Annotated in this window: 46 protein-coding genes (1 of these 46 cut by a window edge); 27 read left to right on the forward strand and 19 right to left on the reverse strand. The window is 57.2% G+C overall.

Annotated features, from left to right (window positions below):
* Together ATO67_RS16780 and ATO67_RS16790 are read right to left on the reverse strand one after the other, a co-directional pair.
* Nucleotides 1-373 carry the 5' end (the start) of an ABC transporter substrate-binding protein gene (locus tag ATO67_RS16780; RefSeq protein ID WP_067651837.1) on the reverse strand. 638 nt of this gene lie to the left of the window's left edge, so 373 of the gene's 1,011 nt are visible here — the first part of the coding sequence; its start codon is at nucleotides 371-373; its stop codon lies beyond the left edge, outside the window.
* A gap of 584 nt (nucleotides 374-957) precedes the next feature.
* A complete protein-coding gene (locus ATO67_RS16790; protein WP_067652021.1) occupies nucleotides 958-3,057 on the reverse strand; it encodes a S9 family peptidase in 2,100 nt (699 codons plus the stop codon).
* 236 nt (nucleotides 3,058-3,293) lie between these two features.
* On the opposite strand from ATO67_RS16790, the gene ATO67_RS16795 reads away from it, so the two are divergent.
* The 3 genes from ATO67_RS16795 (at nucleotide 3,294) to ATO67_RS16805 (ending at nucleotide 5,556) form a co-directional block, all read left to right on the forward strand.
* On the forward strand, nucleotides 3,294-3,695 hold the full coding sequence (locus tag ATO67_RS16795) for a DUF930 domain-containing protein (protein WP_067651843.1): 402 nt from the start codon (nucleotides 3,294-3,296) through the stop codon (nucleotides 3,693-3,695).
* 157 nt (nucleotides 3,696-3,852) lie between these two features.
* Nucleotides 3,853-4,773, forward strand: coding sequence for a dihydrodipicolinate synthase family protein (locus ATO67_RS16800; protein ID WP_067651846.1), 921 nt, complete (start codon nucleotides 3,853-3,855; stop codon nucleotides 4,771-4,773).
* A 57-nt stretch (nucleotides 4,774-4,830) separates the two neighbouring features.
* Entirely contained in the window at nucleotides 4,831-5,556 is a 726-nt protein-coding gene (locus ATO67_RS16805) for a polysaccharide deacetylase family protein (RefSeq protein WP_067652024.1), read from the forward strand.
* On the opposite strand, the gene ATO67_RS16810 is transcribed toward ATO67_RS16805, so the two are convergent.
* A complete protein-coding gene (locus tag ATO67_RS16810; RefSeq protein ID WP_067651849.1) occupies nucleotides 5,557-6,711 on the reverse strand; it encodes an AI-2E family transporter in 1,155 nt (384 codons plus the stop codon).
* Nucleotides 6,712-6,805: 94 nt separating this feature from the next.
* Nucleotides 6,806-7,666, reverse strand: a complete 861-nt coding sequence (locus ATO67_RS16815; RefSeq protein ID WP_067651852.1) for a VOC family protein — start codon at nucleotides 7,664-7,666, stop codon at nucleotides 6,806-6,808.
* A 211-nt stretch (nucleotides 7,667-7,877) separates the two neighbouring features.
* Between ATO67_RS16815 and ATO67_RS16820 the strand changes: the two genes are divergently transcribed.
* The 3 genes from ATO67_RS16820 (at nucleotide 7,878) to ATO67_RS16830 (ending at nucleotide 9,666) form a co-directional block, all read left to right on the forward strand.
* Entirely contained in the window at nucleotides 7,878-8,288 is a 411-nt protein-coding gene (locus ATO67_RS16820) for a universal stress protein (protein ID WP_067651855.1), read from the forward strand.
* A 139-nt stretch (nucleotides 8,289-8,427) separates the two neighbouring features.
* Nucleotides 8,428-9,096 carry a PAQR family membrane homeostasis protein TrhA gene (trhA, locus tag ATO67_RS16825; RefSeq protein WP_067651858.1) on the forward strand — a complete coding sequence of 223 codons (669 nt, stop codon included), beginning with the start codon at nucleotides 8,428-8,430 and terminating at the stop codon, nucleotides 9,094-9,096.
* Between the two features lie 66 nt (nucleotides 9,097-9,162).
* Nucleotides 9,163-9,666, forward strand: a complete 504-nt coding sequence (locus ATO67_RS16830; RefSeq protein WP_067651860.1) for a GNAT family N-acetyltransferase — start codon at nucleotides 9,163-9,165, stop codon at nucleotides 9,664-9,666.
* Here ATO67_RS16830 and ftrA read toward each other — a convergent pair.
* Complete coding sequence (gene ftrA, locus ATO67_RS16835; protein ID WP_082760305.1) at nucleotides 9,647-10,678, reverse strand: transcriptional regulator FtrA; 1,032 nt, start codon at nucleotides 10,676-10,678, stop codon at nucleotides 9,647-9,649. The two genes, ATO67_RS16830 and ftrA, sit on opposite strands and share 20 nt — an antisense overlap.
* 59 nt (nucleotides 10,679-10,737) lie before the next feature.
* Here ftrA and ATO67_RS16840 point away from each other — a divergent pair, with 59 nt between their 5' ends.
* Entirely contained in the window at nucleotides 10,738-11,142 is a 405-nt protein-coding gene (locus ATO67_RS16840) for a rhodanese-like domain-containing protein (RefSeq protein WP_067651863.1), read from the forward strand.
* Between the two features lie 43 nt (nucleotides 11,143-11,185).
* Here the strand turns inward: ATO67_RS16840 and bioB are convergent, their stop codons facing one another.
* From bioB to msrB, 3 genes are all read right to left on the reverse strand, one after another.
* The gene (bioB, locus tag ATO67_RS16845; RefSeq protein WP_067651865.1) at nucleotides 11,186-12,172 is read right to left on the reverse strand and encodes a biotin synthase BioB; all 987 of its coding nucleotides are present in this window, start codon (nucleotides 12,170-12,172) and stop codon (nucleotides 11,186-11,188) included.
* Nucleotides 12,169-12,738, reverse strand: coding sequence for a biotin transporter BioY (locus ATO67_RS16850; RefSeq protein ID WP_067651869.1), 570 nt, complete (start codon nucleotides 12,736-12,738; stop codon nucleotides 12,169-12,171). The genes bioB and ATO67_RS16850 overlap by 4 nt, the downstream gene beginning before the upstream one ends.
* 235 nt (nucleotides 12,739-12,973) lie before the next feature.
* Nucleotides 12,974-13,384 carry a peptide-methionine (R)-S-oxide reductase MsrB gene (gene msrB, locus ATO67_RS16855; protein ID WP_067651872.1) on the reverse strand — a complete coding sequence of 137 codons (411 nt, stop codon included), beginning with the start codon at nucleotides 13,382-13,384 and terminating at the stop codon, nucleotides 12,974-12,976.
* A 189-nt stretch (nucleotides 13,385-13,573) separates the two neighbouring features.
* Between msrB and ATO67_RS16860 the strand changes: the two genes are divergently transcribed.
* The 10 genes from ATO67_RS16860 to ATO67_RS16905 all read left to right on the forward strand — a co-directional run bounded on the left by ATO67_RS16860 (nucleotide 13,574) and on the right by ATO67_RS16905 (nucleotide 21,750).
* On the forward strand, nucleotides 13,574-15,919 hold the full coding sequence (locus tag ATO67_RS16860; protein WP_067651875.1) for a putative monovalent cation/H+ antiporter subunit A: 2,346 nt from the start codon (nucleotides 13,574-13,576) through the stop codon (nucleotides 15,917-15,919).
* Nucleotides 15,916-16,335 (forward strand): Na(+)/H(+) antiporter subunit B, encoded by a 420-nt coding sequence (locus ATO67_RS16865; RefSeq protein WP_067651878.1) that lies wholly within the window; start codon nucleotides 15,916-15,918, stop codon nucleotides 16,333-16,335. The genes ATO67_RS16860 and ATO67_RS16865 overlap by 4 nt, the downstream gene beginning before the upstream one ends.
* Nucleotides 16,335-16,712 carry a Na+/H+ antiporter subunit C gene (locus tag ATO67_RS16870; RefSeq protein WP_067651881.1) on the forward strand — a complete coding sequence of 126 codons (378 nt, stop codon included), beginning with the start codon at nucleotides 16,335-16,337 and terminating at the stop codon, nucleotides 16,710-16,712. The genes ATO67_RS16865 and ATO67_RS16870 overlap by 1 nt, the downstream gene beginning before the upstream one ends.
* Before the next feature lie 18 nt (nucleotides 16,713-16,730).
* Nucleotides 16,731-18,293: a Na+/H+ antiporter subunit D gene (locus ATO67_RS16875; RefSeq protein ID WP_067651884.1), complete on the forward strand. Its 1,563-nt coding sequence runs from the start codon at nucleotides 16,731-16,733 to the stop codon at nucleotides 18,291-18,293.
* Nucleotides 18,290-18,769, forward strand: a complete 480-nt coding sequence (locus tag ATO67_RS16880) for a Na+/H+ antiporter subunit E (protein ID WP_067651887.1) — start codon at nucleotides 18,290-18,292, stop codon at nucleotides 18,767-18,769. Before ATO67_RS16875 ends, ATO67_RS16880 begins: the two co-directional genes overlap by 4 nt.
* The gene (locus ATO67_RS16885; RefSeq protein WP_082760306.1) at nucleotides 18,766-19,155 is read left to right on the forward strand and encodes a cation:proton antiporter; all 390 of its coding nucleotides are present in this window, start codon (nucleotides 18,766-18,768) and stop codon (nucleotides 19,153-19,155) included. The genes ATO67_RS16880 and ATO67_RS16885 overlap by 4 nt, the downstream gene beginning before the upstream one ends.
* A complete protein-coding gene (gene mnhG / locus ATO67_RS16890; RefSeq protein WP_067651890.1) occupies nucleotides 19,152-19,493 on the forward strand; it encodes a monovalent cation/H(+) antiporter subunit G in 342 nt (113 codons plus the stop codon). The genes ATO67_RS16885 and mnhG overlap by 4 nt, the downstream gene beginning before the upstream one ends.
* Before the next feature lie 417 nt (nucleotides 19,494-19,910).
* The gene (locus tag ATO67_RS16895; protein WP_067651892.1) at nucleotides 19,911-20,339 is read left to right on the forward strand and encodes a Ros/MucR family transcriptional regulator; all 429 of its coding nucleotides are present in this window, start codon (nucleotides 19,911-19,913) and stop codon (nucleotides 20,337-20,339) included.
* A gap of 200 nt (nucleotides 20,340-20,539) precedes the next feature.
* Nucleotides 20,540-20,953, forward strand: a complete 414-nt coding sequence (locus tag ATO67_RS16900) for a hypothetical protein (protein WP_157940899.1) — start codon at nucleotides 20,540-20,542, stop codon at nucleotides 20,951-20,953.
* Nucleotides 20,950-21,750 (forward strand): DUF6456 domain-containing protein, encoded by an 801-nt coding sequence (locus tag ATO67_RS16905; RefSeq protein ID WP_067651895.1) that lies wholly within the window; start codon nucleotides 20,950-20,952, stop codon nucleotides 21,748-21,750. The genes ATO67_RS16900 and ATO67_RS16905 overlap by 4 nt, the downstream gene beginning before the upstream one ends.
* A gap of 17 nt (nucleotides 21,751-21,767) precedes the next feature.
* Here the strand turns inward: ATO67_RS16905 and ATO67_RS16910 are convergent, their stop codons facing one another.
* Together ATO67_RS16910 and ATO67_RS16915 are read right to left on the reverse strand one after the other, a co-directional pair.
* Complete coding sequence (locus ATO67_RS16910) at nucleotides 21,768-22,184, reverse strand: SufE family protein (protein ID WP_067651898.1); 417 nt, start codon at nucleotides 22,182-22,184, stop codon at nucleotides 21,768-21,770.
* Between the two features lie 240 nt (nucleotides 22,185-22,424).
* On the reverse strand, nucleotides 22,425-22,856 hold the full coding sequence (locus tag ATO67_RS16915) for a DUF5330 domain-containing protein (RefSeq protein WP_067651902.1): 432 nt from the start codon (nucleotides 22,854-22,856) through the stop codon (nucleotides 22,425-22,427).
* A 479-nt stretch (nucleotides 22,857-23,335) separates the two neighbouring features.
* Here ATO67_RS16915 and ATO67_RS16920 point away from each other — a divergent pair, with 479 nt between their 5' ends.
* From ATO67_RS16920 to ATO67_RS16930, 3 genes are all read left to right on the forward strand, one after another.
* Nucleotides 23,336-24,859 (forward strand): sensor histidine kinase, encoded by a 1,524-nt coding sequence (locus ATO67_RS16920; RefSeq protein WP_067652033.1) that lies wholly within the window; start codon nucleotides 23,336-23,338, stop codon nucleotides 24,857-24,859.
* Entirely contained in the window at nucleotides 24,831-25,775 is a 945-nt protein-coding gene (locus tag ATO67_RS16925) for a peptidoglycan-binding domain-containing protein (RefSeq protein WP_067651905.1), read from the forward strand. Before ATO67_RS16920 ends, ATO67_RS16925 begins: the two co-directional genes overlap by 29 nt.
* Nucleotides 25,776-25,948: 173 nt before the next feature.
* On the forward strand, nucleotides 25,949-26,293 hold the full coding sequence (locus tag ATO67_RS16930) for a DUF1491 family protein (RefSeq protein ID WP_067651908.1): 345 nt from the start codon (nucleotides 25,949-25,951) through the stop codon (nucleotides 26,291-26,293).
* Nucleotides 26,294-26,329: 36 nt separating this feature from the next.
* On the opposite strand, the gene ATO67_RS16935 is transcribed toward ATO67_RS16930, so the two are convergent.
* Nucleotides 26,330-27,241 carry a DUF2336 domain-containing protein gene (locus ATO67_RS16935; RefSeq protein WP_082760312.1) on the reverse strand — a complete coding sequence of 304 codons (912 nt, stop codon included), beginning with the start codon at nucleotides 27,239-27,241 and terminating at the stop codon, nucleotides 26,330-26,332.
* Nucleotides 27,242-28,015: 774 nt separating this feature from the next.
* Between ATO67_RS16935 and ATO67_RS16940 the strand changes: the two genes are divergently transcribed.
* Entirely contained in the window at nucleotides 28,016-28,222 is a 207-nt protein-coding gene (locus ATO67_RS16940) for a hypothetical protein (RefSeq protein WP_067651911.1), read from the forward strand.
* A 21-nt stretch (nucleotides 28,223-28,243) separates the two neighbouring features.
* On the opposite strand, the gene ATO67_RS16945 is transcribed toward ATO67_RS16940, so the two are convergent.
* The 4 genes from ATO67_RS16945 to ATO67_RS16960 all read right to left on the reverse strand — a co-directional run bounded on the left by ATO67_RS16945 (nucleotide 28,244) and on the right by ATO67_RS16960 (nucleotide 31,446).
* Nucleotides 28,244-28,792 (reverse strand): DUF1254 domain-containing protein, encoded by a 549-nt coding sequence (locus ATO67_RS16945; protein ID WP_067651914.1) that lies wholly within the window; start codon nucleotides 28,790-28,792, stop codon nucleotides 28,244-28,246.
* A complete protein-coding gene (locus ATO67_RS16950; protein WP_067651917.1) occupies nucleotides 28,785-29,372 on the reverse strand; it encodes a DUF1214 domain-containing protein in 588 nt (195 codons plus the stop codon). The genes ATO67_RS16945 and ATO67_RS16950 overlap by 8 nt, the downstream gene beginning before the upstream one ends.
* 209 nt (nucleotides 29,373-29,581) lie before the next feature.
* Nucleotides 29,582-31,015, reverse strand: coding sequence for a PQQ-dependent sugar dehydrogenase (locus ATO67_RS16955; RefSeq protein WP_082760307.1), 1,434 nt, complete (start codon nucleotides 31,013-31,015; stop codon nucleotides 29,582-29,584).
* On the reverse strand, nucleotides 31,015-31,446 hold the full coding sequence (locus ATO67_RS16960; protein WP_067651920.1) for a DUF2231 domain-containing protein: 432 nt from the start codon (nucleotides 31,444-31,446) through the stop codon (nucleotides 31,015-31,017). The genes ATO67_RS16955 and ATO67_RS16960 overlap by 1 nt, the downstream gene beginning before the upstream one ends.
* Nucleotides 31,447-31,635: 189 nt before the next feature.
* Between ATO67_RS16960 and ATO67_RS16965 the strand changes: the two genes are divergently transcribed.
* On the forward strand, nucleotides 31,636-33,270 hold the full coding sequence (locus ATO67_RS16965; protein ID WP_067651923.1) for a DUF6892 domain-containing protein: 1,635 nt from the start codon (nucleotides 31,636-31,638) through the stop codon (nucleotides 33,268-33,270).
* Between the two features lie 109 nt (nucleotides 33,271-33,379).
* Here ATO67_RS16965 and ATO67_RS16970 read toward each other — a convergent pair whose 3' ends face one another.
* Nucleotides 33,380-35,560 (reverse strand): transglycosylase domain-containing protein, encoded by a 2,181-nt coding sequence (locus tag ATO67_RS16970; protein WP_067651926.1) that lies wholly within the window; start codon nucleotides 35,558-35,560, stop codon nucleotides 33,380-33,382.
* Nucleotides 35,561-35,745: 185 nt separating this feature from the next.
* On the opposite strand from ATO67_RS16970, the gene ATO67_RS16975 reads away from it, so the two are divergent.
* The 5 genes from ATO67_RS16975 to ATO67_RS16995 all read left to right on the forward strand — a co-directional run bounded on the left by ATO67_RS16975 (nucleotide 35,746) and on the right by ATO67_RS16995 (nucleotide 40,436).
* Nucleotides 35,746-36,222 (forward strand): YcgN family cysteine cluster protein, encoded by a 477-nt coding sequence (locus ATO67_RS16975; RefSeq protein ID WP_067651930.1) that lies wholly within the window; start codon nucleotides 35,746-35,748, stop codon nucleotides 36,220-36,222.
* A gap of 117 nt (nucleotides 36,223-36,339) precedes the next feature.
* The gene (gene blaOXA, locus ATO67_RS16980; protein ID WP_067651933.1) at nucleotides 36,340-37,158 is read left to right on the forward strand and encodes a class D beta-lactamase; all 819 of its coding nucleotides are present in this window, start codon (nucleotides 36,340-36,342) and stop codon (nucleotides 37,156-37,158) included.
* Between the two features lie 131 nt (nucleotides 37,159-37,289).
* Nucleotides 37,290-39,791, forward strand: a complete 2,502-nt coding sequence (locus ATO67_RS16985; protein WP_067651936.1) for a heavy metal translocating P-type ATPase — start codon at nucleotides 37,290-37,292, stop codon at nucleotides 39,789-39,791.
* Nucleotides 39,791-40,201: a Cu(I)-responsive transcriptional regulator gene (gene cueR, locus ATO67_RS16990; RefSeq protein ID WP_067651939.1), complete on the forward strand. Its 411-nt coding sequence runs from the start codon at nucleotides 39,791-39,793 to the stop codon at nucleotides 40,199-40,201. Before ATO67_RS16985 ends, cueR begins: the two co-directional genes overlap by 1 nt.
* A gap of 37 nt (nucleotides 40,202-40,238) precedes the next feature.
* Nucleotides 40,239-40,436 carry a heavy-metal-associated domain-containing protein gene (locus tag ATO67_RS16995; protein WP_067651942.1) on the forward strand — a complete coding sequence of 66 codons (198 nt, stop codon included), beginning with the start codon at nucleotides 40,239-40,241 and terminating at the stop codon, nucleotides 40,434-40,436.
* A gap of 35 nt (nucleotides 40,437-40,471) precedes the next feature.
* On the opposite strand, the gene ATO67_RS17000 is transcribed toward ATO67_RS16995, so the two are convergent.
* The 3 genes from ATO67_RS17000 to ATO67_RS17005 form a co-directional block, all read right to left on the reverse strand.
* The gene (locus tag ATO67_RS17000) at nucleotides 40,472-40,720 is read right to left on the reverse strand and encodes a hypothetical protein (protein WP_067651945.1); all 249 of its coding nucleotides are present in this window, start codon (nucleotides 40,718-40,720) and stop codon (nucleotides 40,472-40,474) included.
* A gap of 47 nt (nucleotides 40,721-40,767) precedes the next feature.
* Nucleotides 40,768-40,938 (reverse strand): hypothetical protein, encoded by a 171-nt coding sequence (locus tag ATO67_RS23305; protein WP_170063808.1) that lies wholly within the window; start codon nucleotides 40,936-40,938, stop codon nucleotides 40,768-40,770.
* Nucleotides 40,939-41,004: 66 nt separating this feature from the next.
* The gene (locus ATO67_RS17005; protein ID WP_067651948.1) at nucleotides 41,005-42,720 is read right to left on the reverse strand and encodes a GH32 C-terminal domain-containing protein; all 1,716 of its coding nucleotides are present in this window, start codon (nucleotides 42,718-42,720) and stop codon (nucleotides 41,005-41,007) included.
* Nucleotides 42,721-42,872: the final 152 nt, after the last annotated feature.

Raw genomic sequence — 42,872 nt, forward strand, 5'->3', positions numbered from 1 at the left:
TCGGAATCCACCATCCCTCGACACCACCGTCGCTCAGGATTTTTACGTCCTGAATGAGGTTGCCGGATTTGACGGCCTCCTCGTAAGGTGCGCCCAGAGTGTTCACCCACATTTCAGGCGCCATGTCAGGCTGGCCTTTTTCATTCATGGAGGTGAAGGTCGGTGTAGTGTCGCCGGTCACGATATCGACTGTGCAGTCGTAACCGTTTTCCATGATGAACTTGTCGACGTAAGCGGCAACGCCTGCGGATGCCCAGTTCATTTCAGCGATGGAGATGTTGCCGCAATCTTCTGCGGCGTTGGCGGTACTTGCAGCAGCAGCGGCGAGTGTGAAGCCTGTGACAAGAATGGTCGAGGCGAGGAGTTTCTTCATTGTAAGACCCCCAAGTCTAATGCAGTGTTCATGTGAGGCATACCGGGGCACTGCAAAGCCCGGCCTGCCAAAGCGCCGGCGCGAAATCGTATCCGCAGCCAGAACGCAGAGCTAAAGCCATGGAGCGTGGATTTCGCTAGGTGCAGCGAAAGCTCCATGTCGAATGACACGCGCGGAAAGACGAACGAGAACCCGTCAAAGAAAAGCCGCTACGAAGCGACGAAGAGAGCCGCAGTCACAGCGGCGAAAAAGCGCATAAATATGTCAACGCTTTCTATAATACGGCGAGAAGATGATATTGCAACGCAAAATGCCGCATCGCAGCCATGCGCGGGGTGGCGGAACCATTTCGCATAATTCGCAATACTGTTGGATGTCGTATTTTTACTGATGAAATTCAGTGTTTAACTGAATAAAAAATTAAAATGCAATTAACTTTAAATATATATTCAAATAACCAGTGGTTTCGATTTTTTGTGGAAAAAAACATCGAAAAAATCATTTCGGGAAGTATTTTTCTCCAATAAATCCCATGTCGTCATCCTCGGGACAAGCCCGAGCATGACGATCCACACGTTTTAGCGTCAGACAGATGCCTTGCCAGCCACCTTCAGCGCAAACGCATATTCGAAGGCAATCTCCTCCAACCTCTGGAAGCGTCCCGACTTACCGCCATGCCCCGCCGCCATATTGGTCTTCAGCAGGATCGGCGCTTCGCCCGTCGTATACTCACGCAGTTTCGCCACCCACTTTGTCGGCTCCCAATAGGTCACGCGCGGGTCGGTCAGGCCGGAGATGGCGAGAAGCGGCGGATAGGGCTTCGCGGCCACATTGTCGTAAGGCGAATAGGCGGCGATCCACTGGTATTCCTCCTCCGACTCCAGCGGGTTGCCCCATTCGGGCCATTCCGGCGGCGTCAGCGGCAAGGTGTCGTCCAGCATGGTGGTCAGCACATCCACGAAGGGAACGGCAGCGATGATGCCCGCGAACTTTTCCGGTGCCATGTTGGCAACAGCGCCCATCAGCATGCCACCGGCAGAACCGCCTTCGGCAATGATGCCTTTGTAGGAGGTGAAGCCATCCTTCACCAGATGGTCAGCCGCGGCGATGAAGTCCTTGAACGTGTTCTGCTTTTGCTCCATCTTGCCGGTTTCATACCATTCGAAACCCTTGTCCTTGCCACCACGAATATGGGCTACGACATAGATAAAGCCGCGATCGGCTAGTGACAGGTTGTTGGTGTTGAAGGCAGCCGGAATGGAAATACCGTAAGCGCCGTAACCGTAGAGAAGGCAGGGCGCGGAACCATCCAGCGGCGTATCTTTCCGGTAGAGCAGGGAGACCGGCACCAGCGCGCCGTCATGCGAGGTCGCCACGATGCGGCGGGTCACGTAGTCGTCAGGGTCGTGGCCGGATGGCACTTCCTGGGTTTTCAGCAAAGTGCGTTCACGCGTCACCATGTCGTAATCGAACAGCTGGCTCGGCGTGGTCATGGAGGAGTAGCTGAAGCGGATGACATTGGTGTCATATTCGGCAGCGCCATGCAGACCCAGCGAATAGGCCTCTTCGTCAAAGGCAACGCTGTGCTCCTCGCCGCTCACGCGGTCGCGGATGACGATGCGTGGCAGGCCGTCGCGGCGCTCCAGCCAGATCAGATGGCGGGCATAGGCGTCGATATCGAGAATGAGGCGGCCCGGCTCGTGCGGCACGACTTCCGTCCAGTTGTCCTTGCTCGGAGCCGTCACCGGCGTCTGGCAGATGCGGAAATCCTTTGCGTCGCCATCATTGGTCAGAATGTAGAAAACGTCGCCGCCCTCGCACAGCGAATATTCGATGCCTTCCTCACGCTCCGCCACCACCTGCGGCTCGGCGGTCAAATCCTTGGTGGAGAGAAGGCGGTATTCGCTGGTTTCGTGGTCGTGAATGTCGATGAAGATGAAATCATCCAGCACGGAAGCGCCCACACCCATGAAGAAGCCGGGGTCTTTTTCCTCATAAACCAGGCGGTCGGAGGATTGCGGCTCGCCGATGATATGGTGGAAGACCTTGGAGGGGCGGTGGTTTTCGTTCTGAAGCGAATAGAAGAAACTATTGCCATCCGGCGCCCATGCGCCGCCGCCAGCGGTGTTCTCGATCACATCGGCCAAGTCTTGACCGCTTTCCAGCTCGCGGATGCGCAGCGTGTAATATTCCGAACCCTTGTCGTCATAACCCCAAATGCCGCGACTGTGATCGCTGGTCTGGTCGAGACCGGCGAGGCGGAAATAATCCTTGCCTTCGGCTTCCTTGTCACCATCGAGCAGCACATGCTTTTCGCCGCCACCGCGAGGTGTGCGGAAATAATGCGGCTGCTCGCCACCCGTCACAAACAGCGTGCCATAGGCATAGGGACCATCATTGACCGGGACGGACGAATCATCCTGCTTGATGCGGCCCTTCATTTCTTCGAACAGCTTCTCCTGAAGCGGCTTTGTGTCGGCCATCGCCGCTTCCATATAGGCGTTTTCGGCCTCCAGATGGGTGCGAATGGCGGGGTCGAGCAGGGTAGGGTCCTTGAACATGGCCTGCCAGTTGTCCGCCCGAAACCACGCATAATCATCGGTACGGGTCACGCCGTGATGCGTGTCGGTAATCGGCTTCTTTTCCGCAACGGGTGCCGGGGGCAGGTTTTTGAAAATGGACAAGATATACTCGCTTTCATGGGAAATCGGTCTGCGTGTGAAGAAGATGTAGAGTGCCACTGATGGTCGTTCAAGCTGGAAATGGTCCCGCTCAAAAGAAGCGTCCAGCACAATTTGGCCCGTTTTCGATCACAATTTGAGACTAGATCGCACATCTGACACATCCGTACGGATGACCAAAAAGCAATGGATTTGCGCTGCGAATCAAAAAAGAACAAACGAAAAGCCGACAGGAAACCATGCACAAGCTTACGCCCGTTGCCCTTCTCGCAGCCCTTCTCGCCCTACCATCCGCCATGCCTGCCATGGCGATAGACGCCAACGTCCTGCGTCAGTTGAACGTTCTGGCACCAGAAGAACGCCTTGAGCAGCGTTGCGATATCGAAGCCATGGAACGCATCGCCAAGGAACAGAAGGGCATGAAGCCTGACAAGGTCATCGCCTATGCCTTCGGCGATCCCGATGTGACCTCCGATAGCATCAAGGCTGGCGGTGCGGTTTTCAGAAGTTCCGGTGAGTGGTTCCGCCTGCGTTACAAATGCCAGATCACACCCTCGACGCTTGGCATCAAGGACTTCGATTATAAGGTCGGAGAAAAGGTGCCTGAAGCACAATGGGCCAAACATTATCTGTATGATTGAGGCGCCGCTGCCCTCATCCCTGTCACAAGGACAGAAATGAGGGCGCACAGCCTGCCCGTTGCCAATCCGCAACGATATCTAACTGATTTCTTATTGATATTGCCGCCTGCTGATTTGCCGCTTAATCCTTTTCTCAGAGGGTTTTGGGGATAGGTCTATGGATGTGGGTTTTCACGGGCTTTCGGCGTTTCCGCTGACACCGGCAGATGAAGACGGTGTCGTCGATGTCGAGGCTTTGTCGCGGCTGATCGAGCGTCTGGATGCGGCTGAGGTCGATACGATCGGCCTTCTGGGCAGCACTGGAAGCTATGCCTATCTTTCCCGCAGCGAACGCCTTCGTGCCATCAAAGCCGCAGCGGAATGCGTGAAGGGCAAGAGGCCGCTCATTGTCGGCGTCGGAGCCCTTCGCACCAGCGAATCCGTTGCGCTGGCAAAGGATGCGGAAGCTGCCGGTGCCGATGCGCTGCTGCTGGCCCCGGTTTCCTACGTGCCGCTGACGCAGGAAGAAGCCTATCATCACTTCGCAGCCGTCGCCGGTTCAACCAGCCTGCCGCTCTGCATCTACAACAATCCGTCGACCACGAAGTTTGCCTTTGGTGACGAGTTGCTGGTTCGGCTTGCCTATATTCCGCACATCCGCGCCGTCAAAATGCCGCTGCCATCAGACACGACATTCAAAGACGAACTGGAACGCTTACGCCCAAGGCTGGGTGAGGGCTTTGCGATAGGCTACAGCGGAGACTGGGGCGCGTCGCAGGCTGTGCTTCAGGGTGCGGATTGCTGGTATAGTGTCATAGGTGGGCTGTTGCCGGTTCCGAGCCTTCGCCTGCTGCGCGCAGCGCAAGCGGGTGACACGGCGGAGGTGCAGCGGATTGAGGCATATTTCCAGCCGCTCTGGTCGCTGTTTCAGGAATTCGGCAGCTACCGCGTCGTCTATGCGGCGGCAAACCTGTTGTCGCTCACCCACCGCCAGCCGCCCTTGCCGATCATGCCGCTCAGCCTCAGCGATTGCGCACGCGTGGAAGAAGCGCTGGCAAAGCTCTCAGAACTCGATGGCCTTCCCGCCGCCACGCCATAATTCCGGCGTCTTGCGGGCAGATTGGCCTTGGGCTCCAGATCAAACAAGGCATCCGATATGCTGAAGACAATTGCTTTTGCCGTATTGACGGCCGCGTGCGCGTCCCCCGTTTTTGCAGGCAACGGCCTGCTTGAGCCGACGCTGAAAATGCAGCCGAGCAAGGCCCATGCAACACGCGTGGCTATCACGCTCGATGCCTGCATGGGCAAGACGGATTTTCGCATTCTCGATACGCTCGTCAACGAGAAAATACCGGCCACCATTTTCGTCACCGCCCGTTGGCTGAAGCACAACCCCGAAGCGCTTGCGATCATGATGTCGCATCCGGATCTGTTCGAGCTGGAAAACCACGGTGAAAATCACATTCCGGCTGTCGACAAGCCCGTCTCCATCTACGGTATTGCAGCGGCAGGCTCGACAGCAGCGGTGGCGCAGGAAGTCGAAGGCGGCAGGCTCGCCGTCGCTAACGCCACCGGCCATCAGCCGCAATGGTTTCGCGGTGCGACCGCCAAATACACCAACTCTTCCATGGCCACCATCAACCAGTTGGGAGAGCGCGTCGCAGGCTTTTCGATCAACGGCGACGGCGGCTCGCTGCTGGGCGCTGGTATGACGGCCAAGCACATCGCCTCCGCCAAAGACGGCGATGTCATCATCTCTCACATCAACCAACCCACCCATGAAGCAGGTGAGGGCGTCGTGCGCGGACTGATGGCGCTGAAAGCGCGCGGCGTTATTTTCACCCGCCTTGATGACCCGGCCTTCAACGCGCCCTCCAACTGATCAAGCCGGCAGGTTCGGCACCACGCGGCGGGAAGGAAAGAGCTCGCGGGCTATGGTCATGCCGATGAGCGAGAGCGGCAGGGCGAGCATTGCACCTGCGGCACCCCACATCCATGTCCAGAAAATAATGGCGACGAAAACCAGGAACGGATTGATTTCCATGTTCTTTCCCACCACAGCCGGGAACGCCAGATTTTCCATCAGCAGGTGAATGGTGAAGAAGACGAGCGAGGGCAAAAGCGCAAACAGCATGCTGTCATGCGTCAGAATGCCTGCGATTGCCAGCGATAGCGTCATGGCGGTGATGCCCAGGAAAGGCACGAAGCTGGACAGGAATGCGAACAATCCCCACAAAAACGGCATGGCGAGGCCGCCCGCATAGGCGATGATGACCATGATGACGCCCAGCCCGGCATACATCAGCGAGGCGGTTGCAAAATAGGAACTCAGCACATGTTCGATGGAGGCGATGGTGCGGATGGTGCGCAGACGCTGGTGTCTTTGTGGAAAGGCCATGATCATGGCTTTGCGCAGTCTGATGCGGCTGTAGAGGAACAGAAGCAAAGCGGCGAAGAAGATCAGGCCCTGAATGATGGCGGGGGTCAGGTTCGATCCGATGACCGAAATGATGTCACCGCTTCGCGATATGACGGATTCCAGCGAGATCGAACTCAAGCTGAAGGTCGCCGCCGAAAAATTCAGCCATCGCAGGCTTTGCAAATAGGGCACGAAGCGATCAATGGCTTTTTCGACAATGCCCGGACCTTCCGATGCCAAAGTGGACAGCGGATCGATCAAGGAGTTGATCACGAGGAACAGCACGAAAGCAACCGCTGACGACAAAATGACCGCCACCGCAAATCCGGGAATGCCGTAGGAGTTGAGCTTGCTCGCGGCAACACCGAGGATCATGCCCACAACGATGGCCATCACAACCGGGATCAGAATGATCGACAGTGAGTGTATGACGCCCATCAATATGATAAAGAAGATGCCGACGATGGACCACGCCACCGCCACATCCAGCGCTTCACGCCCCAGCGGTTGCTGGCTTCTTTCGTCGTCCTGTGCTGAGCCGAGCGCCCCACGCATGATCACGTCGGCCGTTATGGTTCCAGCACTGTGTTTTCGGTTCGTCACCGCTTGTTCATTCATCCAGCAGTCCCCCATTAGACCACATAACGCTCGATAGATATCGCGGTTCCAAGGGGCGAAAGATTTACGTGTGTAGAACGTTCGCCGTGCAACCTCACGCCGACAGCTTCAGGCCAATTCCCCAGGGGTCTTTCAGCACGACGCCGTCGCTCTGCCGTTCGGTGTTGATTTCCATTTTGTCGATCGCAGCCAAAGCCTTGTCGAATTCGGCGCGCTCATTGAACTTGAGCGAGTAGCCGGAAAGTCCCGTCATATTCTCGGTCCGGGCCTGCGCGCCACGGCTGTTCCATATGTTGGCCGCGACATGGTGGTGGTAAGCACCGGAGCCGAAGAAGCTGGCACCGGGGTACCGCGCCATGATCTTCAGTCCCAGCACGTCCTGATAAAATGCATCGGCCTTTGGAATGTCGCCCACCTGCAAATGGATGTGGCCAATGGCTGTGCCGTCCGCAGCCTTTGCAAAGGTTGCCTTCGGGGCGCTGTCGTAAAGCGCCTGCAGGTCCAGTCGTTCGGTGGCCATGGCAACGGTGCCATCTGGCTGGTAGGCCCATTCTTCCGGCAATCGGTCGCGGTAGACCTCGATACCGTTGTTCTCAGGATCGGCCAGATAGATCGCTTCGCTGACCAGATGGTCGGAAGCGCCCTGAAGCTGCACATTGTTGTGCGCCACATGTGTCAGCCACAAGGCCAGGTCGCTGCGGCTCGGCATCAGGAAAGCGGTGTGGAAAAGACCAGCCGCGCCGCTGGGCGCTCGCGCTGCGTTCTGCGATGTCGTCAGCGTCAGAAGCGGCTTACCGCTGACGCCCAACACCTGCCCATTCGGGGATTTCTCGATCACCGAGAGACCGATGATCTTCTGGTAGAAATCGGATACCCGGTCCAGATCCCGCACGACGAGATGGGCCTGGCCAACATAGGCGGGCCTTGTCAGCGCAAACTGCTTGTCATCACTCATTCGCTCTACTCCGATTTCCGTGCCACATGCGGCTATTGAAAACCAATATGCGCGCGATCCATCGTTCAGAAAAGATGCTGGTTAGGCGATTCACTGTGCAATATTTGTTGACAATAAAGTGGTTGCAGCTTGATGCGGATCAATTCCCTCCGGGCGCACTTCGTGCAAATATAGCCGCATCGAAAGCAAGAGTAGGATGTGGGAGAGACTGATGTATAGCAAAATCCTCGTTCCGGTCGATCTGAGTGCCATTCACAAATCCGAAACGATACTGAAGAAAGCCGAGGCGCTTCTGGATGAAGGCGGCCAGATCGTGCTGCTGAACGTTGTCGAGGATTTGCCGGGTTATCTCGCCATCGACATGCCGGCAGACCTGATCAAAAATGCGATAGACGACGCACGGCAAAAGCTGGCCGCGTTGCAGCAGACATCGGCGCGTATTGCTTCCGCTGAAATTCGCAGCGGTGCGCCCGCCCGTGAAATTCTGGCTGCGGCGGAAGACCTGGGCGTCGACCTTATTATCATCGCCTCGCACACACCTGATATCACCAACTATTTCATCGGTGCCACAGCCGACAGGGTGGTGCGCCACGCCAAGTGCTCGGTTCTGGTGGATCGTTAGTGGTCGTCTGACGATAGGTTGAAGCACGTTCGACTTTTGCAACACAGGCGAACGCAAAGTGATCATCTTTGTCGCCGCTGGTCTTGTTCCCGTCTCATATTGCCTGCATGATCTGCGAACTATTACGCGGGAACAGATTATGAGCGAGCTTTGGCGCTTCGGACGCCGGTATGACCTTCATGAAATCGTGGCAGACGGCATCGTGCATGGTGTCGGAATCGTCTTCGCGCTGATTGGCGCGACGGCCCTTATCTTTTACGTCACGCTCTGGGATAGCATCAGCGCTATCGCTGCCGTCTGGATCTATGCGCTCGGGCTCGTCCTGTGCCTCTCCATCTCCTTTACCTATAACATCTGGCCGCATTCCAATGTGAAATGGTACCTGCGCAGGCTGGATCACTCGGGCATCTTCATTCTCATTGCCGCAACCTACACGCCTATCCTGCAGCGAGGCATCGAAGATCCTCTGATCGCCGTAACACTCGCGGGCATATGGCTGGCGGCACTGTCCGGCATCATGCTGAAATGTTTTTTCCCGGGCCGGTTCGATCGTCTGACGATCCTGCTTTATCTCTGCATGGGCTGGAGCGGCGTCATGGTGGCAGATCGCCTGTCGTATCACCTGCCACCCCTCAGCCTGTGGCTGATCGTCATCGGCGGCATCATTTATTCCATGGGCGTCATCTTCCATGTATGGGAACGTCTTCGGTTCCAGAATGCCATCTGGCATGGCTTCGTCGTGGTTGCCGCTGCCGTGCATTATACCGCGGTCATGACCAGTTTCAGCATGGCGCCCGTCACCGCGTAAAATCGCTGCACAGTTTTGCGACATGCTTTATGGTTGCCGGACATTGATTTGCAGCGGACATAAAGCATGACAATCGAACTACGCGACGCCACCGCCGAAGACCTTCCCGGCATCATGGACATCTATAACGATGCGGTCTTGAACACGACCGCGATCTGGAACGATATTCTGGTCGATATCGAAAACCGCAAGGAGTGGTTCAAGCTCCGCAAGGATCGCGGTTTCCCTGTCATCGTTGCCGTCAAGGACGGAGCCGTTGCCGGTTATGCATCTTATGGCGATTGGCGCGCCTTCGATGGCTACCGCCACACCCGCGAACATTCCATCTACGTCCAGAAAGATGCACGCGGCTCAGGCATCGGCAAGCTGTTGATGCAGGCGCTGATCGACCACGCCGCCAACAATGACGTTCACGTCCTCATCGGTGCCATCGAAGCAGAAAATACAGCGTCTATCCGTCTTCACGAAGCGCTCGGCTTTCGTGTCGTGGGCCGCTTTTCCGAGGTTGGCACCAAGTTCGGTCGCTGGCTGGACCTGACCTGCATGGAACTCAAGCTTCCCGTGGCATGACGGTTTTCGCGCCGAAACGTTCGCGGTACGCAGCGGGCGTCGTGGAAAACTGCTGCCGAAAATGGTGCCGCAGATTGGCGGCACTGCCGAGACCGCTTGTTTCGGCGATGGCTTCCATGCCCAGCTTCGATGTTTCCAACAAATCCTTTGCCTTGGATAGGCGTTGCAGCAGCAGCCATTTGGCGGGCGTCGTGCCGGTTGCGGCCTCGAACCGGCGCAGAAAGGTGCGGCTGCTCATACCCGCCATGTTTGCCAGCCGCGCCACGGTATAGTCTTCCGTCAGTGTCGCCTGCATCCTGTCCAGCACGGGGCCAAGCCGCGCCTTTTCATGCGCTTCGGGAACCGCCTTGTTGATGAACTGTGCCTGCCCGCCATCGCGGTGCGGCGGCACCACCAGTCGGCGCGCCACCATATTGGCGGCTTTCGCGCCAAAATCCCGGCGGATCAGGTGCAGGCAAAGGTCGATGCCCGCTGCGCTTCCGGCAGACGTCAATACCGTGTCGCTATCAACATACAGCACGTCCGGCAGCACCTCGATCTCGCCGAACCGAGCCTTCAGGGCATCGGTGTAGCGCCAGTGGGTGGTGGCTTGTCGACCATTGAGAAGTCCCGACGCCGCCAGCACGAAGACCCCTGAGCATATGGACAAAAGCCGTGCGCCGTTCTCATGGGCTTGGCGCAAGGCGGCGCATAAATCTTCTGGCACCGGTGCATCGATGCCGCGCCAGCCCGGCACGATGATCGTTCCAGCCTGCGCGATCAGGTCGAGCCCACCATCGGCAGTAAAGCGCACGCCGCCGGTTGCTCGCATCTCGCCTTCATCGACAGCGGCCACTGCGAAGCGATACCAGTCCTCACCCATCTCCGGCCGCGCCAGCCCGAAAACTTCAACGGCCACGCCAAATTCGAATGTGCAAAGGCCGTCATAGGCGAGCGCGACGACGAGGCGGTTGGGTGAGGGCGGTGTGTCGTGTTTTGGCATGATCTTTACGATATATGGCAATCGTGCCATCTGCCAGTTTTTTTCCTGCGGGCGTAAGATCCTTTCAACAGAGGTAAAGGAGACGCCCCATGAGCTACGTCACAGACATTCCCGCCGCACCGTCACAGACCGCCATTGACCATTTTTCACAGCGGCTTTCGCTTGAAACGGATTGTGCAGATGTTTCCGCATCTTTGAGAAACGGAGATCAGGATTTCGTTCTCCTGCACGTCGTCGGTTCTGCTGATATGTTTGCCTCCAGGCACATTCCCGGTGCCACTCACTTGCGGCATGTGGACATGACGCGCGAACGCATGGCGCAGTGGCCGCATGACACCCTGTTCGTGGTCTATTGCGCTGGCCCCCATTGCAACGGCGCCGACCGTGCCGCGCTGAACCTCGCCCGCTTGGGCCGCCCTGTCAAAATCATGATCGGCGGGATCACCGGGTGGGAGGATGAAGGATTCGAATTTGCGTCCAGTCAGGCGGCGTGAGCAAAGAACGGGCGAGGAACGGCGCAACGCCGCTCCTCGCATGTCAAGCGGCCGAAGCAGCACTTTGCTGCCGTTGCAGCGGACCGATGGCCGCCAGCAATTCCGCATCCTCGCCAATCCCAGCATTCGGTGTCGTCAGCAGCGTATCACCGTAGAAGATGGAGTTCGCGCCAGCCATCAGACACAGGATTTGTGCCTCGCGGTTCAGGCTAGAGCGACCTGCGGACAGGCGCACAGTGGAGTGCGGCATGACGATGCGAGCAGTTGCCACCATGCGGACCAGTTCTAGCGGATCGATGCGGGGGCGCTTGGCCAGCGGTGTGCCTTCCACCGGTACCAGCGCATTGATCGGCACACTCTCGGGGTGCGGTGCAAAGCCCGCCAGCACCTGAAGCATGGCCGCGCGGTCTTCAACGCTTTCACCCATGCCGATAATGCCGCCGCAGCAAAGCTCGATGCCCGCCGCCCGCACGGTAGAAAGTGTTTCCAGCCGGTCGTGATAAGTACGGGTGGTAATGATACGGCTGTAAAATTCCGGGCTGGTATCGAGATTGTGGTTATAAGCGGTCAATCCGGCCTTCGCCAGACGTTCCGCCTGGTGCGGTTTGAGCATTCCCAAGGTAACGCAGGCCTCCATGCCAAGGCCGCGCACGCCTGCCACCATCTCTATGACGGCATCGAATTCCTTGCCATCCCGCACCTGTCGCCATGCCGCCCCCATGCAGAAACGCTCGGCACCCGCCGCCTTGGCGGTGGCGGCCATGGCGATCACCGTCTTGGGCTCCATAAGCATGTCGCGAGTGAGGTCCACTTCCCGGTGATGCGCCGATTGCGGGCAATAGGCGCAATTTTCAGGACAGCCACCGGTCTTGATGGATAGCAGGCTTGCCTTTTGCACATGGTTGGGGTCGTGGAACTGTCGGTGCACCGCATTGGCGCGCCCGACCAGTTCCAGCAGCGGCAATTCGTATATTGCCGCAATCTCACCAATGCTCCAGTCGTGGCGGATGATGCCGTCCTGCGCCGTCATGTGTTGCTGTCCACGCGTTCGTGTTTGCTCAGCATGAGAGAACCGAGTGCAACGATGCCGATCTTGACGAGATCGCCCATGAGGAAGGGAAGCACGCCCGCGGCGAGCAGCTTGTCTGCGGGTACATAGAGCGCAAGCCAGGCAATCCCAAGCGCATAGACAACACCGAGACCTGCGAGCATTGCGCCGAAGCGGCCGATGACGCCTTTGCCAGCCGCCAGCCATCCCGTCAGTCCGCAGGCAACGAGATATCCCGCGAGATAACCGCCGGTCGGCCCCATCATATAGGCAATGCCGATGCCCCGTTCCGGCGTGCCTGAAAAAACCGGGAGCCCTGCTGCACCCGCAGCCAGATATCCAACGAAAATGGCGGTGGCCATGCGCGGCCCCAGCACGACCGCAAATCCCAAGGCGGCCATGCTGTGCAGCGTCATCGGAACGGGCCAGAATGGTATCTGAACTTTTGCCGCAAGCGTCATCAAGGCTACGCCTGTTATGACCGTCAAAAATGTCCGGGAGAGTGCGATGCTTTTAGAGGCATCCTGCTTCGAGGCTGAAAAACTCATCTGCGATCCTTAAATTATAGATAATTTGGCGATACAATAAGCTTATGAAAATGGATGATGATGAGTCAAGGCGATAAAATTCATTGATAAACGAATTTTATCTATAAAAATTGAAAACAGAATAGCTTTGTAGATTGTGGGAGTGCTACTCAGACCTGTAAAGACGTGCGGTCACAATAAAAAAGGCCACGCCACCCGGTGGGCGGCGTGGCCTGTTATGCAGATACAAGCAAACTCAATCCTGTGGTTCGAACACCATCGAGTGGCCGTTGATGCAGTAACGCAAACCGGTTGGCGGTGGGCCGTCCGGGAAGACGTGGCCCAGATGTCCATCACAGGTGGCGCAGCGAATTTCCGTACGAACCATGCCGTGAGCCGTGTCGCGCAGTTCGATGACCGCATCCGGTTTGACCGGTTCGAAATAGCTCGGCCAGCCACAACCGGCATCGAATTTCGTGTCGGAGATGAACAGAGGCTCATCGCAGGCGGCGCAACGGTACAAGCCCTTTTCAGTGCTGTTCCAGTAGGGGCCGGTAAACGGGCGTTCCGTGCCGTGTTCGCGCAGAATACGGTATTGATCCGCCGTCAGCTCCTCGCGCCATTGCGCATCGGACTTGGTGATTTTGGGTGATTTGAGATCGCTCATGACGAGATCCTTTCGTTTGTCCCCAAGATAGTGCTTCGACCGCACGGTTAAAAGAGGATGCCGCTTTAGCGGGGGATAAAGACGTTGTGACCTCGGATGCAATCGAAAAGAGTTGAGGCGCATGTCTCCATGCCCTAATTGAGAGATAACAAAACGAGGCCGTAAAAATCGGCAGGGCTGGGAGACAAAATGATAGGAAATGTCACGCTGCTGACATTCATAGTGCTGTTTTTGCCCTTTGTAGCAGCTTTGTGCGCGCCCTTGGCGGTCGGCAGGCTGGGCCATAACGCCGCCTGGTTGCTTGCGCTTGCGCCCGCATTGGCCTTCGTCCACTTCCTTGGCTTCATTCCCGAAATCGCAGCGGGCGAGATCGTCACCGGTGGTTATGCCTGGGTGCCCAGCTTCAATCTCAGCTTTTCGTGGTTCATCGATGGCCTGTCGCTGACCTTTGCACTTCTCATCACCGGCATCGGCACGCTGATCGTCCTTTATGCGGGCGGTTACATGAAAGGCCATCCGCAGCAGGGCCGTTTTCTGGCTTTTCTACTGCTGTTCATGGGTGCGATGCTGGGCGTCGTGGTGTCGGACAGCCTCATGATGCTGTTTGTCTATTGGGAGCTTACCTCGATCACCTCCTTCCTGCTGATTGGCTTTGACCACAGGAAAGAGGCCGCCCGCCGCGCCGCCTTGCAAGCACTGGTGGTCACGGGCGGTGGCGGTCTGGCACTGTTGGCAGGCATCATCTTCATCTGGAACATCAGCGGCACCACGCAGCTTTCCATGCTCGTTCACGGCGATGACGTGCTGCGCCAGAGCCCGTTTTACTTCGCCACTCTGCTTCTGGTTCTAGGGGCAGCCTTTACCAAATCGGCGCAGTTTCCGTTTCACTTCTGGCTGCCCAACGCCATGGAAGCGCCGACGCCGGTGTCGGCCTATCTCCACTCCGCAACCATGGTGAAGGCGGGTGTCTATCTGTTGATGCGGCTCAACCCTGTCATGGGCGACACGGCGGCATGGGAAATCCTGCTGCCCTTCTTCGGCGGGCTGACCATGCTGACTGGCGCGTTTCTCGCCATTCGCCAGACCGATCTGAAACTGATGCTGGCCTATACCACGGTCTCGTCGCTTGGCCTGCTGGTCATGCTAACGGGCTTTGGCACGGAGCATGCCATCGAGGCGGCGGTGCTGTATCTCGTGGCGCATTCGCTGTTCAAGGGTGCGCTGTTCATGGTCGCGGGCATCATTGATCACGAGGCGGGAACGCGGGATGTGACGAAGCTCGGCGGTCTGCGCAAGGCCATGCCTGTCACTTTCGCGGTGGCGATGGCTGCTGCGCTGTCCATGGCAGGCCTGCCACCCTTCCTCGGCTTTCTGGCGAAGGAAGAAATCTATTATGCGCTCGCCCACGCCAATCCCCGTGCCATTCTCTTCACCGGCATCGCCATAACAGGCAACGCCCTGATGCTGGCAATTGCGTTTGCAGTAGCGCTGAAACCCTTCATCGGAAAGCAGGTGAAGACACCGAAACACGCCCACGAAGGCCCGGTCCTGCTTTGGCTCGGCCCCGCCGTTCTGGCGTTTGGCGGTCTGCTTGCAGCGCTGTTTTCTGACGCATTTCATGCCCGCATCTCGACACCCATGGCTACCGCAATTGCCGGAGAGGGCCGCCTCGTTGACATGTCGCTTGTGCCCCATATCGGCATGCCCTTGGTGCTGTCACTCTTTACCGTGGCGCTCGGCGTATTGGTCTATACGAATCTGTGCAAGGCGCGCCAATTCATGACCCGCATGCTGGATGCTGCCGGACCGGGGCCGGACAGGGCGTTCGATGGTATCATCTCAACGCTGGTGAAACTGTCGTTTCACATAACCCGCATGATCCAACCGGGCAGGTTGGAATTTTATGTAACAGTCACCTTCGCCATTATCGCGCTGGTGCTGCTGGTGCCGCTCTTTGCCTATGGCGAGTTGCCCGCCTTGCCGCTCTGGCCAGCGGATATGCAACTGCATGAACTCACCTTCATCATCATCGCCATTATCGGGCTCGTCGCGGTGCTGACGGCGGCAAGCCGTCTGACCGCCATCGTCGCACTTGGCATTCAGGGTTTTGCGGTCGCGATGCTGTTCCTGCTGTTCGGAGCGCCTGATCTGTCGTTCACGCAGTTCATGGTCGAAACGCTGTCGGTGGTCATTCTCACGCTGGTCATGACGCGGTTGCGCCTTTCGCCGTCTGATCACCGCAAGCGAGGTCAGAAACTGCTGGATGGCACCATTGCACTGTCCTGCGGTACGGGCTTTGCGCTGATGCTGCTGAAATCCACCGAACAATCCTTCGATACCAACCTCACGCAGTTCTTCAGCGCCTATTCCAAGCTCATCGCCCATGGAAACAACGTGGTCAACGTCATCATCGTGGATTTCCGTGGCACCGATACGCTGGGCGAAATCGCCGTTGTCATGATCACGGGCCTTGCCATTCTGGCGCTCATCCGCGTCCGCAGCGGCTCGAAACCAAAGGATGAGGGCAGGGCATGAATACGCTGATCTTCCGCACCGTCGCACCTGTCATCGTCAGCCTCATGGTGCTGTTTTCAATCTTCATTCTGCTGCGCGGACACAATGAGCCCGGCGGCGGTTTCATCGGCGGGTTGATTGCGGTTTCGGCACTGGCAATCTTTGCCGTGGCTTACGGCGTTGCCGCGGTGCGCCGCGCCATTGTCTTCCATCCGCTGTCCATCGCAGGCTTCGGCCTTCTGCTCGCCACGCTGTCAGGCATGGCCTCAGTGTTTACAGGCGTGCCATTCATGACAGGTCTGTGGGTCACTCCAAGCCTGGCGGGTTTCGAGGTGCCGCTGGCAACAGTGATGTCCTTCGATATCGGCGTCTATCTCGTCGTGGTCGGCGGCTTCTCGTCTATTGCTCTGGCACTGGAAGAAAGGGACGATAACTGATGGAAGCCGTGTTTTCCGTTCTCGTCGGCGTGTTCTTTTCCGTGGCGATCTATCTCATGCTGTCGCGCCACAGCGTGCGCGTGCTGCTCGGCGTCGCCATTCTTGGCAATGCCGTTAATCTGCTGCTGTTTGCGGCAGGCAGGCTGACACGCGCAGTGCCGCCCATCATCAGTGCTAACGAGGATGTGCTGGCACCGAGCGCCGCCAACCCGTTGCCTCAAGCGCTCATTCTAACGGCCATCGTCATCTCCTTCTGCTTTTTCTGCTTTCTGCTGGTGCTGGTGTGGCGGGCATTTCGAGAGCTGAAAACAGACGACACCAACGAAATGCGCGCCGCAGAACCGCAGCGCGAGCCGCTTCCGCCGCTTGGATATTGAGAAACGGATAAGACACATATGGCCGCTTCCGCTTCTCCCACACTCGATCTTTCCGCTGCGCTCGTCATGCAGCCGACGGCGTTTGCCGACTGGTTGATCGTGTTGCCCGTGGCGCTCTGCATCAGCGTCGGCGCGGTCCTGGTAATGGTCAGGCACTCCACCCGCCTTCACGCGGCAATCGCCATCCTCGGACTGTTCCTGTTGGTTGTCATAGACGCGGTCCTGTTGTGGAAGGTGGCGATCCATGGCCCCTTCACCATGGTCATGGGCCGTTGGTTACCACCCTTCGGCATCGCTTTCACGGCGGATTTGACCGGCGCGGCTTTGGCGCTGGCAGGCGCCATCGCGGCCCTTGCCTGTGCCATCTATGCTATCAGCGATATCGATGACGTCGGTCAGCGCTACGGCTTCTACCCGTTTCTGATGCTGCTGATGGCAGGTGTGAGCGGCGCGTTTCTGACCGGCGATATCTTCAATCTCTACGTCTGGTTCGAAGTGTTGCTGATTTCGTCCTTCGGCCTCATCGTTCTGGGCTCGACGAAAGAGCAGATCGATGGCGCGTTGAAATATGCCGTTCTCAATCTCATCGGCACCACGCTGTTTCTCATCACCGTCGGTTATCTCTATGCCATCTTCAGCACCCTCAACATGGCCGATATCAGCAGGCGCGTGACAACGGTGGATAGTGAAGCGCCGCTGATGACGCTGGCTGCCCTCTTCACGCTGGCATTTGCCATGAAGGCAGCGGCGTTTCCGGTTAATTTCTGGCTGCCTGCTTCTTATCATACGCCTAAAATCGTCGTGTCCGCTCTGTTCGGTGGTCTCTTGACGAAGGTCGGAATCTACGCGCTGCTGCGCGTCATGATCATGTTGTTTCCGGTGCAGCGTGAAGAACTGAGCTTTGTCATCGCCATCGTGGCGGCACTCACCATGATCCTCGGTGCCATGGGCGCGTTGGCGCAGAACGACATCAGGCGTATGCTGGGCTATGTCGTCATTTCCGGCATCGGCACCCTGCTGGCAGGTGTCGCCATCGGCTCACCATCCGCCATCGGGGGCGTCGTCTTCTATGCGCTGAATTCCGTGGTGGTCATGACGGCGCTCTACCTTGTCATCGGTCACGCCGCGCGCCTCGGCGGGGCATGGACATTGTCCGACCTCAGTGGCCTATACGCCAGGGCACCGTGGTTTTCAGGGCTGGCTCTCGCGTTGTTTTTCGCAGGCTCCGGCCTGCCGCCATTTTCCGGCTTCTGGCCAAAGGCCATGCTGACGAAATCCGCCATCGACATCGGCGCCTGGTGGCTGGCGGCCTCGATCCTCATTTCCGGCTTCCTCTGCACCATCGCTTTCGCCCGCATCTTTCTGCTGTGCTTCTGGCGTCCATCGCCTGCGGGCATGAAGGCCGTGGTAGCTGATACCAATCCGCCAAGCTTCGCGCCGGTGGTGGCGCTGACACTTGTTATCATCGGGGTTGGGCTGTTTCCCGAACAGATCATGAAGCTCAGCCAGCAGGCGGCGGATGGCCTGTCCGATCCATCAGCCTATATCCGTTCCGTCTTCCCAGAAGGGACTGCCAGATGAGCCGATATCCTCTTGGTGCGCTGTTCGTCGTCGTTTGGCTCGCTATTTCCGGCAGTTTTACCATCCCCAATATGCTGCTGGGGGTGCTGGTCGCCGCCCTGTCGCTCGCCCTTGTCCGCGGCCAGTTGAAAGACACCCAAACCTATTGGAGACGCGTTCCCGCCATTCTGGCTCTAGCCTTGCTGTTCTTCAAGGAGCTTGCGCTGTCGGCATGGACGGTGGCCTTGCTGGTCATCAAGCCGAAGATCATGCTCAAGCCCGGAATATTCGCCTATCCCCTGAGGCTCACCAGCGATTTCGAGATCACCCTGTTGGCCAACCTCATCACGCTGACACCCGGCACACTCTCCGTAGATGTCTCCGAAGATCGTGCCATTCTCTACGTCCACGCCCTGGATTGTAGCGATATTGCCGCCACCAAGCGGTCGATCGCCCAAGGTTTCGAGAGGAAGATCATGGAGGCGTTTCGCAAATGACACCGGAATCACTGGTCTCGATGGCGACCATCGCCGCCTCCCTTATTCTTTCCGTGGCCTTCCTGTTGACTGTGTACCGCGTCATCATTGGCCCAACGCTACCGGACAGGGTTATCGCGCTGGATATGCTCGTCGGCATCGCCACGGGCTTTATCGCCGTCATCGCTATCCGCACCGGCTTTGATCTCTATGTCGATATTGCTCTGTCCCTGTGCCTCGTCGGCTTTCTTGCAACGGTTGCATTTGCGCGGTTCGTGCTTTCGCGCAAGGCAACGCCAGGGACATACGGCGCAGGTGGACTTGATGGCACCGAGGGGTTGCCGGCAACTGCCAAGTCCCGACGGAAAAAGTCCGCCAAGACGACAGGCAGGAGACAGAGAAAATGAGTTGGTTCGTTGCTTTACCCGTTGTCGTTTTATTGCTCGGCGGATCGTTGTTCTCATTGGCTGCGGCCGTGGGAATAAACCGCTTTCCCGACCTTTATACTCGCATGCATGCTGCGTCGAAGGCTGGAACTGTTGGTTCGGGTCTTCTTCTTCTCGCGGTCGGTATCAATTCACTTGAAGTTTCTATTCTGGCGCGCTCTCTGGCTGCATTCTGTTTTGTTGTGTTGACTGCCCCAGTATCCGCACATTTGCTTGCCAAAGCTGCTTACCAGATGGGATATCGCTTATCAGCAACGACGGATATCGATGAGTTTAAAGCAGACCGTAAGTTGAATTGACATGTTGCTCTGCGGTTAACTTCGTTGCCGTTCAGACATACATCCTTATTTTGTTACCTGTGATTTCTTATAGATAGAATATCCATTTCTTGCTCTGAAATAGTAATAATAATAATTGGACTTTTTTTGGTTTGGTGCTATCCACAACAGGTAAAGAAGCTAACGTTGATTTGCGTTCTGCGTGATTGATAATCCGGTCGACCATTTTACTGATGGCTAAACTATCTCTTTCGGAGAGTGTCTGGATATCTTTTCCGTTTGACGCAGTTGCTGCAAGAAGTCTCGGCTCTCTCTGTGTAGATCGCAGAAGTAGCTTTGCTTTTAGCGAATGCAGATCAGTGGGCTTGGGGTTAACTTCAGTTTACTGGCAGGCGGCCCGCGCCGATGCCAGGGAAGACATGATTAGGAGACACTTATATGACTGAAACTACATACGGCGGCGCTCAGGATCTGCTGGTCGAGCTGACTGCGGATATCGTTGCTGCCTATGTTAGCCACCACGTCGTTCCGGTCACGGAGCTTCCCGGCCTTATTTCGGATGTTCATACAGCGCTCAGCGGCACCTCCACGCCCGTCGTGCCCGCCGTGAATGTTGAAAAGCAGAAGCCTGCGGTGTCTGTCCGTAAATCGGTTCAGGATGACCAGATCATCTGCCTGGAATGCGGCGGCTCTTTCAAGTCGCTCAAGCGTCACCTTACGACGCATCACAGCATCACACCGGAAGAGTATCGCGAGAAGTGGGACCTGCCGGTGGATTACCCGATGGTCGCCCCCGCCTATGCAGAAGCGCGTTCGCGCCTCGCAAAGGAAATGGGCCTTGGCCAGCGCCGCAAAGCTGCACGCTGAATTCGCCTCATTGGTAAATGTCAAAAGCCGGTCCCTGTGACCGGCTTTTTTTATGGCTACCCGGAGAGTTATATTCGCCCCTCCCGGATTTTAGGAAGTTAGTCCAGTATTCATCCGTATATTTTTACATCTCTGGCTGGATTGCGTACGACTTCATCGTGATATATGAATTAATTCCTATTTTATGAGGAGTGATGTTCATGCCCGTGAGTCTCCAGCCATCAGGACCGATATCGACCGTCGGTCATCGTTTTTTCGCCTGCCACGCCGTTCCGTCATCATCAGTACCCGCGTCGCATCGTATGGCGTGCCAGCAGGTGCGCCAGATAACCTGCACGGTCTTCGCGGACATCGTCGATCGTGAGATGGTCCGCCGCGACCGGCGCCATGCCATGTCCCACATCCGCCAGATCGCGCTCTATGTCAGCCATGTCGCTTTGTCCCTGCCTTTGTGGGAGGTGGCAATCTGCTTCGGTCGGGATCGTTCCACTGCCAGCATCACCTGCCAGCGGGTGGAAGACCGCCGTGATGATCCCGGTTTCGACGCTTTCGTCACAGCCGTCGAGCAGGCGGTACAGCCCGTTCTCGAAACACTTCAGGCAGGTGCAGAATGACAGAGAATGGAGAACGCGGGCTCGTGCGCCTGCTGCGTTTCATCGGGAACGGACCTGCGCAGGTCAGGGATGTCGGCGATGACTTCGAAATCACCATTGAGGGCGCAGCAGCATCTCGGAAAGTCGGAAAAATCGCAATGAAACAAGCGATTTCTACCGGTTTATTGCGGAAGGAAGGGAACACGCTTTACGTTCAGGACACCGCAAGAGCCTTCATCAAACGCGCGATGGTCAAGGAACGGGACGAAATCTTTCAGGAACAGCATCGCCTGTGCGAAGTCGTCTCCGTGGAAATTGAAGGTGAGCGTTACAATGCAAAGCGCAACGAATTGTCATCACCAATGCTTGCACTTTCACGATTGAAAGACCGCGATGGCCAAGGCTTCTTTTCCGCCGATGCGCTTGAGGCAGGTGAACGGCTGGCCAGCGACTTCCACCGCGGCCACCTCAGCCCCCGCATCACCGCATCCTGGGAGCCGCGTCTTGCGAAGCGAGGCAAGGGGCAGTCGAATGGCGCGCAGGACATAAGCGATACCGCGATGTCCGCCCGCATGCGGTTTTCCACGGCAGCAGAGGCGATGGGCCCGGAACTGGCAGGTGTCGCCATCGACGTCTGCTGTTTCGAAAAGGGTCTGGAACTGGTGGAGCGCGAACGTCAATGGCCTGTCCGCTCGGCCAAACTCATGCTGCGCACCGCACTTCTGGCTCTGGCCAGACACTACTCACCACCGCCACCCACCACCCGCAAACGCGAAACGCATCATTGGGGCGCGGAGGGATATCGGCCGGTGGTGTAGCCGCCGTCTGTAACATATCAAGCAGCCAGCACTTGTGCTTCGGCCCTGATACGGTTGACCATGGAGCGAAGGCCGTTGGCGCGTTGGGAGGACAGGTGTTCGACGAGACCGATCTTGCTGAACACGTCGATGGCATCGAGGGCGGCGATGTCGGAGGCTTTTTTGCCGGAATAGACGGCCAGCACGATGGCGACGAGGCCGCGCACGATGTGGGCGTCGGAATCGCCTTCGAAGGTCAGAACAGGATCACTGTCGTTATCGCTATGGCTGACAACCCAGACCTGGCTCGCGCAGCCCTGCACCTTGTTTTCAGCGATCTTCTTTTCGGCGGCCAAATCCGGCAGCTCTTTGCCGAGTTCGATCACATAGCGATAGCGATCCTCCCAGTCATCAAGAAAGGCAAAGTCGTCCATGATCTTGTCGAGAGAGGCCATTTATCCGTTATCCGTTCGTTTCAGGCTGCATGCTTGCTTCCTCATTCCTATGACAGGCACAGGATGAGGTGAGTGAGACCTACCGTCGCTTTAACCTCGATATAGGCCAAACCATCCCCGAATTGAACCGCCATGCTGACGAAAAAAAGCCCTGCGACGAACGTTGTTCATGCAGGGCTTTGAGAGTCGGGCAGTCAGGCGGCTCAGTGATGAGCCGCAAGTTGTGAAAAAAGGAAATCTTCAGAGCGCGGGGCGGCGCTGTGGCAGGGGGACGTAGGGCTGGGATTTGATGGTGCCGGTCTTGATGTCATCGCTCTCCTGCGCAACATCCACAGTGGCTGCGGGGATGGTAACGGCGGGTGCTGCGGCATCCGCAAGCTTTGCAGGCTCTTCGCTGCCAGCCAGTTGCGCGTCTATCAGTTGATAGGCAACCTTTGCGCCTTCACGGGCTCTTTCACCCAGGGCATGAAATGTTTCCGCGCCCTTGACGCAGACATCCGGTTTTTCCACGCAGATGGCACTGACGTAACGATAGGCTTCGCTGGCTGCCGAAACGGCGCCGGCGACGTTCATCTGCGATGTCTGCGAATTGCTGTCGCTCGAACTACCGAAGTAGGACAGCGCCACCAGAACCAGCGAAAAGAAGATCGATGACTTGATCAAAAACCACATTGTGAAACTACCCTGTTTAACCGTCGCCCTTTTCGGGTCATCCGTGTTTGCCCTGTTCTCCGGGCTTGGCATCACCCTATCCCCAACAGACCAACAGCGATTTGCAAAAACCGGCAGAATTTAATTCAAATTGTAGCTATTTGTTCCGTCGCAGGATCGAAGATCGTATTTCGTTAGAGTTTTAACTGTTGATGTTAAGCATAATTGCGGCGGTCCCCAACAAATGCAGGGGATAGCGCCGGTGCAGACTGCCACAAAGATTAACGCAAACAGAAAAATATAACAAAATCCTTTGCTTACCCGTCATTAACCATGAAATGCAAAGTCTGGCCCAAATGCTTCGAAATGAGACTCTGAAGGGTTTTAACGGCCTTTGGCGTCATCGCTTTTAGCCTTTCCTTAAGCCGGTGGCTCCTATTGTCAGGCATGGTTAAGGGCTGTCCGGCCCATATGGATTCGGTGTTCAAGTATTGCGTAATATAACGGAAAAAGCGGTTGCGTTGATCGATCATGCCACGAGCATGTGGCTGTCGCGCATGGAAGAAGACGAAAGCGCGCGAACCGCAACGGTTCAGGCCTTGCGTCGTCTCGTGGCATTCGGCCTCGCTGCATTTTTTGTCGTCCCAGCAGTTTTTTGCCTCATCGTTCCTGTCTCCGTCGCGCTGCCTCTGGGCGTTGCGACCGTTTTTGCCGTGTTTCTTGCCGCCGCCGTATCGCTCCTGGCCCTGCGCAAACCGGTAAAGTCGGAGGTCGCCGCTCCCGCGATCACACAGAATATGGTGCTGGCAACGCAGGTACCCGGCCTGCTGGTGGTGTTTGATGAGCACGGCGTCGTCAAAAGTGTGTCCGGTCGCGATCTCAAGCAATTCCCGGCGCGTTTTCAGAATTGCACTGGCCATTTCTTTGCGGAACTGGTGCATGTCTCGGATCGTATTGGGCTTATGCAGGCCTTTGATGCGCTGCGGCAGGGCGAGGACAATGCCATTGCCGATCTGCGCTTTGAAAACGGCACTGCGGCCCGCCAGACCCAGTTCATTCATGGCCGTATGGACATCACCGCCGAGCGCGATCGCTTCGGCAGGTTGGTTGCCGTCGTCGGGCAACTGCGCGATATCACCGAAAAGGAAATCCTGCGCAAGGAAGTTGCCCGCAAGGTAGCGGAAGCCGAGTCGGCAAATGATGCCAAGTCGCGCTTCCTTGCTGCCGTCAGCCATGAATTGCGCACGCCGCTGAATGCCGTTCTCGGTTTTTCGGATATTCTGGCGGGTGAGTATTTCGGCAAGCTAGAAAACGACCGCCAGCGCGAATATGTCTCGTTGATACGCCAGTCCGGCGCGCATCTTCTGTCGGTGGTCAACACCATGCTGGATATGAGCAAGCTGGAAGCGGGCCATTACGAGTTGATGATGGAGCCGTTCCGCATTTCCGATGCCATCAACACCTGCGAAGGCATGCTGGGCCTTCAGGCCAAGCAGAAGGGTCTGACCCTGACCAGCCGCATCCAGCGTGACATGGGCGAAGTCGTCGCAGATCAACGCGCCATTCAGCAGATTCTCATCAATCTTGCCGGCAATGCCATCAAGTTTACCGAATCGGGTGGTGTGGTCTCCATGGATGCAGCGCTGGAAGGCGGCATGCTGAAGCTGACCGTCAGCGATACCGGCATTGGTATCGCCGCAGACAAGATCGCGCTTCTTGGCCAGCCTTTCATGCAGGTCCAGAACGAATATACCCGCCGCTACGAGGGCACGGGCCTCGGCCTTGCTCTGGTCAAGGGACTGGTAGAGTTGCACGGTGGCACTGTCACTATTACCAGCCGCCCCGGCGAAGGCACGATGGTTACGATCCTGATGCCGGCAGATGGCTCCGGCCAGACAGGCATGGATCGGGAAGATACGAGAGAGCCGGTGGAGTTTCCACCGCGTCTCAAGCCACAGACACCTGTGGTCGAAACGACGAAGGGGGATGTTGCGGATGGCCGCGCCAAAGCGAAAATCGCCTAGGAAAACATCGGTTCGCAAGGAGCCGGGGTTCTTTTCCGTGGCCGCTCTCGCCATGGGAAACCAGCTTCTGCGTCATCCAAAACTCGTCGGCGGCTGCACCGCCTTCATGGTCGTGTTCGGCTTCGTTGCCGCCAATGCGTTGTGGTATCAGCCAGGCCATCACCCGTCGCCATTCCTGCGCACCCGGGATGAGGAAAATCCCAACGGCATTCCCGGATATCGCCTGGCCTCGGGGCTGGGAGAACACGGCAACGTCACCACCTTCCGCATAGAGCGCCAGACCGATACGCCAGTGAACGCCCCGGCTCCGGCCCAGCCTGCTATGCAGCCTGCCGCGAGTGTTGCTCCCTCTGATCCAGCCGTGCACCAACCTTCGGAACTGGTTGCCGAGATCCAGCGGGAGCTTGCCCGCCGTGGCCTTTACGAAGGCGTGGCAGATGGCATGCCCGGACCCCGCACCACGGCTGCCGTGCTGTTCTTTGAAGAAACGGTTGGCATGGAACAGACCGGCGAGCCCACGAGCCGCATTCTCTCTGCGCTGAAAATAGACAGCGCTACCACGGTTGCCGCAATTCCCAAGGCTCTGCCGAAAGACCGTCCTGCTGCGGCCAATTCCGGTGGCGTGGCGATCGATCCCGTGGCGGCTGCCATTCGCAATGCAGAGACCAATCCGCCCAAGGCGCAGCCGGTGTCGCTGACATCAGGACCATCGGCCAAGCCTGCCGAAAAGGACCTTGTAGCAAAAATTCAGCAGGGTCTCGTCAACATCGCCTATGCCTCGGTGAAGGTGGATGGTGTGCCGGGCGAACAGACGCGCACCGCCATCCGCAACTTCGAGAAGCACTACCGCCTGCCGGAAACCGGCGAACCCAATGAAGCGGTGCTGAAAAAGCTGAAATCCATCGGCGCTTTGTGATATCCACAGAGCCTTTCCAGGTTAGATTGAAGCGTTAGGGTGGAGCAGGTTTTCGTCAGGGCAACGGTGATTGGCGAAGAGCGTACTCCAAGGTACGATCGAGACAATCGCCGTTGAGCCTGACGGAAATATGCCCGCCATCACGTTTTAATCTGGCCTGGAAAGGCTCTAATATGCGTCTTAAATCCGAGATTTTCGTTTCAGCCCTCGTTCGTCGCGTGTTCTCCGCAGGCGATTTCGCTGCCATCGAGCGCAAGGGCGCGGACGCCGCTGGCGCAATTTTCATCCGTCAACGCTTGCGCAACGGCCTGGAAAACCTTTATGGCCCGGCACCGCAAAGCTTTTCCGATGACGAAGAGGTGAGGGCGGAACGCCGTTTCGAGCTGCGTCTAAGACAGGCAGATGCGGGGGAGGCGGAGGCGCTTCTGGATAAAGAGAGCCGGTTCGATAGCGATCTATGGGTGGTGGAGCTGGAGACCGAGACGGTGGAAGGGCTGTTTACTGTCGTCTCTGATTAAGAGCACGCGCCGGATAGGCCCGTTCAGACGCTCCGCCTATCGCCTCACCACCATCTGCTCCCGTTCGTCTTCCCGGACAACCGAACCCTCACGAGCCGGATCAACCGTATAGCGGTCGGCACGGCGCCAGCTTTCGATGCGGTCCTCGCACTGGCCGGGGTTCAGCGTGTCGAGCATGGTTTCGGCGCGTGTCATGTCGCCATCGCGCACCTTGAGGTGCGGATAGAAACATTCCAGCACGAAAGCGGCATCGGCGAAGTCCATGCCGAGGCCGATCATGGTGGTGGCCAGTTGCTGGCCGGAAATATCCAGCATCACCCGTTCCGACAGCCAGTGGCTTGCCGAAAGGGAATCCGAAAGCGCCATGGAGAACTGCCGCGCATTGCGTTCACGCGCAAAGCGCACCAGTAGGGCTTCCTGCACATCCGTAAGGCGGCGCGCACCCAGATTGTCGCTGACAGGACGTTGGAGCTGACGTGCCATGGTGCGGAGCTGGCGACGCAGGTCTTCCTCGCGTTCTGCAATCGTCCGCTCCATGGTGCGTGACACGTTGGCGGCATTGGCCTGCCGCTCGTCAGTCGAGTGTTTGGGCGTCTGGTGTGAATGCCGCAGACCCACCAAGGCATCGATGACGGTTGGTGAAAGGTCTTCACGACGAACGATAGCCCGCGCATGCGCACCGCCCTGGGTGCGTGCAACAGCAATCAACGTATCGTCATCCAGGCATTTGGAGGAGACGAGGAACGGTGCAGCGAGGCCGATTGGCTGGCTTGCGATGAAAAAGGCGACCGCCGAGGGGATGTTGGGATTTTGCGACAGGGCTGCCACGGCTTCCCGTTTCGCTTCTGCCGTACATGCCGAAAACAGCGGCATGAACAGTTCTGCAAACTGGCGAAGCTCAGATTTGGACGGATGAGATAGCCCCTCAAAACTCGATACGGTGGCCATGAGCACCACGTCCTTCTTTCTGTCGGCGCTTGGCCTTTCTAGCTCTCGAAACCGGTCGGTCAACGCAATACCCAATGTGACGCAAAACAAAACGATCCGTTCAAGTTATAACAAACGTGTTGACGCCCTGTTAACCAGCGCGGACGCAAAGCGGTTTTTTGCCTCTATGCACAGCAAATTTTAAGACTTGGATTTGGGGGCGAAGGTGAACCTGACAGTGGTTCACGCGCCTGAAGCGCTAGCGGGGACTCGCCCGCCTTGCCGATGACATGGAAAGACGAGCCCCTGACCGCTATCATGGCGGCTGATTGCCCTTAGACATTACGAAAACGACAACCGTCAAACATCTAAGGGTCGAAAGTTTAACCCTCGATTTTCTGGATGTCTGGAATTGGTTATTAAATACAACGGCTTTGCCGAAACGGTCATTAAACAGTTCACACAAGTGTGAGCCTGGGCTTTACGAAACACTGATTTCGTAGAGACAATTTTAATGGCATATGTGTCGATGGAAGAATATTAGTATTAACGAATGATTAACCAATACATGTTTGTAATGCGATAGGCAGTCTGCAGATTCGGTACTAGTTTTCAGAATTGAAATGTAGCGAATACTGCAGCAAGTAATATGCTTGCAACGGCTTCTTGCCTCCCATGCCAGTCTGTGGACTGGAACTGCACAATGTTGTGGTGAATGGCATTCCCGCGCGCTTTCAACGCATTCGCGCGATTGATTCAACAACTAAGCGTCATGCCCCCTGAGAGGAGAAGACTATGACGGAAGTGATTTCGTTTTATGCGGCGTCCCGCCGCCTCGGCAAACCAGCAGACACGCCAAGACCGACAGGCGGCCCTGCGCAGCTTCTGTTTTTTACCGGCGTTCGCTACGAGCGGGCCGCGGTCGACATACAGATTGAAGCGCAGAAGAAGCCACGCAAGCGCAAGGTCATTGCTACCGCGGACGCTGCCGTCGGTTCCTGATCCGATCGAAAACGATGCCGCCTAAGGCCACTGCGTCTGCTCGCATTTTGCTTCGCTGAGAAACCGTGTCGCTTCCTCCGAGAAGCTTGGCTGCGGCACCATGGTTCGCAACACGGCATAACCCTTGCTCTGCCCTGCCTCCACCAGAATGGACTTGGAAAGACCTTCCGGTTGCGCCTTGCGAAGTGCGGCGAGCTGCACCTGATTGGCAACCAGAATATCCATTTCGCCGCCCGCAGACGTGCGATCATTCATGCTGAAGATTTCGTTGGACGCGCTGTCGAAAACCGACACCGACCAGAACGGCACCACGCCGAAAGCCGCCAGCCGCGTCGGTTTCTCAGCCACATCAAACGTGCAGACGGCAACCCGCATGAAGGGATCACCGCTGCTCAGGCTAGTCTTTTCACGGTTCTCGTTCAGCAGATGAAAGAGGTTCGGCGCGCCTTGCGCCAGGGAACGCGTATAGGCGTCGCGGTTGGAAAAATGCGGCGTCGACAGCAGAATGATCAGATGCAGAACAGCGGCACCGACCAAACCGACGAAGACTGCAAAGACGAGCTTAAGCATTTCCGCACCCTGTCTTCTGGATGTCCGGCATCTTGATGTCGATCAGGCCCGTGCTGCCGGCAACCGGCGTATCCAACAGTGTCAGCACCAGTTTGAAATTGGCCCCTGCTGGCACGGCAAGCCAATTATAGGTCTGCGCTACCGCTGCAACGCTGATGTCCATGCCGCCATCGGGGCCGTGCAGAAGCGTGCGGGAATTCAGCGCCATGGGGCGACCAGACCCATCATCCAGCAGATTTCCCTGCTGGTCAGCAGCATAGAGCGTCCAGAAGCGGGAAGGGGGTACCGAGCCGGTCAGCCTGTATCGGCACTCACCCGTCAGACGCTGCCCGCTGCTGTCGTTCGCGGCGGTAAAACTCAGGCCTTCGGCTGTTCCGTACAGCAGCTTACCGGCATCTGCCCGGTGCGATTTTGCATAAGGGTCCGCCTCGGTCGTCTGCGCTTCGGGAAAAGCATCCCACGCACCGATCTTGATCGAACCAAAACCATCGGTCGCCTCCAGAGCCGCAAGCGTGGATAATATTCCGCCGCCAAAGGCGATGATGAGCGAAATGGCAACAAGGAATGGAACTCGGAACACGCTGTTTTCCCGTTTTGGAACAGGTGAGCGTTAGCATTGATTCCGTTTCGGGGAAATGGGCAGAACGACGCCGAGGCGGGCTTTGCATAAATCTCCACGACCTTTGCTGACGATGTGCTGAATTAGCGTTCACACATCGCAAACACGCTTGGACGGTGTCGGCTTGATGACCCCAAGGCGGCTTGGGGGCGAGCCCCCACTACCACCCGTCATTGAACAGGTTGCGTTGTGGCCGGTGCGGATGGCGCGGCCGGTACTGCCGCCGCTACGCCAGACACATCGTCAGTCGCAACAGGTGCTGGTGTCATCTTGCCATCCGCTGCGGCCACACGCCAGACCGTATTCCCGGCATCATCAGCCACCAGCAAAGCCCCGGTACCATCGATGCCGACTCCCACGGGACGGCCTCTCGCTTTGTCGCCCTGAATGAACCCGGTCACCACATCCTGCGTCTTGCCGGATGGTTTGCCGTTTTCGAACGGCACGTAGGTCACGCGGTATCCATTGAAGGCATTGCGGTTCCAGCTTCCGTGTTCGCCGATGAAAGCGCCGTTGGCATAGGCGGTTGGCATGGCGGAGTTCAACGTAAATGTCAGGCCGAGCGCTGCGACATGGCTGGACAGCGCATAATCCGGCTTGGTCGCCTTGGCCACCATATCAGGGCGCGGCGGGTGCACACGGGCATCGACATGGTTGCCATAATAACTCCAAGGCCAGCCATAAAAGCCATCTTCCTTGACGGATGTCATATAGTCGGGAACGAGGTTCGGCCCAAGCTCATCACGCTCGTTGATGACGGCCCAAAGCTCCTTGCTCTCAGGATTGAAGGCCAGACCGTTGGGGTTTCTAAGGCCGGATGCGAACAGCTTGAATGCCCCTGTCTGCCGGTCCACCTGCAAAATCGCGGCGCGGTTCTTTTCCGCTTCCAACCCGTTTTCGACGATATTGGAATTGGAGCCAACCGATGCATACAGGAACTTGCCATCCGGGCTCAGCGCCAGATCCTTGGTCCAGTGGTGGTTGATCGGCCCGCCGGGAAGCTGGGTCAAAACCCGTGGCGGCGCCGTAATCTCGTTCTGTCCGAGTTGGTAGGGGTATGCGAGGATTTGGTTCGATGTTGCCACATAGAGCGTGTTGTCGGCAAAGGCGAGGCCGAAGGGCGAATCCAGTTTTGTCAGCAGATCATGTCGTTCATCGACCGTTCCATCGCGGTTGGTATCGCGCAGAAGCGTGATGATGTTGCTTTCCTTGACCTCGCCGGTTTCACCGTGGGAGATGGCCATGATCCAGCCGCGAATGATATCCTTGGGCCGTGTCGGCGCCTGTCCCTTCGGGCCGCGCGACTGCACCACCAGCACGTCACCGTTCGGCAGCGTATGCACGGTTCTCGGATTGACCAGATCCTTCTGATAGGCGGTAATTTTCAATCCTTCCGGCACGGTCGGCATCTCGCCATCCTTCCAGCCAACCACCTCCGCCACCTTCAGATCGGGCAGAAAGCTGGTTGATGGTTCCGGCAATACGGGGTCTGCGCCGATCTGCTGCGAAAGGTCGAAATTATCGTTCTGATCGCTGCATGCGGGCAGGATAATGGCAACGCTGCCCAGAAGAACGGCAGTACGGAAAAAGCGTGTCGCGACCATCATACTCTCCAAGCCAGTCTTGCATATTTGCGGGTAGAAGCAGCAACCGTCATCAGCGAAACAACAAAGGTAACGAGCGATAGCAGCAGCCCATAAGGCACAACCGCCGTCCATCCATCACCTGCGTGGACAAGACTGTTGGTAAACGCCAGAACCAGCATCACCAGAAACAGAATGATCGCGAAAAACGAAGGCCGCATCGGCCGCGTGCGGACCCGCAACAGATCGATCAACCCCGCCAGCACCGCCAAACCGCCAAACACCAGCCCGGCAAACAGCAACCAAGCCGAAAAATTCTGCCACATCACCTCCGCCGTCTGCCAAAACGCAATATCCGTCCCCAGCGCCAGTGAAAAGCACACGAAAGGAAACGGGACGAAGAGGGATTGAAAGGGATAGGCAGAGGCATCTCTGCGAGGCTCGTCACTCATGGATGGCTCCAGCCGGGGGTATGGAAAGGTGGAAGTGTGGTTTTTGGAAATTTAATACAATAACCAAACGGATGGACCGAGTATTGGTTGCAGACCGTGTGGCCGTCTACTCTTTTGAGCGATAGCGAACCAAAATCGCCGTAATTATAAAACACGCCGTGGTTGAAGAAAAGTGATCAGGAGGCGTCGATGATTCTGGAAATGCCTGAAAAAGTCAGACTCGTTTTCCAAGAGATAAAGTTGGCAAGTGCTGATGATTATGAAGCGTTGTCTGACATCCGAGCCAAATTTCATACGCTTATGGATGATGATCCTTCGCTTATCAAAGCGTTATATGATGTTTATTTTCACTGCCTGCGAATTGCGCTGACACATGAAGCCGACGAAAATATTGAAGAGACGCACGCCTACAAATTCATAATGCTGTTTTCGTCTCCATCAACATCTATGCCAGGCAGAGCGCGTGAAGGGGCTTTCCGGGTGCTTATCGAACGGCATCAGGAGCACAAAGCGCTGCTAGAGGTAGCGCTGACATCGGCTGATCGACTGGTAAGCACAGTCCATAGCCACATGGATACCGGCAATTTAGGTGACATCCCGACAGCGATGTTGGAATTATACTGCTGGCATCGGCCTCACAATGTGCAGACGCCAGAGATCGAGGCAGAGCTTCATCCAATGGTGTTGAGGCTATTCCGAGCATTTCCAGCCCAGAAAAGTTTGGTTCTCGGTGAGATGCTTATGAATAATTCTGAGGGAGCAGTCCTCGTGAGTGATCTCCTACGTTTTTATGCATTGGAGCGACGCAATTTGGGAGAGGGCCCAATACCCCACATTGCCTCGAACATGCTGGGTCACCATGCTTGGAAAACAGATTTTCTCTACGTAAAATCTGCAGATATTCTGGTCCTGACGCTTCGGGACTCAAAGTCCTGGCCGCCGGAAACAGTGGCTGCGTTTGTGGAGAAGCTTATCCTCACGCCTCTTGCCGTGCAAACAACCACGCAAGCCACCGAAATCGCGCGCGCGCGAGATCAGGTTGCTAATGCTGAACAGCGCATAGCATCGAAAAAATACAAAAGTGAACGCTGGGCATCTGCGGAAGATGTGAAAAAGCACGATATCGAGTTTCTGGAAAAATACCGTAAAGAGTTAGCGCTGATAGAAAGCGATTTTGAAAGCTGGAATGAGCAGCGATGGAAACAAGCCGTACGCCGGGTCGCAGTTTCAGCCGTGACACGCAAGGCGCTTAAAGTTTCAAGCCAGCAACTGCCTTTGGGCAGCAGCGAAAAAATAGTGGCGTTGCTACGCGACGCCTTGGACTACAAAAATAAGCCAAAGACATTTCCAATGCCAAAGGCCGCGGACAACAGGTTCAGGGACTTTGGCCTCAAGCTTCTCGTCATAGAGGAGTTGATGTATCGGCGGAAAATACTGACGCCTGTGTTCGACATTCACGAGTTTGCAAAAGAGTACGAAAAGCGTGAAATCGACATAGAGTCGGATGGATATGAAATCATTCCGGAGGCAAAGACATATTTCCAGAACCTCGCGATTCCCGACGACCTTCTGTACCAAGTCGAAACCTTACATCAATCAAGCGGCATCGATGGTGGTTCGCGTTTTCTCGATAACTTGTTCCCCTTCTGGGACCCTGGTGCTGGCGATGAAGTCATAAAAATTACCAACAAGGCAATTGATGACCTCGCCCTTTTACCAAACTTGAAACGCTTAAGCGGTTTGGAAAACAGCAAGTCAGGCCCCAAGCTTCTGAAAGCATTGAAAGACAGAGGCGTCCAACTTCTCGATGAAGAAAGCGCTTGAAAGGGCAGAGGTACAGAATGTGGAATTTGCGTGGCGCGATGCGCGGCTGACACGTTAGTGTCGAGAAGTAGTGTAGGCTGGGAGCGCAGGCTGGCGAAAGGCAGTAAAACTACCGCTTTACGCCGCCATCTCCACCAACCTCGGCCACTTTCTGCACCGTCAAAGAAGGCGCGGAGGCGTCCCTCAACTTCTTGCCAATCGAACGGATAACCCGCGTTGCCTCTGCGGATAGAGACCGGGGGCGGGTGAGGGCTGGTAGGGCGTTGGCGTCTGTGGAGGCTACTTCGGCGCCTGTGGCGGGACGAGGGCGGGAGCCTGATGGCAGCGGGTTCTGGATGCCGGGGATGGGGCGCAGTTCCATGCCCTGGTGGGCGTAGTCCATCAGCCGCTTGAACGTCATGGCGGGCAGCGCGCCGCCGGTCATGTTGTTCATAGAGGTGAAGTCGTCGTTTCCGAACCAGACGGCAGTTGTGTAGTTGCCGGTAAAGCCGACATACCAGGCGTCGCGGTAGGATTGCGACGTGCCGGTCTTGCCACCGGAGACGATGCCGTTATCCAGTGCGCCGCGCCGCGCCGTTCCCTCGACGGGGATGGTCACCAGCATGCGGTTCATCTTGGAATTGGCTTCTTCGGACAGCACGCGCTGGGCGGGCGGTTCGTCACGGTCGAAATCGTAGAGAACCTTGCCTTCGTAATCCAGCACCTGCGCGATACCGTGGCGGCGCGATTGCATGCCGTCGGCCGGGAACACGGCGTAGCCCGTGGCCTGATCCAGCACGGTGACTTCGGAGGTGCCGAGCGGAATGGTCTTGTCGGTGCGCAGCGGTGTGGCAACGCCCATGGCCTTCGCCGTATCGGCAATCACCTGCGTGCCCAGCACATCCTTGGCAAGGCGCACCGGCACGGTGTTGTAGGATTTGGCAAGTGCGGTCTGCAATGTCACCTTGCCCGCATAGGAGCGGCCATAGTTTTGCGGCGACCAGCCGCGCCATGTTACGGGCGCATCTGAAATCAGCGTTTCCGGCTTGTAACCCTTCTCCATGGCGGCGGAGTAGGTGTAGACCTTGAACGAAGAGCCGGGCTGGCGAAGGGCAGCGGTTGCGCGGTTGAACTGGCTTTCACCATAGTCGCGACCACCGACCATGGCGCGGATGCCGCCACCATTTTCGATCATCACCATCGCGCCCTGCTTCACCTTGTAGCCTTCGCCGAACTCGCGAAGACTGCCTTCCATGGCCTGTTCAGCCGCCTGTTGAAGGCCGCTGTCGATGGTAGTGCGAACGACCACCGTGTGGTCCTTGATCTTGCCGTCCTTGGCCAGCTTCTGCACCTCGTCAAAGGCCCAGTCGAGGAAATAGTCCGGCGCTTTCACGTCTTCGCGGTCGATGACGGTGGCCGGGTTGCGGCGTGCGCCGACGACTTGACCCTCCGTCATCAACCCGCCTTGCACGAGGTTTGAGAGCACGGTGTTGGCGCGCGCGCGCGCGGCAGGAAGGTTGACGTGCGGTGCATATTTTGCGGGCGCCTTGAACAGGCCGGCGAGAATGGCGGATTCCGCCAGCGTCACATCCGTCAGGTTCTTGCCGAAATAAAACTGCGCCGCTGCCGCTGCACCAAAGGTGCCACCGCCCATATAGGCGCGGTCGAGGTAAAGGCTGAGGATTTCCTTCTTGGACATGTTGGCTTCCAGCCACAGCGCCAGAAAGGCTTCCTTGATCTTGCGTTCCAGCGAACGTTCATTGGTCAGAAACAGGTTCTTTGCCAATTGCTGCGTCAGCGTCGAGCCGCCCTGCACGACGCCGCCTGCGCGGGCGTTTTCGCTCATGGCGCGGGCAAGGCCGATGAAATCGATGCCGAAATGGTCGAAGAAACGACGGTCTTCGGTCGCCAGAACGGCCTTGATGAAATGATCCGGCATCTGGTCGATCGGCACGGAATCTTCGTGGATAATGCCACGATGGCCGATGGTGTTGCCATAGCGATCCAGAAACGTGACGGCGAAATCACCGCGATAACGCCAGTCCTTCTTGGTTTCCTCGAAGGCGGGAAGTGCCAGCGCCAGCATCAGCACCGTACCGGCGGTCCCCACCGTCAGGGCGTCATCGGCGATGTTGATGAGAAATTTCTTCCAGCCGCGCACGTGCAGCTTGCGGGACGCGACGGTGACGTCTTCCCAGAAGTCGAAAAAGCGGGATGCAGAGGTCCAAAGGCCGGAATCGATCCATGAATCGATGCGCAGCAGAATATGGCGTTTACGGCGCGCCTGTTTCTTGTTCTTATCTTCCTGCACGTAAAACGAATTCCTGTTCGATATTTCGAGCGTCTGCTTGACGCGGCAACCTTGCGCGGGTCATTCCCTCAACACTACTCCGCCAGATTTAAGGATTATCTTATAATCTGGAAGATTGCGACACGACAAAACGGGCCGGGCCATGTTGCCGCCCGATGATGCAAAATGGAACGGAAATGTTAACGATGAGTGACGCGCCATTCTGGAAAACGAAATCGCTGGCGCAAATGAGTAACACCGAATGGGAAAGCCTGTGCGATGGCTGCGGCCTGTGTTGTCTCAACAAGCTGGAAGACTGGGACACCGGCGACGTGGTCTTCACCTCCGTTGCCTGCCAGTTGCTGGATGGCGACAGCTGCCAGTGTTCGGATTACCCCAACCGGTTCGATACGGTGCCTGACTGTATTCAGCTCAACCTCAAGCTGGTCAATGAAATCGGCTGGCTGCCACCGACCTGCGCCTATGCGCTGGTGCGTGATGGCGAAGACCTCTACTGGTGGCATCATCTCATCTCGGGCGACCCTGAGACGGTGCATATCGCAGGCATCTCCGCACGCGGACGGACAGTGAATGAAAAGCAGGTCGATGTGGATGACTTTGAAAATTATGTGGTGGACTGGCCGCTGACGGTGGGGGAGCAACCGAAGGCGCAGCAGAGGTGAGGTCGTCGGAGTGGGTGTCGTCCTATTCCTGCCCCATCTGCCCGTTATTAAAACGGATAATCCATCTCAGACGTCCGCTGCCCGCTGTCATCGCGGTGATACATTCAAGGAAAATGCATGCTGCCCCGCTGCGCCGTTCTTAAAGCTCTGTGCCTAGCCGCTTTCGGCCTGTCGCCCGTTTGGGCTCATGCCGCAACACAGCCTTATGAATGCACCTTCGTGACATCGGTGGAAACCGGTGCCGTCATCACCCAGCAGGGCACCTGCGACAAGCGCGTATCTCCGTCCGCCACCTTCAAGGTGCCACTGGCGCTGATTGGTTATGATTCCGGTATTCTGCTCGATGAGTTCAATCCCGTCTGGGAGTGGCAAAAAGGCATGGAGGCACAGCCGCAGGAGCGCAAGAAGGTTGACCCGACAACGTGGCAGAAAGAATCCATCCGTTGGTATTCGCGTGAAATCACCAGCCGTCTCGGCCAGGAAAAATTTGCCGCCTATGTTAAGCGTCTGGGTTTTGGTAACGCGGATGTGGCGGGCGAGGCTGGCAAGGATAATGGTCTGACGGACGCCTGGGTTGACACGTCGCTTGCCATTTCCCCGGTGGAGCAGATCGGCTTCATGCGCCGATTGCTGGCCAACAATCTACCCTTCTCCCGCGATGCGCAAAACAAGACCAAGGCCATCATTCCCGTCTATGACGGCGCCGAGGCCTGGAGCGCCCACGGCATCACAGGCACCGGTACGCTCAAAGGCGATGACGGCAAAGCAGACCCCAACCGCCCCTATGGCTGGTTCGTGGGCTGGGCAGAACGTGAAGGTCAACACATCGTTTTCGTGCGCTTCCGCGTGGCGGACAAACCATCGGACAAGCCCATGGGGCAGGTGGTGCGCGAGGAGTTTTTGAGGGACATCCCGAAGTTTTCGGTGCATCGGTAAAGGCGAGTGGCGTGACGGCAAAAGCTGGCGAGTAAAACATTCACCTGACCCAAGTCTCAGATAAATAATATGTCTCCCTTGACCTTCCCATCATGGGAAGCATTACATAAAGTCTCGAAAGGGGAAATCCCATGAACGAGACAGTCAAGACAATACCCGTAGCCGAGCCGATTTCGGTGTCCGTGGAAGGCATGACCTGCGCGTCCTGCGTGCGTCGCGTTGAGACCGCCGCGGCCAAGGTGCCGGGGGTGGTGACGAGTTCGGTAAATTTTGCGACGAAGAAGCTGACGGTTGACCGAACTGAAGGCTTTTCCGCGAAAACGCTTGCCGCAGCGGTGAAGAAGATCGGTTATGAGGTCACGCCGCAGATCATCGAACTGGCAGCGCATGGCCTTAGAGGTGCAGATGATGCCGCACGGCTGAAGGGCGTGCTGGAGGCTGTTGCGACGACTGTTGGCGCTGAGGTGAACGCAGAAAGCGGTGCCGTGATCATCGAAAACATCGGTGGCGGTCGTCAGCGTGAAGTGCTGGTGGAAACGGCAAGGCTTGCCGGTTTTACGTTGAACGCCCCTACATCCTCTGCCCACGATCACGCGGCACACAGCCATGAACACATGCACCATGCCGGTGCCGAAACGACGCTGAAACGCGATGTAATGCTCGCCGCCATCTTTACCGCGCCGCTTTTCATATTGGAAATGGGCGGCCATGTTTACGAGCCGATGCACCATTGGCTGATGAGCGTCATCGAGACGCAGACGCTTTATTACGTCTATTTCGCACTGGCGACGGTGGTGATTTTTGGGCCGGGATGGCGCTTTCTGAAATCGGGTTTTCCGGCATTGGCGCAGGGTGCGCCGGAGATGAATTCGCTGGTGGCGCTTGGGGTAAGTGCGGCCTATCTCTATTCGCTGGTCACGACCTTTGCGCCCGGTCTGCTGCTTGACAATGCCCGGCATGTCTATTATGAGGCCGCCGCCGTCATCGTCACGCTCATCCTGACCGGGCGGTTGCTGGAGGCTCGCGCCAGTGGCAAAACAGGCGATGCCATTCGCAAGCTGGCAAGCCTTCAGGCCAAGACGGCCCGGGTGGAGCGGAGCGGGCAGGTGCTGGATATCGCAGCTGACGAGGTTGCCACGGGCGATATCGTCATCATTCGCCCTGGGGAACGCTTGCCCGTAGACGGCGAGATGGTGGAGGGCGCATCCTATATCGATGAATCGATGATATCAGGCGAGCCGGTGCCGGTGGAAAAGACGACGGGCAGCCATGTCACGGGCGGCACCATCAACAAGAATGGCACGCTGAAATTCCGCGCCACCAAGGTCGGGACCGATACCATGCTGGCGCAGATCATCGCTCTGGTGGAGCAGGCCCAAGGCGCAAAGCTGCCCATTCAATTGCTGGTGGACCGGGTTACGGCCCTGTTCGTGCCTGTCGTTATCGCCATTGCCCTGCTGACCTTTGCAGTCTGGTCGGTATTCGGGCCTGAGCCCGCTTATACCTACGCGCTGATCAGTGCAGTCGCCGTGCTTATCATAGCCTGCCCCTGCGCCATGGGACTGGCCACGCCGACATCGATCATGGTCGGCACGGGCAGGGCTGCGGAGCTCGGTGTTCTCTTCCGTAAGGGTGAGGCTTTGCAGGCGCTGCGTTCCGCGGAGATCGTGGTGATGGACAAGACTGGAACGGTCACCAAGGGTAGGCCGGAACTGACCGATCTGGTCGTGGCTGAGGGTTTTGATGAAAGCGAAGTTTTGAGGCTGGTGGCAGTGGTTGAGAGTAGGTCGGAGCATCCGATTGCTGAGGCCATTGTGCGGGCGGCCGCTGCTAAACACATGACGCCCTCTACAGGGCTTGAATATTCCATCACCAACTTCGAAAGCGTCACCGGCTACGGCATCTCTGCCACCGTCGATGATCGCAGGATAGACGTCGGCGCAGACCGCTTCATGGAAAAGCTCGGTCTTTCCGTCGCACCGTTCGCACAAGCCGCCGAGCGGCTGGGCGATGAGGGCAAGACGCCGCTTTACGCCGCCATCGATGGCAAATTGGCGGCGGTGATTGCCGTTTCAGACCCGCTGAAACCGTCGAGCATCGAAGCTATCAGAGCGCTGAAAGCCATGGGCATCGGTGTGGCAATGGTAACGGGCGACAATGCCCGCACAGCAAGGGCCATCGCGCTACAGGTGGGCATTGAAACGGTGGTGGCAGAGGTATTGCCGGAAGGCAAGGTGCAGGCGATCCGTGATCTGCGTGAAGGCGGCAAAAGGCTGGTCTTCGTGGGGGATGGCATCAACGATGCGCCAGCGTTGGCGGAAGCCGATGTCGGCATCGCTGTAGGGACTGGCACCGATGTTGCCATCGAAAGTGCCGATGTGGTGCTGGTGGGTGGTGATCTCATGGGCGTGGTCCATGCGATAGAAATGAGCCGCGCCACAATGCGCAACATACGCCAGAACCTGTTCTGGGCTTTCGGGTACAACGCGGCGCTCATTCCCGTCGCGGCTGGCGCGCTCTACCCCGCTTTCGGCATCATGCTGTCTCCGATGATCGGGGCAGGGGCCATGGCAGTGTCCTCGGTCTTCGTTCTCGGCAACGCGCTGAGACTCAAAACGATAAGGGTGGCTTGATGAATATCGGGGAAGCCTCGCAGGCATCGGGCGTATCGGCCAAGATGATCCGTTATTACGAGCAGATCGGCCTCATCACGCCACCGGCCCGGACGGGCAACAACTACCGTACCTATGGCGATGATGACGTGCACAATCTGCGCTTCATCAAGCGGTCCCGCACGCTGGGTTTTTCGCTGGAAGAGACAGAAACCCTGCTGAAACTCTGGCAGGACAAAACCCGCGAAAGCGCAGCCGTCAAGGACATCGCGCTGGCTCACATCGCCGATCTGGAACGCAAGATCGCAGACATGAAAAGCATGGTGAAAACGCTGTCCCATCTCGCCCATTGCTGCGGCGGCGACCACCGGCCCGACTGCCCCATTCTGGACGATCTGGCAGGTATCGACGCGTCGGTTGCGGGAAAATGAAACGCCTCAGCCTGTTGAAAATAAGAAGGAAATCGAAATGACCACAACCTTCGCAGTACCCGACATGACCTGCGCACACTGCGAGAAAACCATTCGCGGCGCGCTGGCGGATGTGCTTCCCGGCGCGGATGTAAGCGTCGATCTAAGCACCCACCATGTAAGTGTTTCCGGCGACGCTTCGACCGCGGAGGAAGCGATGCGCGAGGTGGGGTATAGCCCGGAACGGGTGGGGTAAAGAAAAAGGTGATCTGGGATCACCCTTTTTGACGATCATACCTCGTCGAACGTTCCGCCTTCGCGGGACGGGTTGCGGTCGATGACTTTTTCTTCGAGGTCATCGGGCAAGGCGTCGTCGCTTTCCTGATAGGGGTCGTCATCGGTTTCGGCTTCTTCGTCTCGCAGTTCCTGCTCGACCTGCTGCGGGAGTTCGCCTTCTTCGGGTAGGTCGCTGACGTCCAGGTCTACGAGTTCCTGATCGAGTGCATCTTCGTTTTCTGTCAGGGGCTTGCGCGGGTCCATGGTGGTTTCCTATCGGGTTTGTGGAAGCGTGTCGGCGTTTGTCGGCTTTATGACTGGGTCGTCATCACCACGACCATCGCCAGATAGATGACGAAGGCCATGATGCCGACACCTGCGATCACGAGGATGATGCCGCGTCCGGCGCGCTTTTTTTGAACTTTGTTTTCGTTTGCCTCAGACGGAAATAGAACGGGATCGGTTTCCTGAGTTTTGGGCACGGAGCTCTCCTCTGGATATTTCTGTTATCCAGAGAACTGGCCAGCGGGAGGAATGTTCCTGCGCGATTACTGTTTTAGCGCCCAGATGGTGGCATGTGCCACCGCTCCATCAATGCTTTTCAGGTGAGCGGCGCGCACCGGCTCGAAGCTCTCTATGCGCTTGGTTCCGACGTAACGGCCATGGTCTGCGAAGACCTCGATGGAGCCGTAATCGAGGAAAATTCGCAGTCGGAAGGGGCGGGCGCCTTCTGAAATATAGCGTGGTGACGGGCTGCCTCGGCCATCTTCGTGACGAATCCACAGGCCGGTGTCATCGCAGACGACGCCGAGTTTGGCGCTGGGGTGGTCCAGTTCCAGTTCGAAGGGAAGGCCAGGTTTGGTCAGTTCGAACAGCAGTTCAACAGCCCCGGTGGAGAACTCCACCCGCTCTCCCGCCGCCAGGCGGGTTCTGTCCAGAATGCGGTGACGAAGGCTTTCCGCCGCCCCGATGGGTGGCGTCAAAAGCGCGCCGTGGGAAAAATGCATGCGGCGGGGCAGCGTCATTGCCGTGGGGAAATCGATTTCCGGCGTTGCATCCGCCCAGTTGGCCAGCCAGCCGATGCCGACGATGGTGTCTCCATCCAGAAACGCCTGGAAGGCGTAATTGTCCGTGCCGAAATCCAGTTCCTGGCCGAATTCCTTGACGAATGTCTTGCCATCGAACCAGCCGACATCTGCCATCGTCAGGTTCTTGCGGCCCGTCGCGGCATCTTCCGAATGCATGAGGCCATAGGTCAGCACCCAGCGCGTGGAGCGCGCATTGGCGGGGCCATCAAGGGGCAGCAGGCAGGGGCATTCGATGGCCGTGGTCTTATAACGCGTTTCTACCCAAAGCTTGCCAACATATGTCCAGCCGGATGCAGCCGTCGGGTCCTGTGTTTCGTAGAGCAAAATGACGCCGCCGCCATCGCTCTGGCTTCCCAACAGCATCTTCCATAGGCCATCCGGGCCGCGCACCACATAAGGATCGCGGAAGTCCGTCGTCAGTCCCTGTCCATCGGGGCGGTTGCCGAGGATCACCTCAGCTTGACCTGCCATGATGAGATCCGACGAAGTTGCGGTCAGTTGAATCTGCTGTTCCGGGACCCGGTCCTGCACCTGCTCGGTAAAGAACACACGAATCCCCGTACCTTCCACCAGTGGAATGGTGGAGCCGGAATAGGCACCACCGCGCTTGTCCGGCCGTGTCGTCAGGTCTTCGGACGGGAAGAGGAAAATCGGCAGATGCCGCCAGCGCAGATAATCCGAAGAGACCGCATGGCCCCAATGCATGGTGTTCCAGCGCAACCCGTGGGAATAATGCTGATAAAACAGATGCGGGCGTCCCTCGAAACGGCCAAAGCCGTTGGGGTCGTTCATCCAGCCAAAGGGCGGGCGGAAATGGTAGCTCTCCGGCAGGTCGGGAGCGGCATTGTCAGGCTTGGTATGGACCACGGTGATGCCGGTTTCCAAGACGTCCGAGGCGATGAACCAGTACATGACCGAAACGGCAGTCGTGACCGTATCATAGCTCAACTCGACGCGACCGCCGCCGAAAACCTGATAGATACGAAAATTATACTCATCCAGATTGGTGCTGGAGACTTCGCCGAATTTGCCGTTGTGGTTCGAAAAGGACACCGAACCCGGCTCGTCGTCTTTTTTTGCCTTGAGCCAGACGTGGAACGTGGCATTGACCGGAAGATCGGTTTGTATGGTGCGAATGGCGCTTTCGATCTCTACGGGCGATGCGGTATCGTTCATTCCACTATCCTTTCATCTCTGTACGGTGACAGGATAACAACGAAAGTGGCAGGTTAAAGTTCAACGCCGACAGAGTGAACTGCACCCCATTTCGACCGGACAGTCGGCATAAGCAGAAAGGCTCAAGCACAGGCTTGAGGACAGGCTTATGT

The sequence above is a fragment of the Agrobacterium bohemicum genome (genome assembly GCF_001562555.1).
Classification (GTDB): Bacteria; Pseudomonadota; Alphaproteobacteria; order Rhizobiales; family Rhizobiaceae; genus Agrobacterium; species Agrobacterium bohemicum.

Bases quoted from the DNA above. Each gene is read 5' to 3' on its own strand.
- ATO67_RS16795 (WP_067651843.1), top strand. From the start codon at position 3,294: ATGCACAAGCTTACGCCCGTTGCCCTTCTCGCAGCCCTTCTCGCCCTA.
- ATO67_RS16800 (WP_067651846.1), top strand. From the start codon at position 3,853: ATGGATGTGGGTTTTCACGGGCTTTCGGCGTTTCCGCTGACACCGGCA.
- ATO67_RS16805 (WP_067652024.1), top strand. From the start codon at position 4,831: ATGCTGAAGACAATTGCTTTTGCCGTATTGACGGCCGCGTGCGCGTCC.
- ATO67_RS16810 (WP_067651849.1), bottom strand. From the start codon at position 6,711: ATGAATGAACAAGCGGTGACGAACCGAAAACACAGTGCTGGAACCATA.
- ATO67_RS16815 (WP_067651852.1), bottom strand. From the start codon at position 7,666: ATGAGTGATGACAAGCAGTTTGCGCTGACAAGGCCCGCCTATGTTGGC.
- ATO67_RS16820 (WP_067651855.1), top strand. From the start codon at position 7,878: ATGTATAGCAAAATCCTCGTTCCGGTCGATCTGAGTGCCATTCACAAA.
- trhA (WP_067651858.1), top strand. From the start codon at position 8,428: ATGAGCGAGCTTTGGCGCTTCGGACGCCGGTATGACCTTCATGAAATC.
- ATO67_RS16830 (WP_067651860.1), top strand. From the start codon at position 9,163: ATGACAATCGAACTACGCGACGCCACCGCCGAAGACCTTCCCGGCATC.
- ftrA (WP_082760305.1), bottom strand. From the start codon at position 10,678: ATGGCACGATTGCCATATATCGTAAAGATCATGCCAAAACACGACACA.
- ATO67_RS16840 (WP_067651863.1), top strand. From the start codon at position 10,738: ATGAGCTACGTCACAGACATTCCCGCCGCACCGTCACAGACCGCCATT.
- bioB (WP_067651865.1), bottom strand. From the start codon at position 12,172: ATGACGGCGCAGGACGGCATCATCCGCCACGACTGGAGCATTGGTGAG.
- ATO67_RS16850 (WP_067651869.1), bottom strand. From the start codon at position 12,738: ATGAGTTTTTCAGCCTCGAAGCAGGATGCCTCTAAAAGCATCGCACTC.
- msrB (WP_067651872.1), bottom strand. From the start codon at position 13,384: ATGAGCGATCTCAAATCACCCAAAATCACCAAGTCCGATGCGCAATGG.
- ATO67_RS16860 (WP_067651875.1), top strand. From the start codon at position 13,574: ATGATAGGAAATGTCACGCTGCTGACATTCATAGTGCTGTTTTTGCCC.
- ATO67_RS16865 (WP_067651878.1), top strand. From the start codon at position 15,916: ATGAATACGCTGATCTTCCGCACCGTCGCACCTGTCATCGTCAGCCTC.
- ATO67_RS16870 (WP_067651881.1), top strand. From the start codon at position 16,335: ATGGAAGCCGTGTTTTCCGTTCTCGTCGGCGTGTTCTTTTCCGTGGCG.
- ATO67_RS16875 (WP_067651884.1), top strand. From the start codon at position 16,731: ATGGCCGCTTCCGCTTCTCCCACACTCGATCTTTCCGCTGCGCTCGTC.
- ATO67_RS16880 (WP_067651887.1), top strand. From the start codon at position 18,290: ATGAGCCGATATCCTCTTGGTGCGCTGTTCGTCGTCGTTTGGCTCGCT.
- ATO67_RS16885 (WP_082760306.1), top strand. From the start codon at position 18,766: ATGACACCGGAATCACTGGTCTCGATGGCGACCATCGCCGCCTCCCTT.
- mnhG (WP_067651890.1), top strand. From the start codon at position 19,152: ATGAGTTGGTTCGTTGCTTTACCCGTTGTCGTTTTATTGCTCGGCGGA.
- ATO67_RS16895 (WP_067651892.1), top strand. From the start codon at position 19,911: ATGACTGAAACTACATACGGCGGCGCTCAGGATCTGCTGGTCGAGCTG.
- ATO67_RS16900 (WP_157940899.1), top strand. From the start codon at position 20,540: ATGCCCGTGAGTCTCCAGCCATCAGGACCGATATCGACCGTCGGTCAT.
- ATO67_RS16905 (WP_067651895.1), top strand. From the start codon at position 20,950: ATGACAGAGAATGGAGAACGCGGGCTCGTGCGCCTGCTGCGTTTCATC.
- ATO67_RS16910 (WP_067651898.1), bottom strand. From the start codon at position 22,184: ATGGCCTCTCTCGACAAGATCATGGACGACTTTGCCTTTCTTGATGAC.
- ATO67_RS16915 (WP_067651902.1), bottom strand. From the start codon at position 22,856: ATGTGGTTTTTGATCAAGTCATCGATCTTCTTTTCGCTGGTTCTGGTG.
- ATO67_RS16925 (WP_067651905.1), top strand. From the start codon at position 24,831: ATGGCCGCGCCAAAGCGAAAATCGCCTAGGAAAACATCGGTTCGCAAG.
- ATO67_RS16930 (WP_067651908.1), top strand. From the start codon at position 25,949: ATGCGTCTTAAATCCGAGATTTTCGTTTCAGCCCTCGTTCGTCGCGTG.
- ATO67_RS16935 (WP_082760312.1), bottom strand. From the start codon at position 27,241: ATGGCCACCGTATCGAGTTTTGAGGGGCTATCTCATCCGTCCAAATCT.
- ATO67_RS16940 (WP_067651911.1), top strand. From the start codon at position 28,016: ATGACGGAAGTGATTTCGTTTTATGCGGCGTCCCGCCGCCTCGGCAAA.
- ATO67_RS16945 (WP_067651914.1), bottom strand. From the start codon at position 28,792: ATGCTTAAGCTCGTCTTTGCAGTCTTCGTCGGTTTGGTCGGTGCCGCT.
- ATO67_RS16955 (WP_082760307.1), bottom strand. From the start codon at position 31,015: ATGGTCGCGACACGCTTTTTCCGTACTGCCGTTCTTCTGGGCAGCGTT.
- ATO67_RS16960 (WP_067651920.1), bottom strand. From the start codon at position 31,446: ATGAGTGACGAGCCTCGCAGAGATGCCTCTGCCTATCCCTTTCAATCC.
- ATO67_RS16965 (WP_067651923.1), top strand. From the start codon at position 31,636: ATGATTCTGGAAATGCCTGAAAAAGTCAGACTCGTTTTCCAAGAGATA.
- ATO67_RS16975 (WP_067651930.1), top strand. From the start codon at position 35,746: ATGAGTGACGCGCCATTCTGGAAAACGAAATCGCTGGCGCAAATGAGT.
- blaOXA (WP_067651933.1), top strand. From the start codon at position 36,340: ATGCTGCCCCGCTGCGCCGTTCTTAAAGCTCTGTGCCTAGCCGCTTTC.
- ATO67_RS16985 (WP_067651936.1), top strand. From the start codon at position 37,290: ATGAACGAGACAGTCAAGACAATACCCGTAGCCGAGCCGATTTCGGTG.
- cueR (WP_067651939.1), top strand. From the start codon at position 39,791: ATGAATATCGGGGAAGCCTCGCAGGCATCGGGCGTATCGGCCAAGATG.
- ATO67_RS16995 (WP_067651942.1), top strand. From the start codon at position 40,239: ATGACCACAACCTTCGCAGTACCCGACATGACCTGCGCACACTGCGAG.
- ATO67_RS17000 (WP_067651945.1), bottom strand. From the start codon at position 40,720: ATGGACCCGCGCAAGCCCCTGACAGAAAACGAAGATGCACTCGATCAG.
- ATO67_RS17005 (WP_067651948.1), bottom strand. From the start codon at position 42,720: ATGAACGATACCGCATCGCCCGTAGAGATCGAAAGCGCCATTCGCACC.